At 68.0% G+C, this 54,200-nt stretch carries 58 protein-coding genes, 3 tRNA genes, 1 other RNA gene and 1 pseudogene (1 of these 63 running past the window's edge); 29 read left to right on the forward strand and 34 right to left on the reverse strand.

Going from position 1 to position 54,200, the window contains the following annotated elements; genetic code table 11:
* Positions 1-62: 62 nt before the first annotated feature.
* From BLQ14_RS06770 to BLQ14_RS15375, 14 genes and pseudogenes are all read right to left on the reverse strand, one after another.
* Positions 63-956 carry a tyrosine-type recombinase/integrase gene (locus tag BLQ14_RS06770; RefSeq protein WP_425412092.1) on the reverse strand — a complete coding sequence of 298 codons (894 nt, stop codon included), beginning with the start codon at positions 954-956 and terminating at the stop codon, positions 63-65.
* Between the two features lie 105 nt (positions 957-1,061).
* Positions 1,062-1,229: pseudogene (locus tag BLQ14_RS15515) on the reverse strand (Arm DNA-binding domain-containing protein); the annotation flags it as partial.
* Between the two features lie 185 nt (positions 1,230-1,414).
* Positions 1,415-1,489, reverse strand: a tRNA-Phe gene (locus BLQ14_RS06775).
* Positions 1,490-1,598: 109 nt separating this feature from the next.
* Entirely contained in the window at positions 1,599-2,651 is a 1,053-nt protein-coding gene (locus tag BLQ14_RS06780; protein WP_092499525.1) for a ribonuclease E/G, read from the reverse strand.
* Positions 2,648-3,244, reverse strand: a complete 597-nt coding sequence (locus tag BLQ14_RS06785) for a Maf family protein (RefSeq protein ID WP_092500201.1) — start codon at positions 3,242-3,244, stop codon at positions 2,648-2,650. Before BLQ14_RS06785 ends, BLQ14_RS06780 begins: the two co-directional genes overlap by 4 nt.
* 52 nt (positions 3,245-3,296) lie before the next feature.
* Entirely contained in the window at positions 3,297-3,515 is a 219-nt protein-coding gene (infA, locus tag BLQ14_RS06790; RefSeq protein WP_092499528.1) for a translation initiation factor IF-1, read from the reverse strand.
* Positions 3,516-3,567: 52 nt separating this feature from the next.
* Positions 3,568-4,470, reverse strand: coding sequence for a carbon-nitrogen hydrolase family protein (locus BLQ14_RS06795; protein WP_092499530.1), 903 nt, complete (start codon positions 4,468-4,470; stop codon positions 3,568-3,570).
* A gap of 23 nt (positions 4,471-4,493) precedes the next feature.
* Positions 4,494-5,081: a GNAT family N-acetyltransferase gene (locus BLQ14_RS06800; RefSeq protein ID WP_092499532.1), complete on the reverse strand. Its 588-nt coding sequence runs from the start codon at positions 5,079-5,081 to the stop codon at positions 4,494-4,496.
* Positions 5,078-5,551 (reverse strand): arsenate-mycothiol transferase ArsC, encoded by a 474-nt coding sequence (locus BLQ14_RS06805; RefSeq protein WP_281220840.1) that lies wholly within the window; start codon positions 5,549-5,551, stop codon positions 5,078-5,080. The genes BLQ14_RS06800 and BLQ14_RS06805 overlap by 4 nt, the downstream gene beginning before the upstream one ends.
* A 4-nt stretch (positions 5,552-5,555) precedes the next feature.
* Positions 5,556-6,035, reverse strand: a complete 480-nt coding sequence (locus BLQ14_RS06810; protein WP_092499534.1) for a UPF0262 family protein — start codon at positions 6,033-6,035, stop codon at positions 5,556-5,558.
* Positions 6,035-7,348: a histidinol dehydrogenase gene (hisD, locus tag BLQ14_RS06815; protein WP_092499536.1), complete on the reverse strand. Its 1,314-nt coding sequence runs from the start codon at positions 7,346-7,348 to the stop codon at positions 6,035-6,037. The genes BLQ14_RS06810 and hisD overlap by 1 nt, the downstream gene beginning before the upstream one ends.
* Positions 7,349-7,441: 93 nt before the next feature.
* Complete coding sequence (locus BLQ14_RS06820; RefSeq protein WP_092499538.1) at positions 7,442-7,933, reverse strand: DUF2948 family protein; 492 nt, start codon at positions 7,931-7,933, stop codon at positions 7,442-7,444.
* Positions 7,933-9,195, reverse strand: coding sequence for a UDP-N-acetylglucosamine 1-carboxyvinyltransferase (murA, locus tag BLQ14_RS06825; RefSeq protein ID WP_092499540.1), 1,263 nt, complete (start codon positions 9,193-9,195; stop codon positions 7,933-7,935). The genes BLQ14_RS06820 and murA overlap by 1 nt, the downstream gene beginning before the upstream one ends.
* 6 nt (positions 9,196-9,201) lie before the next feature.
* Entirely contained in the window at positions 9,202-9,372 is a 171-nt protein-coding gene (locus BLQ14_RS15375) for a hypothetical protein (RefSeq protein WP_170068367.1), read from the reverse strand.
* A gap of 86 nt (positions 9,373-9,458) precedes the next feature.
* On the opposite strand from BLQ14_RS15375, the gene BLQ14_RS06830 reads away from it, so the two are divergent.
* Positions 9,459-9,533, forward strand: a tRNA-Thr gene (locus BLQ14_RS06830).
* A gap of 186 nt (positions 9,534-9,719) precedes the next feature.
* Here the strand turns inward: BLQ14_RS06830 and BLQ14_RS06835 are convergent.
* Positions 9,720-10,646 carry an MBL fold metallo-hydrolase gene (locus BLQ14_RS06835; RefSeq protein WP_092499542.1) on the reverse strand — a complete coding sequence of 309 codons (927 nt, stop codon included), beginning with the start codon at positions 10,644-10,646 and terminating at the stop codon, positions 9,720-9,722.
* 103 nt (positions 10,647-10,749) lie between these two features.
* The gene (locus BLQ14_RS06840) at positions 10,750-11,166 is read right to left on the reverse strand and encodes a metallopeptidase family protein (protein WP_092499544.1); all 417 of its coding nucleotides are present in this window, start codon (positions 11,164-11,166) and stop codon (positions 10,750-10,752) included.
* A gap of 151 nt (positions 11,167-11,317) precedes the next feature.
* On the opposite strand from BLQ14_RS06840, the gene BLQ14_RS06845 reads away from it, so the two are divergent.
* Positions 11,318-13,036: a dihydroxy-acid dehydratase gene (locus BLQ14_RS06845; RefSeq protein WP_092499546.1), complete on the forward strand. Its 1,719-nt coding sequence runs from the start codon at positions 11,318-11,320 to the stop codon at positions 13,034-13,036.
* Positions 13,037-13,180: 144 nt separating this feature from the next.
* Here BLQ14_RS06845 and uvrB read toward each other — a convergent pair whose 3' ends face one another.
* The gene (uvrB, locus tag BLQ14_RS06850) at positions 13,181-15,370 is read right to left on the reverse strand and encodes an excinuclease ABC subunit UvrB (RefSeq protein WP_170068366.1); all 2,190 of its coding nucleotides are present in this window, start codon (positions 15,368-15,370) and stop codon (positions 13,181-13,183) included.
* Positions 15,371-15,750: 380 nt separating this feature from the next.
* Here uvrB and BLQ14_RS06855 point away from each other — a divergent pair, with 380 nt between their 5' ends.
* From BLQ14_RS06855 to rpe, 3 genes are all read left to right on the forward strand, one after another.
* Positions 15,751-16,071, forward strand: a complete 321-nt coding sequence (locus BLQ14_RS06855) for an ETC complex I subunit (RefSeq protein ID WP_092499548.1) — start codon at positions 15,751-15,753, stop codon at positions 16,069-16,071.
* Between the two features lie 63 nt (positions 16,072-16,134).
* A tRNA-Arg gene (locus BLQ14_RS06860) sits at positions 16,135-16,211 on the forward strand.
* Between the two features lie 62 nt (positions 16,212-16,273).
* Positions 16,274-16,969 (forward strand): ribulose-phosphate 3-epimerase, encoded by a 696-nt coding sequence (gene rpe / locus BLQ14_RS06865; protein WP_092499550.1) that lies wholly within the window; start codon positions 16,274-16,276, stop codon positions 16,967-16,969.
* Here rpe and BLQ14_RS06870 read toward each other — a convergent pair.
* On the reverse strand, positions 16,966-17,658 hold the full coding sequence (locus BLQ14_RS06870) for an FCD domain-containing protein (protein ID WP_092499552.1): 693 nt from the start codon (positions 17,656-17,658) through the stop codon (positions 16,966-16,968). The two genes, rpe and BLQ14_RS06870, sit on opposite strands and share 4 nt — an antisense overlap.
* A 148-nt stretch (positions 17,659-17,806) precedes the next feature.
* Here BLQ14_RS06870 and BLQ14_RS06875 point away from each other — a divergent pair, with 148 nt between their 5' ends.
* Positions 17,807-18,907 (forward strand): mandelate racemase/muconate lactonizing enzyme family protein, encoded by a 1,101-nt coding sequence (locus BLQ14_RS06875; protein WP_092500204.1) that lies wholly within the window; start codon positions 17,807-17,809, stop codon positions 18,905-18,907.
* An 18-nt stretch (positions 18,908-18,925) separates the two neighbouring features.
* On the forward strand, positions 18,926-19,957 hold the full coding sequence (locus BLQ14_RS06880; protein WP_092499554.1) for a zinc-dependent alcohol dehydrogenase: 1,032 nt from the start codon (positions 18,926-18,928) through the stop codon (positions 19,955-19,957).
* A gap of 68 nt (positions 19,958-20,025) precedes the next feature.
* On the opposite strand, the gene BLQ14_RS06885 is transcribed toward BLQ14_RS06880, so the two are convergent.
* Genes BLQ14_RS06885 through BLQ14_RS06905 form a run of 5 tightly spaced genes read right to left on the reverse strand, consistent with a single transcriptional unit; the run spans position 20,026 to position 26,943 of the window.
* Positions 20,026-21,006, reverse strand: coding sequence for a D-2-hydroxyacid dehydrogenase family protein (locus BLQ14_RS06885; RefSeq protein WP_092499556.1), 981 nt, complete (start codon positions 21,004-21,006; stop codon positions 20,026-20,028).
* Between the two features lie 10 nt (positions 21,007-21,016).
* The gene (locus tag BLQ14_RS06890) at positions 21,017-22,672 is read right to left on the reverse strand and encodes a thiamine pyrophosphate-binding protein (protein WP_092499558.1); all 1,656 of its coding nucleotides are present in this window, start codon (positions 22,670-22,672) and stop codon (positions 21,017-21,019) included.
* Positions 22,669-23,769, reverse strand: coding sequence for a 4-oxalomesaconate tautomerase (locus BLQ14_RS06895; protein ID WP_092499560.1), 1,101 nt, complete (start codon positions 23,767-23,769; stop codon positions 22,669-22,671). The genes BLQ14_RS06890 and BLQ14_RS06895 overlap by 4 nt, the downstream gene beginning before the upstream one ends.
* Before the next feature lie 5 nt (positions 23,770-23,774).
* The gene (locus BLQ14_RS06900) at positions 23,775-25,790 is read right to left on the reverse strand and encodes a tripartite tricarboxylate transporter permease (RefSeq protein WP_092499562.1); all 2,016 of its coding nucleotides are present in this window, start codon (positions 25,788-25,790) and stop codon (positions 23,775-23,777) included.
* A gap of 55 nt (positions 25,791-25,845) precedes the next feature.
* Positions 25,846-26,943: a tricarboxylate transporter gene (locus tag BLQ14_RS06905; RefSeq protein ID WP_092499564.1), complete on the reverse strand. Its 1,098-nt coding sequence runs from the start codon at positions 26,941-26,943 to the stop codon at positions 25,846-25,848.
* Positions 26,944-27,084: 141 nt separating this feature from the next.
* Here BLQ14_RS06905 and BLQ14_RS06910 point away from each other — a divergent pair, with 141 nt between their 5' ends.
* From BLQ14_RS06910 to tcuB, 5 genes are read left to right on the forward strand one after another with little or no spacing between them, the layout of a single operon-like run.
* On the forward strand, positions 27,085-27,765 hold the full coding sequence (locus BLQ14_RS06910) for a response regulator transcription factor (RefSeq protein WP_092499566.1): 681 nt from the start codon (positions 27,085-27,087) through the stop codon (positions 27,763-27,765).
* A complete protein-coding gene (locus BLQ14_RS06915; RefSeq protein WP_092499568.1) occupies positions 27,762-29,129 on the forward strand; it encodes a sensor histidine kinase in 1,368 nt (455 codons plus the stop codon). Before BLQ14_RS06910 ends, BLQ14_RS06915 begins: the two co-directional genes overlap by 4 nt.
* Positions 29,130-29,165: 36 nt before the next feature.
* Positions 29,166-29,828 carry a GntR family transcriptional regulator gene (locus BLQ14_RS06920; protein ID WP_092499570.1) on the forward strand — a complete coding sequence of 221 codons (663 nt, stop codon included), beginning with the start codon at positions 29,166-29,168 and terminating at the stop codon, positions 29,826-29,828.
* Positions 29,825-31,234 carry an FAD-dependent tricarballylate dehydrogenase TcuA gene (gene tcuA, locus BLQ14_RS06925; protein WP_143004467.1) on the forward strand — a complete coding sequence of 470 codons (1,410 nt, stop codon included), beginning with the start codon at positions 29,825-29,827 and terminating at the stop codon, positions 31,232-31,234. The genes BLQ14_RS06920 and tcuA overlap by 4 nt, the downstream gene beginning before the upstream one ends.
* Positions 31,224-32,306 (forward strand): tricarballylate utilization 4Fe-4S protein TcuB, encoded by a 1,083-nt coding sequence (tcuB, locus tag BLQ14_RS06930; RefSeq protein ID WP_245656999.1) that lies wholly within the window; start codon positions 31,224-31,226, stop codon positions 32,304-32,306. The genes tcuA and tcuB overlap by 11 nt, the downstream gene beginning before the upstream one ends.
* Here the strand turns inward: tcuB and BLQ14_RS06935 are convergent, their stop codons facing one another.
* Positions 32,307-33,527, reverse strand: coding sequence for a urate hydroxylase PuuD (locus BLQ14_RS06935; RefSeq protein WP_092499574.1), 1,221 nt, complete (start codon positions 33,525-33,527; stop codon positions 32,307-32,309).
* Between the two features lie 110 nt (positions 33,528-33,637).
* On the opposite strand from BLQ14_RS06935, the gene BLQ14_RS06940 reads away from it, so the two are divergent.
* Positions 33,638-34,561: a LysR family transcriptional regulator gene (locus tag BLQ14_RS06940; RefSeq protein ID WP_092499576.1), complete on the forward strand. Its 924-nt coding sequence runs from the start codon at positions 33,638-33,640 to the stop codon at positions 34,559-34,561.
* An 8-nt stretch (positions 34,562-34,569) separates the two neighbouring features.
* On the opposite strand, the gene BLQ14_RS06945 is transcribed toward BLQ14_RS06940, so the two are convergent.
* Positions 34,570-35,364 (reverse strand): DODA-type extradiol aromatic ring-opening family dioxygenase, encoded by a 795-nt coding sequence (locus BLQ14_RS06945; RefSeq protein WP_211295337.1) that lies wholly within the window; start codon positions 35,362-35,364, stop codon positions 34,570-34,572.
* Positions 35,365-35,452: 88 nt separating this feature from the next.
* Entirely contained in the window at positions 35,453-35,806 is a 354-nt protein-coding gene (gene uraH / locus BLQ14_RS06950; RefSeq protein ID WP_092499580.1) for a hydroxyisourate hydrolase, read from the reverse strand.
* 209 nt (positions 35,807-36,015) lie between these two features.
* Between uraH and puuE the strand changes: the two genes are divergently transcribed.
* Genes puuE through BLQ14_RS06965 form a run of 3 tightly spaced genes read left to right on the forward strand, consistent with a single transcriptional unit; the run spans position 36,016 to position 39,341 of the window.
* Positions 36,016-37,407 carry an allantoinase PuuE gene (gene puuE / locus BLQ14_RS06955; protein ID WP_092499582.1) on the forward strand — a complete coding sequence of 464 codons (1,392 nt, stop codon included), beginning with the start codon at positions 36,016-36,018 and terminating at the stop codon, positions 37,405-37,407.
* On the forward strand, positions 37,404-37,889 hold the full coding sequence (locus tag BLQ14_RS06960; RefSeq protein ID WP_092499584.1) for an ureidoglycolate lyase: 486 nt from the start codon (positions 37,404-37,406) through the stop codon (positions 37,887-37,889). The genes puuE and BLQ14_RS06960 overlap by 4 nt, the downstream gene beginning before the upstream one ends.
* A gap of 51 nt (positions 37,890-37,940) precedes the next feature.
* Entirely contained in the window at positions 37,941-39,341 is a 1,401-nt protein-coding gene (locus tag BLQ14_RS06965) for a uracil-xanthine permease family protein (RefSeq protein WP_092499586.1), read from the forward strand.
* A 45-nt stretch (positions 39,342-39,386) separates the two neighbouring features.
* Here BLQ14_RS06965 and BLQ14_RS06970 read toward each other — a convergent pair whose 3' ends face one another.
* Entirely contained in the window at positions 39,387-40,229 is an 843-nt protein-coding gene (locus BLQ14_RS06970; protein WP_092499588.1) for a bifunctional allantoicase/(S)-ureidoglycine aminohydrolase, read from the reverse strand.
* 201 nt (positions 40,230-40,430) lie between these two features.
* On the opposite strand from BLQ14_RS06970, the gene BLQ14_RS06975 reads away from it, so the two are divergent.
* Complete coding sequence (locus BLQ14_RS06975) at positions 40,431-40,907, forward strand: low molecular weight protein-tyrosine-phosphatase (RefSeq protein WP_092499590.1); 477 nt, start codon at positions 40,431-40,433, stop codon at positions 40,905-40,907.
* Here the strand turns inward: BLQ14_RS06975 and BLQ14_RS06980 are convergent.
* On the reverse strand, positions 40,895-41,209 hold the full coding sequence (locus BLQ14_RS06980) for a hypothetical protein (RefSeq protein ID WP_092499592.1): 315 nt from the start codon (positions 41,207-41,209) through the stop codon (positions 40,895-40,897). The two genes, BLQ14_RS06975 and BLQ14_RS06980, sit on opposite strands and share 13 nt — an antisense overlap.
* Before the next feature lie 141 nt (positions 41,210-41,350).
* Entirely contained in the window at positions 41,351-41,650 is a 300-nt protein-coding gene (locus BLQ14_RS06985; protein WP_092499594.1) for an acylphosphatase, read from the reverse strand.
* 107 nt (positions 41,651-41,757) lie between these two features.
* Between BLQ14_RS06985 and BLQ14_RS06990 the strand changes: the two genes are divergently transcribed.
* Entirely contained in the window at positions 41,758-42,216 is a 459-nt protein-coding gene (locus BLQ14_RS06990; RefSeq protein ID WP_092499596.1) for a nucleoside deaminase, read from the forward strand.
* Between the two features lie 63 nt (positions 42,217-42,279).
* On the opposite strand, the gene BLQ14_RS06995 is transcribed toward BLQ14_RS06990, so the two are convergent.
* Positions 42,280-42,576: a hypothetical protein gene (locus tag BLQ14_RS06995; RefSeq protein ID WP_092499598.1), complete on the reverse strand. Its 297-nt coding sequence runs from the start codon at positions 42,574-42,576 to the stop codon at positions 42,280-42,282.
* An 84-nt stretch (positions 42,577-42,660) separates the two neighbouring features.
* On the reverse strand, positions 42,661-43,353 hold the full coding sequence (locus BLQ14_RS07000) for a metal-dependent hydrolase (RefSeq protein WP_092499600.1): 693 nt from the start codon (positions 43,351-43,353) through the stop codon (positions 42,661-42,663).
* A 71-nt stretch (positions 43,354-43,424) separates the two neighbouring features.
* On the opposite strand from BLQ14_RS07000, the gene BLQ14_RS07005 reads away from it, so the two are divergent.
* From BLQ14_RS07005 to rpmG, 7 genes are all read left to right on the forward strand, one after another.
* On the forward strand, positions 43,425-44,087 hold the full coding sequence (locus tag BLQ14_RS07005; protein ID WP_092499601.1) for a hypothetical protein: 663 nt from the start codon (positions 43,425-43,427) through the stop codon (positions 44,085-44,087).
* Positions 44,088-44,128: 41 nt separating this feature from the next.
* A complete protein-coding gene (gatC, locus tag BLQ14_RS07010) occupies positions 44,129-44,416 on the forward strand; it encodes an Asp-tRNA(Asn)/Glu-tRNA(Gln) amidotransferase subunit GatC (RefSeq protein WP_092499603.1) in 288 nt (95 codons plus the stop codon).
* Positions 44,416-45,903, forward strand: a complete 1,488-nt coding sequence (gene gatA / locus BLQ14_RS07015) for an Asp-tRNA(Asn)/Glu-tRNA(Gln) amidotransferase subunit GatA (protein ID WP_092499605.1) — start codon at positions 44,416-44,418, stop codon at positions 45,901-45,903. The genes gatC and gatA overlap by 1 nt, the downstream gene beginning before the upstream one ends.
* A gap of 34 nt (positions 45,904-45,937) precedes the next feature.
* On the forward strand, positions 45,938-46,429 hold the full coding sequence (locus tag BLQ14_RS07020; protein WP_092499607.1) for a hypothetical protein: 492 nt from the start codon (positions 45,938-45,940) through the stop codon (positions 46,427-46,429).
* Between the two features lie 20 nt (positions 46,430-46,449).
* Entirely contained in the window at positions 46,450-47,145 is a 696-nt protein-coding gene (locus BLQ14_RS07025) for an N-acetylmuramoyl-L-alanine amidase (protein WP_425412093.1), read from the forward strand.
* Positions 47,146-47,156: 11 nt separating this feature from the next.
* Positions 47,157-47,543: RNase P RNA component class A (rnpB, locus tag BLQ14_RS07030), an RNA gene on the forward strand.
* 117 nt (positions 47,544-47,660) lie between these two features.
* Positions 47,661-47,828, forward strand: coding sequence for a 50S ribosomal protein L33 (rpmG, locus tag BLQ14_RS07035; RefSeq protein WP_039682682.1), 168 nt, complete (start codon positions 47,661-47,663; stop codon positions 47,826-47,828).
* A 151-nt stretch (positions 47,829-47,979) separates the two neighbouring features.
* Here rpmG and BLQ14_RS07040 read toward each other — a convergent pair whose 3' ends face one another.
* Together BLQ14_RS07040 and BLQ14_RS07045 are read right to left on the reverse strand one after the other, a co-directional pair.
* Complete coding sequence (locus tag BLQ14_RS07040) at positions 47,980-48,717, reverse strand: Bax inhibitor-1/YccA family protein (protein WP_092499611.1); 738 nt, start codon at positions 48,715-48,717, stop codon at positions 47,980-47,982.
* Between the two features lie 123 nt (positions 48,718-48,840).
* The gene (locus BLQ14_RS07045) at positions 48,841-49,809 is read right to left on the reverse strand and encodes an NADPH:quinone oxidoreductase family protein (RefSeq protein ID WP_092499613.1); all 969 of its coding nucleotides are present in this window, start codon (positions 49,807-49,809) and stop codon (positions 48,841-48,843) included.
* A 259-nt stretch (positions 49,810-50,068) separates the two neighbouring features.
* Between BLQ14_RS07045 and BLQ14_RS07050 the strand changes: the two genes are divergently transcribed.
* Positions 50,069-50,446, forward strand: a complete 378-nt coding sequence (locus BLQ14_RS07050; RefSeq protein ID WP_092499615.1) for a helix-turn-helix domain-containing protein — start codon at positions 50,069-50,071, stop codon at positions 50,444-50,446.
* Between the two features lie 65 nt (positions 50,447-50,511).
* The gene (hisN, locus tag BLQ14_RS07055) at positions 50,512-51,327 is read left to right on the forward strand and encodes a histidinol-phosphatase (protein ID WP_092499617.1); all 816 of its coding nucleotides are present in this window, start codon (positions 50,512-50,514) and stop codon (positions 51,325-51,327) included.
* Between the two features lies 1 nt (position 51,328).
* On the opposite strand, the gene guaD is transcribed toward hisN, so the two are convergent.
* Entirely contained in the window at positions 51,329-52,636 is a 1,308-nt protein-coding gene (gene guaD / locus BLQ14_RS07060) for a guanine deaminase (protein WP_092499619.1), read from the reverse strand.
* 142 nt (positions 52,637-52,778) lie between these two features.
* Between guaD and mgtE the strand changes: the two genes are divergently transcribed.
* Positions 52,779-54,161 carry a magnesium transporter gene (mgtE, locus tag BLQ14_RS07065; protein WP_092499621.1) on the forward strand — a complete coding sequence of 461 codons (1,383 nt, stop codon included), beginning with the start codon at positions 52,779-52,781 and terminating at the stop codon, positions 54,159-54,161.
* A gap of 10 nt (positions 54,162-54,171) precedes the next feature.
* Positions 54,172-54,200 carry the beginning of a 5-formyltetrahydrofolate cyclo-ligase gene (locus tag BLQ14_RS07070; protein ID WP_092499623.1) on the forward strand. The gene runs 556 nt beyond the window's last position, so only the first 29 of its 585 coding nucleotides appear in the window; the start codon lies at positions 54,172-54,174; its stop codon lies off the right edge, out of view.

Below are 54,200 nucleotides of genomic sequence, written 5' to 3' on the forward strand. Positions count from 1 at the left end.
CGCCTCGGTGAAACGGCTTTTCCTCATGTCGTCTGCTCCTTCAGGGTTGAGCAGACTCTACATCATGGTGAGGGATTTTGCGGGGGGCAGGTCACCAGTGTGTCGGCCCACCACTGGGCCATCTTCACCCGTTCGTTCCAGTAGGCCCCGCGCGCGTAGGCACGGCGCACCTCGTTGCCGTCGACATGCGCCAAGGCGCGTTCGATGGTATCCGGGTTCCATTTGCCGCTCTCGTTGGCCAGCGTCGAGAAGGTGGCGCGGAAGCCGTGGGCGGTCATCTCCTCCTTCGAAAACCCCATCTTGCGCAGCGCTTGATTGAACGTGTTCTCGCTCAGCGGCTTGATCCGCAACCGCTGGGACGGAAGCACCATGGCCTTCGGGTGTCCGATCTCCTGCAACTCCTTCAGGATTGAAACGGCTTGGCGCGGCAATGGCGCGACATGTGGCTGGCGCATCTTCATGCGTTCCGCTGGGATGGCCCAGGTCGCAGCCTCAAGATCGAATTCGGGCCAGGTCGCAAGGCGCAGCTCGCCTGGGCGGACATGGAGCAAGGCGAGCAGTTTCAGGCCGAGGGCGACCACCCGGTAGCCTCCGTAGGTGTCGATGGCGACCAGGAGCTCGCCAAGGCGCTTGGGGTCGGTGATCGCGGCACGTGACTGTACGCGCTTGCGTACGAGTGCCCCCTTGAGCGGCTGCGTCGGGTCGTTGCTGGTAAGACCGCTGGCGATGGCGTAGCGGAAGACTTCGCCGATGGTGGTCCGCAGGCGCGACGCCGTTTCGAAATTTCCGGCGGCCTCCTGTTTTTTCAGCACGGCCAGCAGCTCGCTGGGTGTGATCGACTCCACCGACAGATCGCCCAGATTCTCGTTGGCCATCTCGATCAACCAAGCCTTCTTCTTCAGCGTGTTTCGCGCGCGACCTTCCAGCCTGTTCTTCTCCAGAAGCTCGGCTGCCACAGTGCGAAACTGCCCGCGCCGCTCGACCTCGAAGGCCCGCTTGCGCTCCTTCTTGACGGTCGCAGGGTCGATTCCTTCCAGGAGCAGCTTTCGATCTCGATCGCGCTTGTCACGTGCTTCCTTCAAGGAAATCAACGGGTAAGGCCCGTAGGCCATCAGTTTCTACTTGCCACCGAAGCGATACTTGAACCGCCAGTGCTTGGAGCCGTTTGGTTTGACCAGAATGTAGAGCCCGAACTGGTCGGCCTTCTTGTAGGGTCGATCCGAAGGCATTGAGGTTTTTCAATGCGATATCGCTCAAAGGCATGCCCGTTTGATAGCAAAATCGTACCCCTGTATCTGCCCCCAATTTTCGCGGCTGTACGTGAACAAACACGGAACTTGCTGCACAATCACAAGTCGAAAGTCCAATGTTAACAGACACATCGGACGATCACGGATTATCGCGGAGGTTGTAATGGTGCCCGGGGGCGGAATCGAACCACCGACACGAGGATTTTCAGTCCACTGCTCTACCCCTGAGCTACCCGGGCACGGGTGGCGCGCGGTGCTTTGCGGCGCCGGGGTGGCGGTTGTCTAGAATCGGATCGCGGCGCTGTCCAGAGGGGTCTGGCGATTTTCCACATCCATCTTCGCCCATCTTCAGCCTGATGCACGGCCGAGCGCCCTGAGCAGCGGAAGGCGCTCGCGCCTGCGCCGGAATTCGACGTGACCAAGAGGCGTCCAGCCCATCAGGGTGGTCTCCACGCCATCTTCGGCCAGCGCGCGCAGAAACTCCTGCTCGAGAAGCCTGCGGCGGACTTTCGGCATCGGGGCGGGGTCAACAACGATCTGCCCGCCAAGGCCCCGGCAGCGCAGTTGACGGGGCAGTTCACGCGCGAGCGCGACGTTCGCCTTCAGCCCGGCGGCGGGAGACATGTCGGCCCCGGTGTTGACATCAACGGCAACAAAGGCCCGCGTGGGCTCGATCGATGCCCATGCGCCGCCTGCCAACGGAACCTCGGGCAGAAGGAAGCCATCGATGGCCTCCAGGACGCCGTGGGCGGAGAAGCCTTCGATTTCACGCGGGCGCGGGTTGCGTGCCGACCACTCGCGGCGGGCGAGCTCGTGGGCATCCGGCGCCGGAAGCAGGAGCGCTGGCTCCCCCTCGGCTGCGGCGAGGGCGAAGAACCTGTCGGTAAGCGCCCTGAGCGCGGCCAGATCGGCGCGCAGCTCCTCGTCCGATGCCAACTCTGCCGCCGTGCGCAGGACAATCCCGACATCCACGGGAAACGCAGCCTCTCGCGCGGCCGCCTCGAGGCGCTCGCGGGCCTCGGCATGGCGAATGCGCCGCGAAATGTTGATGCCCGGCGCGCCCGGCGTTGCCATCGCGTGACGCGACTTGAGCAGCACTCTGGTTGTCACCGGTATCGCCTTGCCGGGTTCGGCCCAGCCCGTCACCTGGACGGCCAGCCTTTGCCCCGGTCGCACCGGTTCGCCCTTGCGCAGAAATCCCGAGGCTCCGCCGGGCAGCCTCACGATGCTTCCCCCGAGGCCCTTGATGGGACGTTCCACCACCGCCCGCAGGATGGTCTCGGGCGCCGGCCCCGCCTCGGGAGGCGGGGTGATCAGAAGGTCATCGACTCTCCCGTTGATGATGAGCGCAGCGGCGGGGCGGCCCTCGAGCCGGTCAAGGCAGATGCTCGCCCCTTTCATGCGTGCGCCTCTTGCGAATGACGGGGCCGAAGCCCGGCGGCCCGCAGCAATTGCCGTGTCTCATAGGCGGGCAGGCCGACGATTGCGCTCCACGAGCCGGAAACCCAGGGGATGAGCCCTGCGGCCGGGCCCTGGATGGCGTATCCGCCGGCCTTTCCGCGCCAGTCGCCGGTGGCGAGATATTCGGCGATGTCTTCCTCCGACAGCCGCTTGAAGCGCACAAGGCTGACAACGTCACGCTCGCGGATGCCCGCGGCATCGCGCACCGCGACCGCCGTGATCACCCTGTGCCGACGCCCCGAAAGCGCGCGCAGGAAGGATGCCGCCTCGCGTTCATCCTCGGGCTTGCCGAGGATGCGGCGCCCGAGCGCGACTGTCGTGTCGGCGCAGAGGATCACCTCATCCGGGGCCGGTTCCAGTGCCTCCGCCTTCTCGCGGGCAAGCCGCCGGGCGTAGGCGCGGGGCAATTCGCCCTTCAGCGGGGTTTCATCAATGTGCGGTGGGCGAACCTCTTCGGGCTCGTAGCCCAGCTGGGCAAGAATCTCGCGCCGCCGCGGGCTTGCCGAGCCGAGGATGAGGCGGCGATGGGGCAGCCGGCTCAGGCCGCCTGCCGGCGCGGCTTCACGCGGTGCCGGCACGCCGGTCTCACTTGAAGCGATAGGTGATCCGACCCTTGGTCAGATCATAGGGGGTCATTTCCACCTGCACCCTGTCTCCGGCGAGAACACGGATGCGGTTCTTGCGCATCTTCCCTGCCGTGTGCGCGATGATCTCATGGCCGTTGTCAAGCTCGACCCTGAACGTCGCGTTCGGCAGGAGTTCCTTCACGACCCCGGGGAATTCGAGCAGCTCTTCCTTGGCCATGATGACTCCTTCGCTGAACACCCGCCAGCCCGCGGGCGCTGGTTAGATGCGCCTAATCGTCCGCTTTTTCAAGCTCGGAGTCGGTGAATTGCGCGTTTTCCACGCCCTTGAGGCGTGCGTGCTGCTCGGGCCAGTGCGCCACATTGAGCACCCGCCCCTCTCGCCGCACCTCGGCGATGGCGGCCCGGTCCACCTCGGCCATCACCCAGCCGGCGCGGTCAAGCTCGCCCTCGGCAAGCACGCCGTCCACCGGAAAGTCACCGTCCGGCGGGCCGAAGATTGCCGCTGCCCCGCGGGCGCCGTCGGTGGCTCCGCACCATTCCGAGCGGCCGATGGCCGGCGCCTGAACGACCACGCATTGCCCTTCGAGTGCCCGCGCCCGTGCGGCGATGCGCACACGCATGAAGCCCGTGACCGCCTCGGTGTAGCTCGGCACGAGCACTATCTCCGCTCCCGCCTCGACGAGCGCACGGGCCAGAAGCGGAAACTCCGCGTCGTAGCAGATGAGCACGCCGATCCGGCCTAGCACGGTGTCAAACAGCCGCAGCGGCCCGCCGGGGCGGATCCTCCATTCCTCGCGTTCGAAACGGGTCATGATCTGCTTGTCCTGGGCCGCCGAGCGCCCATCCGGCAAGAAAAGTCGGGCGCGGTTCACCGGACGGCTGCCGACGAAGCAGGGAGCCGAGCCCCGCAGGATGTGCACGCCAAACCTCGAGGCCAGCTCTGCGTGGAGCGCGTTCGCCCGCGGCATCAGCGCCGAGACGGTACGTGCCGCCGCCTCCATGTCGCCGGGATTGTCCCCGAGCGCGGCCAGCTCCATCGCCGCGTATTCGGGGAACACCAGCAGATCGGCGCCATGCTCCACGGCCTCCTCGACCCAGCGCGCGAGCTTTGCCTCGTAAGCGGCCCAGTCCTCCAGCCGGTCGAGCGGGTAGGCGGCGGCGGCAACCGTCACCCAGCCCCTTTTGAGTTCCCGTTTCACAGCAGCTTAGACCAGAACTGAAGCGGTTTCTCGGTCGGTACGGCGTTGCCGATGTCGGTCCATGAGAAACGCGCCACCGCGCCCTGCATCGGCAGGTAGCCCATCCGCCGCCAGAAGGCGTCATGCCCGCTCCAGGCCGGCGGACGCAAGGGATGGGTATCCTCCCGCAACACCGAGCAGAATGCCGCGATGCGAAAGCCCTGTGCGCGGGCGTGCTCTTCGCGCAGCTCGAAGAACCGCGCCCCCGTGCCTTGCCCGCGATACTGGGGCAACAGCACGCTCTCGCCGAAATAGAAGACAGTTTCGGCCGCGATTCCACGCTCCTCGAAGGGGCGGGCGAATTCGGGCGCATGGGAGGCCAGAGGCGCTCCGGTCGAGGCGCCCACCATCGCATCACCAACGAAGGCCGCCACCATGACAGCCTGCCCCTCGCCACGGTAATGCTCAAGATAGGCGCGCTCGTAGGCCTCCTCGCCCGCGTAGAGATAGGGCCATTCGCGGAACACCTCGCATCTCAGCCGGGCGAGATCGTCAAGCCGCTCCTCCAGCGCCTCGCCGGTCAGAACCTCGAGCCTGATGGTCATTCATCTTCCTCCTGTTCGGTCGGGGGGCCGAAGCGGGCCAGCATGTGTTCGCGTATCTGATCGCGCGCCTGACGGTAGGCGGCAAGTTTCTCCTCGCGCCGCTCGCCAAGCCCGGCCGGATCGATCACCGGCCAGTATTCCACATCGAGATGGAAATAGCGCGTCAGTTCAAGGGCCCGCCGCTGGCTCGCCGGCGACAGCGCCACGATCAGCTCGAAGCCCGAAAGGTCATCCCCCCACTCCTGCATCTCGTCGAAGGAGCGTGTGCGGTGCCGCTCGAGCTCCACACCGATCTCGCGGCAAACGGCAACCGTGAACCCGTCGATCTCGCGGTCGTTGCGAACCCCAGCCGACTGCACATAGGCGCGCTGGCCGTAGAACTTCTTCATCATGCCCTCGGCCATCGGCGAGCGGATCGAGTTGTGATCGCAGCAGAACAGCACCGAGGAAGGAAAGCGGCCCTTGTGCACCGCCTCAGCCTCCCCAGTGCAGCACGCACACCAGCGTGAACAGCCGCCTTGCCGTGTCGATGTCCACCTCCGCCTTGCCTGCGAGCCGTTCCATGAGGATGCGCGCACCCTCGTTGTGAATGCCCCGGCGCGCCATGTCGATCGTCTCGATCTGGCTTGGCGGCAGCGTCTTGACCGCGTCGAAATAGCTCTCGCAGATCTGGAAATAGTCCTTCACGACCTGCCTGAACGGCCCGAGAGCGAGGTGGAACTCGGCAACCGGCCGCCTGTCCTCGGTCCGCACGTCGAACACGAGCCGCCGGTCGCGGATGGACAGCGCAAGCTCGTAGGGCCCCTCCGGCACCGCGCGCCCCTCGCGCGCGGGAATGGTGAAGGAATTGTCCTCGAGAAGATCGAAGATCGCCACGCGCCGTTCCTGCTCGATCTCCGGCGTCGGTGGCGGCAGGCTCGAATCGTCGATCTCGATCTTGCTGAGCCGCGCCATCAGCCCTGTCCCTCGCGGTTCAGTCGGGCGAGCCGCGCGGCCACGCTGAGCCCATGCGCCTGGAGCGACTCCGAGCGAGCCAGAACCTCGGCCGCCGGTCCGATCGCCTTGAGCGCGCGGGGCGTCATGCGCGCCAGCGTCGTGCGCTTCATGAAGTCGAGCACCGACAGCCCGGAGGAGAAGCGTGCCGAGCGCGCGGTCGGCAGCACGTGGTTGGGCCCGCCGACATAGTCGCCGATGGCCTCGGGGGTCCACTTGCCCAGAAAGATCGCCCCCGCATGGCGCACCTTCGCCGCCAGCGCGTCCGGGTCGGCCACGCACAGCTCCAGATGCTCAGGCGCCACCCGGTCGGAAATCTCCGCCGCCTCGTCGAGGTCGCGCACCACGATCACCGCGCCATGGTCGCGCCAGCTTGCCCCTGCAATGGCACGCCGCTCAAGCATCTCGAGCCGCTTCAGCACGGCTTGCGCCACCGCCTGCCCGAAGGCGGCATCATCGGTGACGAGGATGGCCTGCGCCGATTCGTCATGCTCGGCCTGGCTCATCAGGTCGAGCGCGATCCAGTCCGGGTCATTGTCGGCGTCGGCAATCACGAGAATCTCCGACGGACCGGCAATCATGTCGATGCCCACCTTCCCGAACACCCGCCGCTTGGCCGCGGCCACATAGGCGTTGCCGGGGCCGGTGATCTTGTCCACCGGCGCGATGGTCTCGGTGCCGTAGGCAAGCGCGGCGATCGCCTGCGCCCCGCCGATGCGATAGATCGTCTCCACGCCCGAGAGGCGTGCCGCGAGCAGGACGAGCGGGTTCACGGCCCCGCCCGGCGTCGGCGCACAGATCACCAGCCTCTCCACCCCGGCGACCTGGGCGGGAATGGCGTTCATCAACACGGAGGAGGGATAGGAGGCAAGCCCGCCCGGTACATAGAGCCCCGCCGCCTCGACCGGCGACCAGCGCCAGCCAAGCTCGGCACCCTCCGGGTCGGTCCAACGGGCGTCGTCGGGAGTCTGGCGGGCATGATAGGCACGAATGCGCTCGGCCGCGAGCTCCAGCGCCTCGCGCTCGTCGTCGGGCACCGAAGCGCAGGCCGCATCGATCTCCTCGGCACTGAAGGCGAGGGTCGCGGCCGTCAGCCGCACCCCGTCGAAACGCTCCGTCAACTCGATCACCGCCGCGTCGCCGCGCGCGCGCACGTCCTCGATGATGGACGCCACCGTCGCATCCACGTCGGGCGCATCCTCGCGCTTGGCTTCCAGAAGCGCGCGGAAACGCGGCTCGAAATCGGCATCTCGGGTATTCAGAAAGACCGGCACGACTTCCTCCAGCCCTGCTGTGCATCACCTTGGGCCGAAATACCCCGGGGGGAGCCGAAGGCGGGGGGCAGCGCCCCCCCGCGGCGCATGAGTTCAGACGCCATGATCAGGCGCCTTTCCCGACGGGGCGACATAGGGCTTCGTGACATCCTTCAGGCCGACCTCGATCGCCTCGACATCCACGGCAATGGCCCCGTCGCCGGCCAGCACCAGCACAAGCCGCCCCCCCGGCGGGTCGCCCGGCTCCCATTCGATGTCGAGGAGCGACAGCACAAGGTCGTCGTCGCTTCGGTCAAATCCCTGGCTTGCGACGTGGAGAACATTGTCGATCACCAGCAGAGAACGCACCCTCTCGTAGGGCCTTCCCTCCCGCTCGGCCGCCTCCTTGTCCTCCCAGCGAAAGCGGTTGAGCAGAATGGCCAGGCGCCGCTCGCGCGCCAGCCAGCGGATCTCCGAGACCGGGAAGACCGCATCCTGCGCCAGGGCGGCGATGACCTTCAGGTCTTCCTCGTCAAGCGCCAGCAGCCGCAGCGGCTCGTCGCCCGGGACATCCTCGAACCTTGCATCCGTTGCGTCGCGCGCCATCAGCCCCTGATCCTTTCAATTTTTGCCCCGCAGGCGCCGAGCTTCTCCTCCACCCGCTCGTAGCCCCGGTCGAGATGATAGACGCGGTTCACCACCGTCTCTCCCTCCGCTGCCAGACCGGCGAGGATGAGCGACACGGAAGCACGCAGATCGGTTGCCATCACCGGCGCTCCCTTCAGACGCTCCACGCCCGTCACCGTCGCCACGCCACCGTGCACATCGATCTTGGCGCCCATGCGGATCAGTTCGGGCGCATGCATGAAGCGGTTCTCGAATATCGTCTCCTCGAGCCGCGCCACCCCCTCGGCCGTGCACATCAGTGCCATCATCTGCGCCTGCAGGTCCGTCGGAAAGCCCGGAAACGGCGCCGTCGTCACATCCACCGCCCGCGCCCGCCCGGTGCCGCGAACTTTCAGCCCGCGCGGCGTGTCGGTGACTTCGATCCCCGCTTCCTCGAGCTTGTCGGCAAGCGCCGCAACCAGCTCGCGCCGCCCGCCCAGGAGCTCCACTTCACCGCCGGCAATCGCCGGGGCGATCATGTAGGTGCCAAGCTCGATCCGGTCGGGAATCACGCGGTGGGTGACGCCGTGCAGCCGCTCCACCCCTTCGATCACCATTTCCGAGCTGCCGGCCCCCTCGATGCGCGCGCCCATCGCGTTGAGGCAGTCGGCGAGCGCCACCGTGTCGGGCTCGCGCGCCACGTTGCGCAGCACGGTCGTGCCCTTCGCCAGCACCGCCGCACAGAGCGCGTTCTCCGTGGCGCCGACCGAGACAAACGGAAATTCGATGACCGCCCCTTTCAGCCCGTTCGGTGCCGAGGCATGCACGTATCCCTCCCGGAGCTCGATCTCGGCTCCGAGCTTCTGCAGGGCCTCGAGATGCAGATCCACCTTCCGCGCGCCGATGGCGCAGCCGCCCGGCAGCGACACGATGGCCTCCCCCAGCCGCGCGACCATCGGCCCCAGCACGTTGAAGGAGGCGCGCAGCTTGCGCACGATGTCATAATGCGCGCGCCGCTCGCGGATCTCGGCCGCCGAGATCACCAGCGCGCGGCCCTCCTGCAGGCGGGCCACCTCGCAGCCGAGGCTCTCGAGAAGCTGACCAAGCGTGACCACATCCGTCAGGCGCGGCACGTTCGTCAGCGTCACCGGCTCCTCGGTCAGCAGCGCGGCGCACATCAGCTTGAGAGCGGTGTTCTTCGCTCCGGCAATGGGAATTTCCCCGGCAAGCGGGCCATTGCCGGTAACGACGATCGAATCCATCTGTTCTCAGTCCCCGCTCGTGTTTCCCTGCGCAATCGTGGCGCTGCGCGCCCGGGCCTGCGCCTTGCGACGGGCGATATTGGCCTTCAAGGCGGCTTTCAGCCGCTCCTCGCGCGCCTCATCCCGCCGTTTGCCTGTCGCGCCGGAGGTCTTGTTCTGGCCCGTTCTTCCCTTCATGCCCGCCTCTCTAGCGGAGAGCGGGAAATTGGTCCAGATTGCGCTTGCGCCGCGCGCGCGGAGCGTCTAATGGGGCGCGCATCGGCGCTGCCGTAGCTCAGGGGTAGAGCACTCCCTTGGTAAGGGAGAGGTCGAGAGTTCAAATCTCTCCGGCAGCACCAGCGTCGCCCCTCCGAGAACTGCGTATGCCGTCCGGGCCTGACTGCGTGTCGGCCGGGGCCGTCGTTGCGGCAGCGCGAGACGCGTTCAATGCGACAAGAACGAGTCGTGGATGCTGCGCGCGGCTCCACCGGGGGCGGGGCGATGCGCGGCGACGCGGTCCGCCGCCGCGTGCCCTTGCCGCCCATTCAGAGAAGCAGCTGGTAGCTGTGCGGGACGTAGGCGAAGCCGTCGCCGCGCGTCTCGACGTAGCCGATTCCAGGGAAGGGCATGTGGTAGCCGATGAGCGGAATGCGTTCAGCGGCGACCATGCCGAGGATACGTCTGCGCGTGGCCGCCGCGGCCGCCTTGTCCATGTCGAAGCGCACTTCCCAGTCGGGATGGGCCAGTGACCAGACATAATGATTGGCCGTGTCGGCCATCACCAGAATGCGCTGCCCCTCGCTTTCGAGGTGCCAGGCCATGTGACCGGGCGTGTGGCCGAAGGCGGCCACCGCGGTGATGCCGGGGGCGCCTTCCTGCCCATCGCCCACGAAACGGGTGCGCTCGGCAAGCGGGCGCATGTTGGCCTCGAAGCGCTCGTTTTCCATCTTGGCCCAGGCGTCGAATTCCACCTGCCCGGTCACATAGGTGGCGTTCGGGAAGGTGGGCGCGCCCTCGTTCATCAGCCCGCCGATGTGGTCGCCATGCATGTGGGTGATGATGACGAGGTCGACGTCCTCCGCGCCGTAGCCGGCTTCGGCCAGCGCGCCCAGCGTGCCTCCCGCGGCAAGGCCGGTATCGAAAAGAATGACCTGCGAGCCGGTGTCGACGACGGTCGGCGTGAAGAAGAATTGCGCCTTGTCGGTTGGCAGGAAGGCGGCCGTGCTAACGGCGGCAAACTCCTCGGGGGAGACATTCAGGCCGAAGATCGTCTGGGGGTTCTCCACGGCACGGCTGCCCGCGAGAATGGTCGAGACACGGAACGCTCCGAGTTGGAATGAAAACTTGCGCGCGTTCTCCGGCGCGGCGCCGTGGGCTGCGGCCCCAGCCTGCTGCACCGGGGCCAGCGTTGCGGCGAGAGGCAGCGCGGCCGCGGAAGCGAGCGCTGCGCGTCGGGTGAGTCTAGCGTTCATGGATCAATCCCTCATGGCGGTGCGGTTGCTGTCATCCTCCCGTCGGACGATAGCGCCTGCCCATCCTGCGGGCGCTCAAGCTTTCGTGATCTTCGCGCCGGTTTCATTCCCACCAGCGGTCGATACGGGCGATATCCTCGTCGGACCAGCCGAAGTGGTGGGCGAGCTCGTGCACCACGACATGCGCCACCAGAGCGTCAAGCGCCACGTCTCCGCGTTCGATCCACTCCTCGAGGATGGGACGGCGGAACAGGCGCACGGTGTCGGGGGCGTATGGCTGGTCGGCAACCGATTTTTCCGTCAGCGGGATGCCCTCGTAGAGCCCGGTGAGCTCGAAGGGGTCGTCAATGCCCATCTCTTCGAGAATCTCCGTCGGCGGAAAGTCCTCGACCAGCAGGACCACCTGCCGCGCCGCTGCACGAAACGGCTCGGGCAGGGCGGCCACGGCGGCCTCCGCCATCGCCTCGATGTCGGCGAGCGAAGGGGCAGTGACGTTGAAGGTCGCAGGCTCGCGGGTCATGTGCAGAGTATCGGGCAGGAGGGAGGGCAGGGAAAGGGCCACCGGCGCAACGCCCCGCGCGTTGCCCGCCGGTGGCTTGGCATCCGCGCGCCTGCCGGGGCTTAATGGGGCGGCGTGAAGCTCAACCCCGTCCGCTGAAAAGGCCACCGAGATGAGTGACGACACCCCCGAACACGGGCTGGCCCGCGGGCTGACCAATTACGGCGACCGCGATTTCTCGATCTATCTGCGCCGCTCCTTCGCCGCTTCCATGGGCTATTCGCGCGAGGCGCTCGCCCGTCCGATCGTGGGCATCGCCAACACCGCCTCGGGCTTCAACAATTGCCACCGGCACTTTCCCGAGCTGATCGAGGCGGTGAAGCGCGGCGTGCTGATGGCGGGCGGGCTGCCGGTGGAGTTTCCCACCATCTCGCTCGGCGAGGTGTTCCTCAGCCCCACCAGCCTGAAATTCCGCAACCTGATGTCGATGGACACCGAGGAGATGATCCGCGCCCAGCCAATGGATGCCGTGGTGCTGGTGGGCGGCTGCGACAAGACGGTGCCGGCACAGCTGATGGGCGCGGCCTCGGCCGACGTGCCGGCGGTGCAGCTCGTGGCGGGGCCGATGATGACCGGCCGGCACAAGGGCGAGCGGCTTGGCGCCTGCACCGACTGCCGGCGCTTCTGGGCAAAGTATCGCGCAGGCGAGATCGACGCTGATGAGATTGCCACGGTGGAAAGCCGGCTGGCCACCACCGCCGGAACCTGCGCGGTGATGGGCACCGCCTCGACCATGGCCTGCATTGCCGAGGCGCTGGGCATGAGCCTGCCCGGCACCGCCGCCATCCCGGCGGTGCATGCCGACCGGCTGCGGGCGGCGGAGGCCTCGGGCGTTGCCGCGGCGCGGATGATCGCGCGCCCGATCCGGCCGAGCGAGATCATCACCGAGAAATCGGTGGAGAATGCGCTGCGCGTGCTCCTCGCGCTCGGCGGCTCGACCAACGCCATCATCCACCTCACCGCCATTGCCGGGCGGCTCGGCATCGAGGTGCCGCTCGCCCGCCTCAACGCGCTTTCCGACGAGACCCCGGTTCTCGTCAACCTCAAGCCCGTGGGCGAGGGCTACATGGAGGATTTCTTCGCCGCGGGCGGCATGGGGGCGGTGCTGCGCGAGCTGCGGCCCCTTCTGCATCTCGACACCATGACCGTGACCGGCGAGACGCTTGGGGAGCGACTGGCGCATGACGCGGGATACGTCGACCGCCGCGTGATCGCCTCGGCGGCCGAACCCCTGGAGCCGCAGGGCGGGCTTGTGGCGCTCTTCGGCAATCTCGCGCCGCGCGGGGCGATCCTGAAGCGCTCGGCAGCCGATGCGCGGCTTTTCGAGCATGAGGGGCGGGCGGTTGTCTTCTCCTCGCTCGCCGATCTCGCCGCGCGGGTGGACGACCCCGAGCTCGACATCACCCCCGATGACATCATGGTGCTGCAGAATGCCGGCCCCGAGAGCCCCTCGGGCATGCCCGAGGCGGGATACCTGCCGATCCCGAAGAAGCTTGCCGCGCGCGGGGTGAAGGACATGATCCGCATCTCGGACGCGCGCATGTCGGGCACCGCCTTCGGCACCATCGTGCTGCACGTGACGCCCGAGGCCGCGGTGGGCGGGCCGCTTGCGCTCGTGCGCACGGGCGACCGCATCCGGCTGTCGGTGAAGGAAAAGAGGATCGAGCTTCTGTTGAGCGAGGAGGAGCTTTCCCGCCGCCGCGCCGAATGGCGCCGGCCCACCCCGCCGCTTGAGACCCGGCGCGGTTATGACTGGCTTTATGCGGCCCATGTGCTGCAGGCCGATGAAGGGTGCGATTTTGCCTTCCTGAAGGGGAGGGGCAAGGGCTGAGGCGCTTGCATCGCCCGGCCGTGAGGCCGGGCAGCGCCCGACCCGCCCCCCCACGGGGCGGGCGCTTCGCTTCCCGCCCCGTCGGGCCGGGCGCTGCCCTTGTTCGTAAGCGGGGATCGGAAAGGCGCTCTCAGAAAGCGGTTCTCATTTCCGCCGGCGCCGCTTCACATTCCCGCCCCGCTGCCCCGGCCGGCCCGCGGTGGAGCGCGCCTTGGGGCCGACGGCGGCCTCCACCGCCTCCTCCACCACGGACTGGCGCGCCAGCGGGTCGTCGTGGAGCGCCAGATCCACCGCCTCGAGCCGGCGGATCTCGTCGCGCAGTCGCGCGGCCTCCTCGAACTCGAGGTTTTCGGCCGCCTTGCGCATGTCCGCCCTGAGCCCCTCGAGCACAGCCTCGAGGTTGGCGCCCGGCTTCACCTTTTCGACCGTTGCGGTCACGCGCGCCATGTCGGTGTCGCCTTCCCAGAGGCCGGCCAGCACATCCTCGACATTCTTCCGCACCGTCTCGGGCGTGATGCCGTGGGCCTCGTTGTAGGCCATCTGCTTGGCCCGCCGCCGCTCGGTCTCGGCAATCGCGCGCTCCATCGAGCCGGTCACCCGGTCGGCATACATGATGACGCGCCCCTCGGCGTTGCGCGCCGCCCGCCCGATGGTCTGGATCAGCGATGTCTCGGAGCGCAGGAAGCCTTCCTTGTCGGCGTCGAGAATGGCGACGAGCCCGCATTCGGGAATGTCGAGCCCCTCGCGCAGGAGGTTGATGCCGACAAGCACGTCAAAGGCGCCAAGGCGCAGGTCGCGCAGGATCTCGATGCGCTCGATGGTGTCGATGTCGGAGTGCATGTAGCGCACGCGGATGCCCTGCTCGTGCAGGTATTCGGTCAGATCCTCGGCCATGCGCTTGGTGAGCGTCGTCACCAGCGTGCGATAGCCCTTCGCCGCGACCTTGCGCACCTCGTCGAGAAGGTCATCCACCTGTGTCTCGACAGGGCGGATCTCCACCTGCGGGTCGAGAAGGCCGGTGGGCCGGATCACCTGCTCGACGAACACCCCGCCGGTCTGCTCCAGCTCCCACGGCCCCGGCGTGGCCGAGACGAACACCGATTGCGGGCGCATCGCGTCCCATTCCTCGAACTTGAGCGGTCGGTTGTCCATGCAGGAGGGCAGGCGGAAGCCGTGCTCGGCCAGCGTGAACTTGCGCCGGTAGTCGCCGCGATACATGCCCCCGATCTGGGGGATGGTCACGTGGCTCTCGTCGGCGAAGACGATGGCGTTGTCGGGCACGTATTCGAAGAGCGTGGGCGGCGGTTCGCCGGGCGCGCGGCCGGTGAGATAGCGTGAATAGTTCTCGATGCCGTTGCAGGAGCCGGTGGCCTCGAGCATCTCGAGGTCGAAATTGGTGCGCTGCTCGAGCCGCTGCGCCTCCAGAAGCTTGCCTTCCGAGATGAGCTGGTCGAGCCGCTGGGCAAGCTCCGCGCGGATGCCCTTGATCGCCTGTTTCAGGGTCGGGCGCGGGGTCACGTAGTGCGAGTTGGCGTAGACACGGATGCGTTCGAAGCTGTCGGTCTTTGCTCCCGTGAGCGGGTCGAACTCGGTGATCGCCTCGAGCTCCTCGCCGAAGAAGGAGAGCCGCCAGGCGCGGTCCTCGAGGTGCGCGGGCCAGATCTCGAGCACATCGCCCCGCACCCGGAAGCTGCCGCGCTGGAAGGCCTGATCGTTGCGGCGGTACTGCTGGGCGACGAGATCGGCGATCACCTGCCGCTGGTCATAGCTCCTGCCCACATGCAGATCGACGGTCATCGCCGAATAGGTCTCCACCGACCCGATGCCGTAGATGCAGGAAACCGAGGCGACGATGATGACGTCGTCCCGCTCCAGAAGCGCCCGCGTGGCCGAGTGGCGCATCCGGTCGATCTGCTCGTTTATCTGGGACTCCTTCTCGATATAGGTGTCGGTGCGCGGCACATAGGCCTCGGGCTGGTAGTAGTCGTAGTAGGAGACGAAATATTCGACGGCGTTTTCGGGAAAGAAGCTCTTGAACTCGCCGTAGAGCTGGGCGGCCAGCGTCTTGTTGGGCGCAAGGATGATGGCCGGCCGCTGCGTCTCCTCGATCACCTTTGCCATGGTGAAGGTCTTGCCGGTGCCGGTGGCGCCCAGCAGCACCTGATTGCGTTCACCCCTCTCGATCCCTTCGGCGAGCTCGGCGATGGCCGTGGGCTGGTCCCCCGCCGGCTTGAACTCGCTGTGCATGACAAAGCGCCGACCGCCCTCGAGCTTCTCGCGCCGCTGGGGCGCGCGCTGGAGCATCGGCATGTGGTCAGGGCGGTTGTTGTGCATGGCATGGATCCTCTCACGCCCCATGATGGGGCGGAAGCGCCCCGGTTCAACCCTGTTCCGCCCGCGCTTTCTCGGCGCCCTCGGGCTCCGCCACGCCGGCCCGTTCGGCGAGATGTCGCCATGGCGCGCCCAGCGTCCGGCCGGGAGCGGTTGCGCAACCGGAAATGGAAAATCACTTGATTAATGCGCGCAGGTTGATAGCCTGCCCGCACAACAAGCAGAAGAAGCTGCCGGCCGGGCGACGATCACCCACCCCACACTCGCTCCCATGGACCCGGCCGGCAGCCTGCTCTTCCTGTTCCTGAACGGAGCGGCCTGCGCGACGCTTGCGTCCGGTTGATACTCGGCGCATAAGGCTGGCTGGCATCTGGAGGCTCAGAATGCGCAAGGCTCAGGCACGCATCTACAAACCCGCAAGATCGGCCACCTCGTCGGGCACGGCCAGGACCCGCGAGTGGATTCTCGAGTTTTCGCCGTCCGAGGCGCGCCGGCTCGACCCGCTGATGGGCTGGACGAGTTCGGGTGACACGCGCACCCAGGTGCGGCTGCGCTTTCCGACGAAGGAAGCGGCGCTGGAATACGCCGGGGAGCACGGCATCGATGCGCTGGTGTTCGAGCCGCACGAGCGACGCCCCAATATCCGCCCGCGCGGCTATGGGGAAAACTTCGCCACCGAACGGCGCAATCCCTGGACACACTGAGGTGCGGTCGGGCAGCTTTTTCTTGCCTCCTGGCGGCTGCTCGCGCCATACAGTCGCCCATGCGGCCCCGTAGCTCAACTGGATAGAGCAGCTGACTTCTAATCAGCAGGCTGAGGGTTCGAGTCCTTCCGGGGTCGCCAATTCCCGCAGCGGGCGGCACTGCGCGGGCCCTGCCCGCCAACCCATCAGCGAAAGGCCTTCCATGACCTTCGACCGTTCGATCAAGATCGCCCCATCGATCCTTTCCGCCGATTTCGCCAATTTCGGCGCTGAGATCCGCGCCATCGAGGCCCAGGGGGCGGACTGGGTGCACGTCGATGTGATGGACGGGCATTTCGTGCCCAACCTCACTTTCGGCCCGCCAGCCGTTGCCGCCTTCCGCCCGCATGTGAAGACGGTGATGGACGTGCACCTGATGATCGCGCCCGTGGACCCCTATATCGAGGCCTTCGCCAGGGCAGGGGCCGACATCATCACCGCCCATGTCGAGGCGGGCCCGCACATCCATCGCACCTTGCAGGCCATCCGCGCGGCGGGCTGCAAGGCGGGCGTGAGCCTCAACCCCGGCACGCCGGTGGAAGCGATCGAGAACGTCATCGACATCGTCGATCTGGTGCTGGTGATGAGCGTGAACCCCGGCTTCGGCGGGCAGAGCTTCATCGAGAGCCAGGTGGAAAAGGTTGCGCGCGTGCGCCAGCTGGTGGGCGATCGGCCCGTGCACATCGAGGTTGATGGAGGCATCACCCCCGTGACCGCCCCCAAGGTGGTGGCGGCGGGCGCCGATGTGCTGGTGGCCGGCTCCGCGGTCTTCAAGGGGGGCTCGGTGGACAGACCCGAAATCTACGGCGCCAACATCCGCGCCATACGCGAAGCGGCCGAAGCCGCGCGGCGAGGCTAGCCGGCTTCTGCGAAGGTCTCGCGCACGAAGCCCCAGGCGGCTTCGAGATGCCGGTTCATGGCGGCTTCGGCGGCATCCGGATCACGCGCCAGGATCGCCTCGTAGATTGCCTCGTGCGCGGCAAGGTTGACGCGGTTGATCGCAACGGTCTGGTTCATCTTCACCCAGTGCGGCCGCAACCAGTTGAAAAAGCCCTCGTGCACGGCGGGAAACACCGGGTTGCGCGGAATCTCGTAAAGCACTCTGTGAAAGGCGCGGTCGGTGACGTAGAATTGCGGCGTGTCCTCCACCGCGGCACGATTGGCCTCCAGCGCCTGCCTGAGTGCGGCAATGTCCTCGCGCCGGGCGTTCGCCGCAGCCTCCCGTGCCAGCGCGCGCTCGACAAAGATCCGGGTACGGAACAGGCTCTCGACACCTTCGGGCGTGCCGAGAAGCTGGCGCACCGCCGGGCCGGTCACCTCCAACACGGCCTCGTAGCCCGGCCGCCGCACCACGGGACGATGGCGCGGGCGGCACAGCACCAGCCCGCGGTTTGACAGCGCGGCGATCGCTTCCCTTATCACGCTGCGCGAGGCTCCGAATTCGGCCATGAGCGCGCGCTCGGAAGGCAGCCGCTCGCCATGGGCGAGTTCGCCCGAGGAAATACGCGCCTCGAGGCCTGCGATCACATGGTCGGTCGCGCGCCGCATGCGCCCCTGATCCTTTCTGCGCCCTTGGGTTGCGAGCGCGCGCCGCCTGTCGGTTCCTTGTCGGGCCACTGTTTCGGATTTTCTTGACAGAAGCGGATTCCATGCAACTCTTGCACAAGTTTTGGTCAGATCAAAGGATTTCCGGTTCGTGGGCGCTTCCATCGAGAAGATCGAAGTCAGGCGATTTGCCCTTCCGCTGGCCGAAGTTCTCGTGGATGCAAGCCATGGAGCGCACACCCACTTTGAACTGATAACCGCCACCGTGACCACGAGCGACGGTGTGGCCGGCACCGGTTACAGCTATACGGGCGGCATTGGCGGTCATGCCATTGCCGCCATGCTGGAGCACGATCTTGCGCCTTTCCTTCTCGGACGGGATGCCGAGCCCGTCGAGGAGCTGAACGAGGCAATGGCCCGGTACCTGCATTACGTGGGGCGCGGCGGCATCGCCTCCTTTGCCATCTCGGCCATCGACATTGCGCTGTGGGACATTCGCGGCAAGGCGCGCGGCGAGCCGCTGTGGCGCATGGCCGGCGGGGCCGGACGCGGCTGCCGCGCCTATCGTGGGGGGATCGACCTGAACTTTCCCCTGCCCAGGCTTCTCGATTCGGTGCGCGGCTATCTTGCGGCCGGGTTTCGCGGGGTGAAGATAAAGGTCGGCCGGCCCACCCTCGCCGAGGACCTCGAGCGCGTTGCGGCGGTGCGTGACATGATCGGGCCGGATGTGGCCTTCATGGTCGACGCCAATTACGCCTTCGATGTCGAACAGGCGATTGCCGCGGCGCGCGCCTTTGCTCCGCATGACATCACCTGGTTCGAGGAGCCGACGATCCCCGATGACTGGCTGGGTTACGCCCGCATCGCCGAGGAAGGTGGTCTGCCGCTGGCGATGGGCGAGAACCTGCACACCATCCACGAATTCGAACATGCGCTGCGCTGGGCGCGCCTCAGCTATCTGCAGCCCGATGCCTCCAACTGCGGTGGAATCACGGGCTGGCTTGCCGCAGCGCGCGCAGGCCAGGCCGCGGGGCTGCAGGTCTCCAGCCACGGGATGCAGGAGTTGCACGTCAGCCTCGTGTCCGCGCTCGACCCGCAAGGATGGATTGAAGTGCATTCATTTCCGATTGACGAATACACCACCCGCCCCCTGGTGATGGAGAATGGCCGCGCCGTGGCCCCCGACACGCCCGGCACGGGCGTCGAGTTCAATTGGGAGAAGCTTGAAGCCGCGCATGACAGCGGCACCTGAGCAGGCGGGAGGCAGAAAATGCGTGGTGAGGCCGTCTATTACTGCGGCAACCGGAGCCTTCGGATCGAGGCGGTGACCGTTCAGCCGCCAGGGCCAGACGAGGTTCAGATCAGCGTCGGATTCTGCGGCATCTGCGGCACAGACCTGCTCATCTACAGGGGGCGGATGGACGAGCGGGTCGGCAAGCGGCGGATCATCGGCCATGAGATGTCCGGTCGCATCGCGGCACTCGGGGAGCGCGTCGAGGGCATGGCGGTCGGCGCGCCGGTGGTCGTGCGTCCGCTCGCGCCGTGCGGGCAATGTCACCCCTGCCGCACGGGAAAGAATCGGCTTTGCCACAGCCTCAAGGTCTTCGGCGTCGATCTCGAGGGCTCCATGCAGCAGCTGTGGAATGTGCCGGCGCGGGCGGTGCACAGATTGCCCGACGGCCTCGCCCTGGCGCATGCGGCTCTCGTGGAGCCGCTGGCGGTTGCCGTCCGCGACGTGCGCCGCGCGCGCGTGGCGCCGGGCGAGGACGTGCTGGTTATCGGCGGCGGGCCCATCGGCCTCCTTGTCGCTCTGGTTGCGCGCAAGGCGGGCGGAGCGGTGACTGTTTCCGAGGTCAATCCGCATCGTGCGCAACTTGCCGAGGAACTCGGCTTTCGCGTTATCAACCCGCGCCGGGCAAACCTTGCCGCCGAGGTCGCCGGCGCGACGCATGGCAAGGGGGCTGATGTGGTCTTCGAGGCATCGGGCAACCAGGCGGGTCTTGATGCCATGACGGAGGCAGCCGCGGTGAACGGGCGCATCTGCATCGTCGGAATGCATCTCGACAGCCCCAGACTCGATCTGCACCGCGTCATCATGCGCGAACTCGAGATCATCGGTTCACGGGCCTACGAAGCGGAGGATTTCGAACGGGCGATCGAGCTCTTGCGTGAAGGGATCGCCGCCGAACGGATCATCACCGAGATGCGGCGGCTCGGCGATGTCGGTGAAGCGTTCCGGGATCTGTGCGAGAACCCGGCCTCGATCAAGACGCTGATCGTGGTGAATGGCGCCTCCACCTGACGGGGCGTGCCGCCTCCATCGCCAGGGGCGATCGGCGCCAGGGCCGACCGGTGGGCAGATGGTGGCCGCTAGTCGCGCGCGCGCAATGCCTCGGGGTTGATCACGTTGAGGGGGCGGCCCTCGGCAAAGGCGTTGATCTGGTCATAGACGTCGGAAAACTGGCGGTCGAGCTCGTCCTCGGTGACAAAGCCGATGTGGGGCGTTGCGATCACGCGGGGGTGAGAGAGCACCGGGTCGCCGGGGTCGGTGAGCGGCTCGACATCGAACACATCGAGCGCGATCCGTCCCGGCCGGCCGGCCTCGAGCGCGGCCAGAAGCGCGCCGGGAGCGACGAGCCCCGCGCGCGAGGTGTTCACGAGGGTAGCAGAGGGTTTCATGCGCAGAAGGTCGTCGGCCGTCACCACTCCGCGGGTTGAGGGCACGAGCCGCAGGTGCAGCGAGAGAAAGTCGCTTGTCTCGAACAGGGCTTCGCGGCTCGGCGCGGCCTCGAACCCCTCGGACCGCGCGCGCGCGCGGCCCTCCTCGCTGCCCCAGATCTGCACGCGCATGTCGAAGGCGCGGCCGTATTGCGCCACGCGCCGCCCGAGCCGCCCGAAGCCCCAGATGCCCAGTGTGCGCCCCTCAAGCGACTGGCCCACGCCTGCCTGCCAGCGACCGGCCTTGCAGCTGGCCATCTGCTCGGGCAGGCCGCGCGCGGCTGCAAGGATCAGGGCGAAGCTCAGCTCGGCGGCCGCCACCGAGGGGCGCCCTGCGCTGGTGTCGGAGGCAAAGGCGATGCCATGGCGGGTGCAGGCCTCGACATCGACATGCGGGTAGGCGCCGCGCATCGAGATGAGCCTGAGCTTGGGCAGGCGCGAGACGAGCTCTTCGGTGATGGGCGTGCGCTCGCGGAAGAGGACGAGCGCTTCGGCATCCGCGAGCCTTTCGGCGAGCTTGTCCACGTCTTCGACATGGTCGGTCCAGACGGTGACATCATGGCCCGCGAGCTTTTCGAAGGAGGGCAGATGCCGCAGCGTGTCGAACCAGTCGTCGAGGATGTGAACCTTCATGCCTTTCTCCTCAGGCGCTCTTCGCCGCCGTGCCATGGGCGCGGCGGATCACCGGCGACATGACCCGCTCGGAGATGGCGAGGTCAAGCACCGTGGGGCGCGGGTTTTCGGCAAAGCGCGCCACATGGGCGGCGATGTCGGCCGCGTTTTCGATCCGCGCGCCCTCCGCCCCGAAGCCGCGGGCAATGGAGGCCAGATCGGTGCGGCCGAAATGCGCCCCCGCCTCGCCAAGCCCGTGAGCGCGCAGCTTGTGAAACTCCGAGCCGTAGCCGCCGTCATTGAACACCACGATCATCACCGGCAGATCGTGGCGCAGGATGGTCTCGAGCTCCTGCACATGCATCAAGAGAGAGCCGTCGCCGTCGAACAGCACCACCGGCGCGCCGGGCCGGGCCACGGCCACGCCGATGGCAAAGGAGATGCCGTTGCCGATGGCGCCGAACTCGCGGATGGTCAGGAACTCCGCATTGGGCCGCCCGCGCATCTGCGCCGTCCAGTAGGAGCAGTGGCCCGAGGAATTCACCAGCTGCCAGCCGCGCGGAATGGCGGCATCGAGCGCGGCGACCGCCTCGCGCGGGTCGATGGTGCCGGGTTCGATCTCGAAGCGGGCGCCGTCGAGGGGCTCGGTGGCGATGCGCCGGGCGAGCGCCGCGCTTCGCCATGGCGTGCCCGCGCGTGGGGGCAGGGCGGCGGCAAGCGCCTCCGCCCCGAGGCGGGCGTCGGCGCGCAGGTGCATCTGAGCCGCGCGCCGCCCCTGCGAGACGGCGACAGGATCGGTGTCGATCTGCAGCACGCGCGCCTTCGGCCAGAGCTTTCCGCCCGCGGCATTGTGCCAGGCGAGCGAGCAGCCGACGGCGATGACGAGATCGGCCTCGGCGAAACATTCGCGCGCGATGTCGGAGGAAAACCCGCCCGCAACACCGAGGTTGAAGGGGTCGTCATGGAAGATGCCGCGCGCGGGCAGCGTCTCGGCCAGAAGCCCGCCCGTGGCCTCGGCGAGTGCCTTGCAGGCCTCCGCGGCGCCCGCCTCCACCGCCCCGAGCCCGGCCATGACCACCACCCGGCGTGCCTCTGCCACCGCCGCCGCGGCGCGGGCCACATCGTCGGGGTTCGGGGGCATCGGCGCGGGGCGCGGGAGAATGGCGTGCGACGGCTCGGGCAGGCGCGCATCGCCTTCCCACGCGGCCTCCTGCAAGTCGAAGGGAATGCCGACCACCACCGGCCGGCGCTCGCGGCGTGCCTGCAGGAAGGCGTCGCGAACGCCTTGCGGGATGCGCGCGGGCGTGTGCAGCGGCACATAGGCGGCGCCGGTTGCGGTGACGAAGGGCGCCTGATCGATGGCCTGATTGTACCAGGCAGACTTGAGCGGCGCCTCCCCGGCCACAACCACCATCGGCAGGCGCGCGCGCACCGCCGCGGGAAGCGCCGTCATCAGCTGGGTGAGACCCGGGCCGCAGGTGACGGTGACAAGCCCCGGCTCACCCGTCTTGCGCGCATGGGCCATCGCGGCCGCGGCGGCGCAGTGCTCATGGCGGACGTAAACCATGCGCACGCCCGCCTCGCCCAGACGCTGGGCGAAGGCCATGTTGGCATCGCCAAGCAGCGCAAAACAGGCGCCCGGCTTCTCGGCGGCCACCACCCAGGCAAGCTGGTCGTAGACCTTCATCGTTGCGCGCTCCCCTGCCAGAGCTGGGCCGGAACCATCGCCTCGCCGCGGGCGATGAGCCGGGCGGTGCGGGTGAGGCCCGCGGAGAGGAAGCGGAAGCCATCGGGGCCGTTCTCGTAGCGCACCCTTACTTCCATCACGCCCATGGGATGTTCGATGAGCACGCGCGCGGGCGAGGGGCCTGCCTCGCGCACCAGCCCCTCGGCCACCGTGCCGGGGCGGAGCGCGCAGGCGGCAAGGCACTGCGCGCCCGTGACCGCAAGCGTCGGGTGCGTGCTCCACGGCATGAAGTAGCGCGCGGCGAAGTGACCCTCGCCCGCTGGCGGGGCGATCAGGCCGATCTTCGGCACCACGCTCTGCGCCACGTCGCCAAGCCCCATGCGCCGGCCTGCCTCGAGCCTCAGCCGCTCCATCCGCTCGAAGAGCGCGCGGTTCTCCTCCAGCGCTTCGCGGCTCTCGTGGCCGGTGAGGCCGAAATCGGTGGCGCGGGCGATCATCATCGGCATCGCCACATCGACGAGGCTCACCTCCACCCCGTCGATTTCCTCCCGTGGCTGGCCGGTGGGCAGCATGGCGCCGGTGCGCGAGCCGACCACATCGAGAAAGTCGAGCGCCACGGGTGCGGCGGTGCCGGGCACGCCGTCGATGGCGAAATCGCCCGCGTATTCCACCGCGCCGCCGGGGGTCTGCACCTGCGCCTCGACCAGCGCGCCGGTGTTCACGGCACGGATGCGCACCGGCGTCACGCCGTCACGCGCCTTCACGAGCCCCATCTCGATCGCCGCCGGCCCGACGCCCACGAGGATGTTGCCGCAGGTGGGCTTGAAATCCACCAGCCGCTCCTCGACCGCAACCTGCGCGAAGAAGTAGTCGACATCGGCCGCGGGATCGTCCGAGGGCGAGAGCATCGCCACCTTGGTTGTCACGGCGTTGCCGCCGCCCAGCCCGTCGATGTTGAGCGGATGGCCCGCGCCGACCACGGCCATCAGCACCTCGGCAAGCGCGCCCTCGTCCTCGGGCAGGTCGGCGCGGCGGAAGTAGGGGCCACGGGACGTGCCGCCGCGCATGAACAGAAAGGGGATGGAGTGTTGGGACATGTCGGTTACCTCAAGGGCCAGGGCAGGCGCACGAACTCCTGCAGGAGACCGGGCGGGAAGTCGCGGTTGAGAACCCAGGCGAGGAAGCACATGAAGACGATCCCGGCCGCGGCATAAGCCACGCTCTTCGCCCAGGAGAGCCCCGCCCGGTAGCGCATGAAGCTCACCAGAAACACCGCAAGCGCCAGGATGAAGCCGACAAGCGCAGTGAGGGCGAGGAGAAAGCCGAACCAGGCAAGCGTGCTCCACAGCCCGTGCGGGGCCTCGGCATCCTCGCCGCCGGCCTCGCGGTCGGCGAAGATCACGTCACCCTCGGGGGCAAGCCACATGCGCAGGAGAAGGGCGGCGGTGGCGAGAATGCCCACCGTGGCCACCGTGAGCGGGAAGATCTTGTCCGAGACAAGATCGATCGAGGCCGCGTCGATCCAGGCCACGAGCATGTAGGCAAGCGCAAGCCCGGCAAAGATCATCGGAGCGCGGCGCCCGCCGGAAGGCACGCTTCCCTCGGACTGGATCATCCGCGCCTGCCGGATGCCGAGGATGACCGAGACCACGGTGAGTGCGAGGATCACCAGCACGATCGGCGAAGCGACGTATTCAAGCCCCGTCTCCAGCCCCTTTCGGAACTTGAAGTTCGCGATCTGCCAGAGGTTGTTTGCGTAGTTCTCGGCTTGGTCCGACAGCACGAAGCCGATCAGGAAGGCCGGGCGCGACCAGTCGAAACGGCGCAGGAAGATGCCGACAAGCCCGATGGCGAAGAGCGCCACCAGATCGCCCAGCGATTGCTGCGACTGGAAGGCGGCAAAGGCGATCAGCATGAAAAGGAAGGGCGCGAGAAGCGCGAAGCGAATGGTGGTGAGCCGCGCGATGGGCGTGGCGAGCGCGATGCACAGGCCCGCGCCCACGACATTGGCCAGCGCCAGCGACCAGACCACCGTGTAGGTGATGTCGAGGTTGTTCTGGATGAGCTGCGGCCCCGCGTCGAAGCCCATGAGCCCGAGCCCACCCAGAAACACCGCCATCGAGCCCGAGCCGGGGATGCCGAAGATGAGCGTTGGCACCAGCCCGCCGCCCTCCTTGGCGTTGTTGGAGCTTTCCGGCCCGATCACGCCGCGCACGTCGCCCGAGCCGAAGCGCTCCTTGTTGCGGCTCGTCTGCACGGTGTGGCCATAGGCGATCCAGTCCACCACCGAGCCGCCCAGGCCGGGGATGACGCCCACGATCACCCCGATCACGGCGCAGCGCATCGACAGCCACTTGTTGGCCCACCAGTCGCGGATGCCCTGCAGCCACCCCGCGCCGAGCTGCGCCTCGCGCGCAATCGCCTTGTCCTGGCGTAGGAGGCTCACGATTTCGGGCACGGCGAAGATTCCAAGCCCGACGATCACGAGCTTCAGCCCATCGGTGAGATAGGGGATGTCGTAGGTGGCCATGCGCAGGCTGCCGCCGGCGCCGGCCTCGCCGATGGTGCCGACGAGCAGCCCGAGGCAGGCCGCCGCCAGCCCCTTGAGCGCCACGCGGCCCGCAAGGATCGCCACCATGGACAGGCCGAGCACGGTAATGGCGAGCATCTCCGGCGTTCCGAACGCCAGAACCAGCGGCCGGGCGACGAGAATGAAGAAGGTCAGCACCGTGGCTCCGAAGAGCCCCCCGAAGAGCGAGGATATGAATGCCGCCGACAGCGCACGCGCGGCATGGCCCTTCCGCGCCATCGGGAAGCCGTCGAGCACGGTCGCCTGGCTTGCCGAGGAGCCGGGAATGCCCATCAGCACGCTGGCGAAGGTGTCCGAGGTCGGTACCACCGCCACGAGCCCGACCATCAGCGCCATGCCCGAGACGGGATCGAGCCCGAACATGAAGGGCAGCACGAGGCTCAGCCCCGCGATCCCGCCGAGGCCGGGGAAGACACCCACCGAAAGGCCCAGCAGCACGCCAAGCACGAGGAACATGATCTGCTGGGGCTGCAGGATCAGCGCAAAGGCCTGCTCCAGCGCCGGAAGCGCGGTTGCCAGAAGGTCCATGATTTCGCTCTCCAGGAACAGGCCCCCGCGGGCATCCCCGCGGGGGCGGCGGCGATCACTCGAGCGTCACGCCGTAGTCTTCCTTCAGCCAGTTGATGACGAAGGCCTTGGCCGAGGGCGGCACGGAGGTGGCCAGTTCAAGCGCCTTGCGCGCCGCGGCGCCGGTCATCTGGGGATATTTCCCGAGCTGCGGTTCCGACATCTCGGCGAAGTCGGGGCGCGAGATGATCTTGTTGAAGGCGTTGGTGTAGGTGTCGATTGCCTCCTGCGTCGCGCCCCTGGGCAGGAACACCATCTTCTGGGCTGGGAAGCCGGCGATGAAGAAGGCCTTCCACGCCTCCCAGGCGTCGCCTTCGGTCGAGCAGGCAGGGGTCGCCTCGCAGACCTCCTTGAAGGTGGGGATGTCCGGGAAGGTCGGGTCGCGGACGATGTTGCCGTTATCGTCGAGCGCGCCCCAGGTCATCCACGGCACCGCCTGGCCGTTTTCGACGAGCGGCACGACGTTGGCGAGATAGGCGGAGGTTGTCTGGTAGTCGACGTTGGCCTCGCCGCGCTCGAACATCAGCCGCCCGTCGCCGCGGCCCTTGATGCCGAACACCGGCTCGACGTTGAGCCCGAGCATCTTCCAGGCCAGAAGCGGCACGAGATCAAGGCGCGTCGCTCCCTGGCTGCCCCAGATGAAGTCGGTGTCCTGAAGGCCGGAGGCATCGAGTCCGTCAAGCTTGGCGGCAAGGTCCGGCGGCAGGTAGGCCACGCCGCCGGTGCCCGAGGCGAGCACCACATGCCAGTCCTTGTATTCGTACCTTACCCGCGGATCGCCCAGCAGATAGGGAAACTGCGTCGACCCCGAGGAGCCGAAGATCAGCGCGCCCTGGGTGTCTTCGTAGGTCTGCTCCTGAAACCAGTTGGCGCCCTTGGTCGAGCCCGCGCCGGGCATGTATTTCACCACCACCGTGGGCTGGCCGGGCAGCGCCTCTGAAAGGAGCGGCGCGTAGAAGTTGGCCCATTTCGCCGAGCCGCCGGACTCGGAGAACGGAATGACGAATTCAACCGTCTTTCCCGAAAGGTCGAGTTCGGCCGTGGCCGTGCCCGCCATCGCGACTGCCGAGGTGAGCGCGACCGCGGTGACGGTCGCGAGCTTCTTGAGTGACATCTCTGGTCCTCCCATCTGCGCAGGGGCCAATCCCCTGCAACTTCAGCGCCGAGGCTCCTCCACCCCGCCGCTTGATACCCTCCCTCTACGTTGCCAAGCTTGCGTGAGGCTGTCGGCCGGCAATTTGAAAGGGGGGATAGTTTGCGTATCGCCATCATCGAGGACAACGAGAGCGTCGCCCGCGGCATCGCCTGGCGGCTGCAGGATCGCGGCCATGCCACCGACATCATCCATGACGGCGCGGAGGCGGAGGCGTTTCTGCGAGATGATGGCAATGATCTCATCATTCTCGACATCAACCTGCCGGGGGTGGACGGTGTCACGCTCCTGCGCGGATTGCGTGCCCGCGGCGACGGGCGGCCGGTGCTTCTGCTCACGGCACGCGGCGAGACGCCGGACCGGGTTGCAGGGCTTGACGCGGGCGCCGACGACTATCTCGTCAAGCCCTTCGAGATGGACGAGCTGGAGGCGCGGGTGCGCGCACTTCTGCGCCGCGCGGAAAGGCCCATTCGCGAGGAGGTGGCGCTGGGCGGGCTCTTGTTCGACCTGGCCGCCCGAGAGGCGCGAATCGGCGCCGACCGGCTTGACCTGACACGCAGGGAGACGGCGCTTCTCGAGGCGCTCGTCGCCGAGCCGGGGCGGATCATTGCCCGCGAGCGGCTTCTCGAGCAGCTCTACGGAACCGGGGCCGACGTCGAGGAAAGCGCCATCGAGGTGCATGTCTCGCGTCTGCGCCGAAAGATCGCTCCGGCAGGGCTCGTGATCCGCGCCCACCGCGGCCTTGGCTACGAGCTCAGAGAAGCCGAGAGCCGCACGGCATGAGAAGCTCGCTGAGGCTACGGCTGCTCGTCATCATCCTCGCGCCGCTCATCGCGCTTGGCCTTGCCATTGGCGTCTGGAGAGTGGCGGAGGCGCGCCGGATGGCCAACGAGCTTCTCGACCGCAATCTGATGTTCACGGCCGTGGCCGTGGCCCGCGACGTGGCGCTTTCGGACGGCGACACCATCAGCCGCGAGACCGAGCGGCTCCTCTCCGAGGCGGCGGGCGGGCTCATCCGCTACCACGTCTACGGCCCGGACGGGGTGCTTGTGACGGGTTACGCCCAGCCACCCGTTCCGCTGAGCCGCCGACTGCCGCCAGACCGGGCATTTGCCTATTACGATGCGATCTACCGGGGTGCTCCGGTGCGCGTGCTCAGGCTTCGCAACCAGGCCTCGATCGGTGGGGTCACCGGCACCTATACCGTCACCGTCTGGCAGGATCTCGCCGGCCGCAATGCCTTTGCGCTCGCTCTCGCCATGCGCGCCTTTGCGGTGATCGCCACGCTGATCGTGGCGGTCGCGGGTCTCGTGTGGTTCGGGGTTAGGCTGGGGCTGAAGCCGCTCACCGACCTCGAGGATGCCATCTCGCGCCGCTCGCCGCAGGATCTGAGCCCGATCCGGCGGCCCGTGCCCGTCGAGGCGCGCGGCATCGTGGAGCGGCTCAACACGCTCTTCGAGCGTCTGCGCGAGGCGCTGGAGGCGCAGGCGGCCTTCGTCTCGGATGCCGCCCACCAGCTGCGCAACCCGGTGGCCGGGCTGAGGGCGCTGGCCGAGGCGATCCAGACCGCGCGCGATCTGCCCACCGCGCAGGCGCGTGCCGCCGAGATGGCGCGCGCCGCGGCAGAGACCGGCGCGCTTGCCGAGCGGCTGCTGACGCTGGAGCGCGCGCGTCTCGGTGCCGGGGGCGAGAGGCGGCCGGTCGATCTTGTCGCTCTCATCGCGGCTCTGGCCGAGGAGGCGCGCCAGCGTGACGCGGCAGCGGGGGTCGAGGTGGCGTTTGCCGCGCCGTCCGCGCCGGCGGTTGTGGGCGGCGACGAGGTGATGCTGCGTGAGGCGTTCGTCAATCTCATCGACAACGCTTTCATCCATGGCGGACCGGAGATGCGCCACGTGCGCCTGTCAGTGGCGCGGCGCGGCGGGGAGATCACCGTCGAGGTTGCAGATGACGGGCGCAGCGTGGCGCCGGAGCTGGTGCCGCGCATCCTCGCCCGTTTCGGGCAGGCCGCGCCCGGAAAAGGCGCGGGCCTTGGCCTGTCCATCGCCGAGGCCGTGGCGCGGGCGCATGGCGGGCGGCTTGAGGTGCCGAGCCCGGTGGCGGGTTTTGTCGTTCGCATGCATCTCCCCGCCGCCCCTGGTGACGCATAGTTGCATCCATTTGCATGCAGGTGTATGCAATCGCTCATGACCGACTCGCCCACCGAGAAGACGCAGGGGCATGATGCCTACGCCCGGATCCTCGCCGACATCCGCGAGGGGCGCATCCTTCCGGGCGACCGGCTGACCGAGACGGAGCTTGCCCGCCGCTACGGGCTGAGCCGCACACCGGTGCGCGAGGCGATCCGTCAGCTCGAGGCGGACGGGCTCGTCGCGCATGTCCCCCGCGCGGGCGCGACGCTGCGGCGGCTCGAGCCCGCGGAGGTGAGCGAGCTTTACGAGATGCGCGCCGTGCTCGAGGCCACCGCCGCGCGTTTCGCCGCCCGCGCCGCCGCGCCTGTGGAGCTTGCCGAGCTTTCCGCGCTCAACGAGGCCTTTGCCACGGCGGCTACGCCGGTCGAGGCGGCCGAGATCAACCGCCAGTTCCACGCCGCGCTGATGCATGCCGCGCGCAATCGCTTTCTCACCCGGGCCATGGAGGCGGTTCGCAAGACCTTCCTCATCCTCGGCCCCTCGACGATGGAAGAGGAGGGGCGCGTGGAGGCGGCCGCGGCCGAGCACGCCGAGGTGCTGGCGGCGCTTCAGGCGCGCGACGAGGCGGCGGCCGAGGCGGCCATGCGCGCCCACATCGAGGCCGCGCACCGGGCGCGTCTGCGCCAGCTGCGCAGCGGCGGTGGAGAGGGGCAGTGACCGCTGGCGCCGACATCATCGCCGACAGGCCCTGGGATGTGGTCGTGGCCGGCGCCGGCAATGCCGGGCTGTGCGCGGCCATCGAGGCGGCGCGCGCGGGGGCGCGGGTTCTGGTGCTTGAGGTGGCGCCGCGGCACATGCGCGGGGGCAATTCGCGCCATACCCGCAACTTCCGCTGCATGCATCGCGGGCCGATGCCGCCCCTGACCGGGGCCTATGAGGAGGCGGAGTATTACGACGACCTTCTGAAGGTGACGGGCGGGCGCACCGACGAGCACCTTGCCCGGCTCGTCATCCGCGAATCCGAGGCGTGCATGCCCTGGATGGCCGCGCAGGGGCTCTATTTCCAGCCCTCGCTTTCGGGCACGCTGTCGCTCTCGCGCACCAACGCCTTCTTCCTCGGGGGCGGCAAGGCGCTGGTCAACGCCTATGCCAACACCGCCGAAGATCTGGGCGTGCAGATCCTCTACGAGGCCGAGGTGACGGGGCTCGAGATTTCCGGCGGGCGCGCGGGGGCGGTGGAGGTGAGCGTGAAGGGGCGCGAGCCCGTGTCTGTCCCCTGCAAGGCGCTGGTGCTGGCCGCGGGCGGCTTCGAGGCCAATCTCGAGTGGCTGAAGGAGGCATGGGGGCCGGCGGCGGAGAACTTTCTCATCCGCGGCACGCCCTACAATCGCGGCCGGGTGCTGCGGCTGATGCTCGATGCCGGGGCGCAGAGCGTGGGCGATCCGACCCAGTGCCATGCCGTGGCGATCGACGGGCGCGCGCCGAAATTCGACGGCGGGATTGCCACCCGGCTCGACTGCGTGCCCTTCTCGGTGGTGGTCAACCGCGAGGGCAGGCGCTTTTTCGACGAGGGCGAGGATGTCTGGCCCAAGCGCTACGCCATCTGGGGCCGGCTCGTTGCCGCGCAGCCGGGGCAGGTGGCCTATGCGATCATCGAGGCGCGCTCGCGCGAGCTCTTCATGCCTTCCGTCTTTCCACCCGTGGAGGCACCCACCATCGAGGCGCTGGCCGAAAAGCTCGGCCTGCCGCCAGCGGTGACGGCCGAGACGGTCGCCCGCTTCAACGCGGCCTGCCGGCCCGGCCGCTTTCACCCCACCGAGCTTGACGGCCTCTCAACGCAGGGCCTCGACCCGCCGAAGACGAACTGGGCGCGGCCGATCGTCGAGCCGCCCTTCCTTGGCTATCCGCTGCGGCCCGGCGTGACCTTCACCTACCTCGGCCTGAAGGTGGACGACACCGCGCGCGTCCAGCGCGAGGGCGCGGCGTTCGAGAATGTCTGGGCGGCGGGGGAGATCATCGCCGGCTCGATCCTGGGCCAGGGCTATCTGGCCGGATTCGGAATGACCATCGGCACCGTCTTCGGACGCATCGCCGGAAGGGAGGCCGCCGCCCATGTCCTTTGACATGTCCTACGACCGCCCGGCGCTTCTGGCCGAGGCCGAGCGCCAGTTCACCATCTGCAACGCCTGCCGCTACTGCGAGGGGTATTGCGACGTCTTCCCCGAGATGTTCGCCCGCCGCGCCTTCGCCGAGGCCGATCTCTCGGAGCTGGCGAGTTTGTGCCACAACTGCCGGGGCTGCCACTACGCCTGCCAATACGCGCCCCCGCATGAGTTTGCCGTGAGCCTGCCGGGGCTTCTGGCCACCGCGCGCACCGTAAGCTGGGAGCGTCACGCATGGCCCGCGCCGCTCGCCCGCGCCTTTCAGCGGCACGGGCTCGCGCTGGCCGCGGCGCTCGTCCTTGGCGTGGGCGCGCTCTTCTGGGCGCTGTCGGCGCTGGGCGGGGCGGGCGAGGGCTTCTATGCGCATCTGTCGCACGCGGCGATGGTGGCAATCTTCACCCCCGCCTTCCTGTTTCCGCTGCTGTGCCTTGCCATGACCGCGCGCAGCTACTGGCGCGAGATCGGCGGCGCGCCGCTGCACCCCCGCCACGTGGCGCAGGCGCTGGCGAGCGCGGCGCGCCTGAAGAACCTCTCCGGCGGGCAGGGGCAGGGCTGCAACTTCGAGAAGGGCGACCGCTACTCCAACGCCCGCCGCTGGGCGCATCAGGCGGTGGCCTGGGGCTTTCTTGCCTGCTTCGGCGCCACGGCCGCGGGCACGGTGCTGCATTACGGCTTCAACGCCCCTGCGCCGTATCCGCTTCTGAGCCTGCCGAAACTCCTCGGCCTTCCGGGCGGCATCGCCATGACGTTCGGGGCGGGGGCGCTCCTGTGGCTGCGCAGCCGCGCCGAGGCAGGTCTTTCCGATGCGCGCACCGCCTCGGGCGATGTGGCCTTCACGGCGCTCACCGGCCTCACGGCGCTGACCGGCCTTGCGCTCTATGCCGCCAGCGGCAGCATGCTGCAGGCACCGCTTCTGGCGCTCCACCTCGGCACGGTCCTGGCCTTCTTCCTCACCGCACCCTGGTCGAAGATGGTGCACCCCGTCTTCCGCCTCGCCGCGCTGATCCGCCACGCCCAGCGACAGGAGCGCTGATCAGCGCGCGGCGCGATACCAGGCGATGATCGCTTGGCGTTCCTGCGGCTCCATGGCGGTGACATTGGCCGGCGGCATGGCCGCCGTCAGCCCGGCCTGAAGGTAGATCTCGCGCGCGTGGCGGGCGATGTCGGCGTCGGTTTCCAGAACCACGCCCTTCGGAGGCGCGGCCATGCCCTCCCACAGCGGCTCGCGCGCATGGCACATCGAGCAGCGCGTGAGCACCACATCTGCGGCATCGTCGAAGCCTTCGGCCGAGGCAAACCGGGTCTCGAAGGGGGTGAGAGCGCGTGCCTCCTGCGTCGCGTCGGCGTCTCGCGCCCCGAGAACCGAAAGCCATACGATCACCGCAAAGATCACCGCCGTTGCGCCCCAGGTCCACCACGGGTTGCCGGCGCGGGCATGGCGGGTGTTGAAGAAATGCCGGATGCTCACTCCCATCAGGAACACGAGCGCCGCGATGAGCCAGTTCCAGCGCGTGGCGAAGGCCAGCGGGTAGTGATTGGACAGCATCAGGAAGATCACCGGCAGGGTGAGATAGTTGTTGTGCGTCGAGCGGAGCTTCGCGACACGCCCGAGCCTTGGGTCAGGCGTGCGCCCGGCCTTCAGGTCGGCCACCACGACCTTCTGGTTGGGAATGATGATGAAGAAGACATTCGCCGTCATGATGGTGGCCGTGAAGGCGCCGAGGTGCAGGAGCGCCGCGCGGCCGGTGAAGAGCTGGTTGTATCCCCAGCTCATGGCGAGGATGAGCGCAAACAGCGCCAGCATCATTGCCGTGGGCCGCTCCCCCAGCCGCGAGCGGCAGAGCGCGTCATAGACGATCCAGCCCACGGCGAGCGAGGCCGCCGAGATGGCCACCCCCTGCCAAAGCGCCAGATCGGCCTTGGCCGGGTCGATCAGGTAGAGCTCCGCCCCGGCCCAGTAGACCACGGCCAGAAGCGCCGCGCCCGAAAGCCAGGTGGTGTAGCTTTCCCATTTGAACCAGGTCAGATGCTCGGGCAGCCGTTCGGGCGCCACGAGATATTTCTGGATGTGATAGAAGCCGCCGCCATGCACCTGCCACTCCTCGCCGTCGGCGGGGCCGGGGATGTTTCGGTTGAGGCCCAGGTCGAGGGCGATGAAATAGAAGGACGAACCGATCCAGGCGATGGCGGCCACGACATGCAGCCAGCGCACCGCAAATTCGAGCCACGACCAGACGATCGCCGGATCCCACATCTGCCTGCCCCCGAACCATTCTGACCGATCTTGACAAGGGCAGCCTATTGCCGCTCGTCGCTTTTCGGTATTGGTTGCGAATTCCAAGGAGTTTCAGGTTTTCGCGAAGAATGTCCTACCTCGACAATGTGCGCACCTTCGTCCGCGTCTATGAGCTGGGCTCGATGTCGGCCGCCGGGCGCGATCTGCGCATCTCGCCGGCGGTGACCTCGGCGCGCATTGCCCAGCTCGAGGAGCATCTTGGCGTGCGGCTGTTCCAGCGCACCACCCGCAGGCTGGCGCCAACCGAGCAGGGGCGGGTCTTCTACCGGGGCGCCCGCGAGATTCTCGAGGCGGTGGCCGCGGCCGAGGCGCAGGTGGTGGAGATCACCGAAAACCCGCGCGGGCCGTTGCATGTGGCCGCACCCCTGGGGCTCGGCCGGCGGCTGATCGCGCCGCTCGTGCCCGAGTTCCTCGACCGCTACCCGGAGGTGACGGTGCGGCTGAGGCTTTCCGACCGGCGGGTGGATCTCGCCGCCGAGGGGCTCGATCTCGCCTTCTTTCTCGGAAAGCCCGAGGATTCGAACCTGCGCATGCGCAACATCGCCGACTGCCGGCGCATCCTCTGCGCCGCACCCGAATACATCGCCGCGCGCGGCCATCCGCGGTCGGGCTGGGAGCTGGTGAAGGGGGGCCATGAGTGCCTGAACCTGCGCTATCCGGGCGCCACCGAGTTCCAGTGGACGCTGATGACGGAGGACGGTCCGCAGCGCTTCCGTGTCTCGGGCCGGGCGGAGTGCGACGATGGCGACGTGCTGACCGCCTGGGCACTGATGGGGCGGGGGATCGTGATGAAGCCGGTTTTCGAGGTGGCCGAGCATCTGGCCGCGGGCCGGCTCGTGCCGGTGGCCGAGGAGACGCCGCCCGAGCCGGTGCAGATGGCGATGCTCTTCACCCACCGCCGCCGGCAGGATCCGAAGACACGCCTGTTCATGGACTTCATGGCCGAGCGGCTGGGCAGGGCGGTGCGCTCCGCCGAGGCCGAGCCGGCCTGACGGGCGACTCAGCCGAAGCGGAAATTCGAAGCGGTAACACCGCCAAAGAGGCCTTCCTCGTGATAGTCGCGGATGGCCGGCTCGTGTTCCGCCGCGCCGAGGGCCACGAAGAGCGGCACGAGATGATCCTCGCGCGGGTGGGCGATGCGCGCGGCGGGCGCCTTCTCCCAGTTCAGCACCGCCTCGAGTCGCTCGGCCGGCGGCAGCGCAAGCGCCTGCGTGAGCCAGGCATCGAAGGCCGAGGAGGGCGCGCGCGCCTCCGGCCCCATGAGGCGCAGGTTGTGGTAGCTCAGCCCCGAGCCGAGGATGAGCACCCCCTCCTCGCGCAGCGGCGCAAGCGCGCGCCCCAGCGCGACATGGGCGGCGGGGTCGTAATCGCGCCGGATCGAGACCTGAAAGACGGGCACATCGGCCTCGGGATACATGACCGCAAGCGGCACGAAGGTGCCGTGGTCGAAACCCTGTTCATCATCGAGCCGGGCGCTGAGGCCGGCCCCCTCGATGAGCGCGGCGGTGCGCTCGGCAAGCTCCGGCGCGCCCGGGGCGGGATAGACGATCTCGTAGGTGTGGGGCGGAAAGCCGTAGTAGTCGTAGACCATCGGCGGGCGCGCCGCGTGCATCACGGCAAAGGCTTCATTCTCCCAGTGGCCCGAGATGCAGAGCACCGCGCGCGGCTTGCCCACAGCGGCGGCAATGCCCTTCAGCGCCGCCTCGAGATTGGCGAACATTGCCCGCATTTCCGGGATCCACGGCCAGGGCCCCCCGCCGTGGGAGATGAACCATGTCGGAAGCCGTTCGCCCATGTCACCCTCCATTGCCTGCGGCAGGAATATGAGCGCCGGCGATCAACGCGCAAAGGCGCACGCGCGAACAGCGTCTGTGCAGATTCGCTCAGCTTCCGCGGTAGGTTGCGTAGCCGTAGGGCGAGAGCAGGAGCGGTACATGGTAATGCCCCTCCTCCGCCATGCCGAAGCGGATCGGCACCTCGTCGAGAAACAAGGGCTCCGCGCCCGCCTGCCCGGTGGCGCGCAGGTAGTCGCCGACGGCGAAGACAAGCTCATAAGTGCCGGTCGCGAAACGCTCTGCGGGCAGGATCGGCGAGTCGGTGCGGCCGTCGGCGTTGGTGACCGCCTCGGCGATCTTCTCGCGGCGGTCGCCCTCGATGCGCCACAGAGAGATCGCGAGTCCCTCGGCCGGCCGCCCGCGGGCGGTGTCGAGAACATGGGTCGTCAGAAATCCGGGCATCCCTTCCTCCTTGTGATGCGCAAATAGGCGCCGGACCGTCGGCCGCGCCAGTCGCGGTGCCGTGAGGCAGCTTTCGGCGGAATTTGATAATTGCCGATGAGGTTTTCCTCTAGTTGTAAGTGCCGTGGCGGAAGGAGACGCGCCGCCGCTCCACGGAGTTCTTTTGCGCGCCCAGGAGGAAAGCCGTGCCCCCACGTTACCCCCGCGACATGATCGGATATGGCCCCGACACGCCCGACCCGCGCTGGCCGGGCGGGGCGAGGATCGCGGTGCAGATCGTGCTGAATTACGAGGAAGGTGGCGAGAACAACATCCTCCATGGCGATGCCGCCTCGGAAGCCTTCCTCTCGGAGATCACCACGGCCGAGGCCTGGCCGGGGATGCGCCACTGGAACATGGAATCGATCTATGAATATGGCGCGCGGGCGGGTTTCTGGCGGCTCTACCGGCTTCTCCACGACATGCCGGTGACGGTCTATGGCGTGGCCACCGCCCTTGCCCGCAGCCCCGAACAGGTGGCGGCGATGAAGGCGGCGGGCTGGGAGATCGCCAGCCACGGGCTGAAGTGGATCGAGCACCGCGACATGGCCGAGGCCGAGGAGCGCGCGCAGATGGCCGAGGCGATCAGGCTGCACACAGAGGTGGTGGGGGAGCCGCCGCGTGGCTGGTATACCGGGCGATGCTCGATGAACACGGTGAGGCTTGCGGCCGAGACCGGGCAGTTCGCCTATGTCGCCGACTCTTACGCCGACGATCTGCCCTACTGGATGCGCTTTGGCGAGCGCGATCAGCTCATCGTGCCCTACACGCTCGATGTCAACGACATGCGCTTTTCCATCCGCGCGGGTTTCACCGAGGGCGAGCAGTTCGCCCGTTACCTCATCGACAGCTTCGACACCCTCTATGCCGAGGGCGAGGCCGGCGCGCCGAAGATGCTTTCGATCGGGCTGCACTGCCGGCTTGCCGGGCGGCCGGGGCGGATTGGGGGGCTCAGGCGGGCGCTTCAGCACATGCAGGCGCATGAGGGGGTCTGGTTCGCCACGCGCCTTCAGATCGCCGAGCACTGGGCGCGCGAGCATCCACCCGAGGCGCGGCTGCGCCCCTCGCAGATGGGCCGCGCCGCCTTCGTCGCGGCCTTCGGCGGCATCTGCGAGCATTCGCCCTGGGTGGCCGAACGCGCCTTCGAGCTCGAACTCGGCCCCGCCCATGACCGCCCCCTCGGCCTTGCCAATGCGCTGGCCCGCGCCTTTCGCGCGGCGAGCGAGGAGGAGCGGCTTGGCGTTCTGCGCGCGCACCCCGACCTTGCCGGCAAACTTGCCCAGGCCCGGCGCCTCACGCCCGAGTCGAGCGCCGAGCAGGCCTCGGCCGGGCTCGATGCGCTGACGGACGAGGAGCGGGCCGAGTTCACCCGCCTCAACGAGGCCTACACCGCGCGCTTCGGCTTTCCCTTCATCATCGCGGTGCGCGACCACGACAAGGCCGGCATTCTCGCCGCCTTCCGACGCAGACTCGAGAACGATCGGGACACCGAATTCGCCGAGGCCTGCCGGCAGGTGGAGCGCATCGCCGAGCTCAGGCTGATCGACAAGCTCGGGCGATGAGCCGCCGCATCGCCATCGAGCCGCTGACGGCCGAGGCCTTCGCCCCATTCGGCGATGTGATCGAGGCCACGGGCGCCCCCGACCGCATCATCAACCGCGGGCTCTGCGGGCGCTGGCACGACCGCGCACGGCTCGACTTCGGCCCCGAGGGCCGCGCCGGCATCAGCCTCTTCCGCGCCGAGCCCCGCACCCTGCCGCTCACCCTCGAGATGGTCGAGCGTCACCCGCTCGGCAGCCAGGCCTTCGTGCCGATGACGGCCGATCCCTTTCTCGTCATTGTCGCGCCCGACGAGGGCGGAAGGCCCGGGCGCCCGCAAGCCTTCCGCACCGCGCCGGGGCAGGCGGTGAACTACCTGCGCGGCACGTGGCACGGCGTGCTTGCACCGCTCGCGCCCCCCGGCCTCTTTGCCGTTATCGACCGCATCGGGCCGGGTGAGAACCTCGAGGAACATTGGTTCCATCATCCGTATGTGGTAGGTTGACCAGAAAAAATCACAAGATTTGACCCATCCGCGCGCAACAGGGAGACGAAGATGACAGACACCGCGCTGGGAACACCCGAGCAGCTTCGGGACCCCGACTACATGCCGCCGCTGGCCAAGGCGGTCCCGCTCGGCATTCAGCATGTGCTGGCGATGTTCGTGTCGAACATCACGCCGGCGATCATTGTTGCCGGGGCGGCGGGCTTCGGCTTCGGCTCGAACTCGCCCGACTTCCCCGAGATGATCTACATGATCCAGATGTCGATGGTCTTCGCCGGGGTGGCGACGCTCTTGCAGACCATCGGAATCGGGCCCGTGGGGGCACGTCTGCCGATCGTGCAGGGCACTTCATTCGCCTTTCTGCCGGTGATGATTCCGATCGTGGCCGGCCAGGGTGTCTCGGCCATGGCCGGGCTCATGGGCGGCATCCTTGTCGGTGGCATCTTCCAGGGGTTCCTCGGCACGATCATCAACAAGGTGCGCTTCGCCCTGCCGCCGCTGGTGACGGGCCTGATCGTGCTCATGATCGGGCTTTCGCTCGTGAAGGTCGGCATCCAGTACGCGGCGGGCGGGGTGCCTGCCATCGGCACGCCCGAATACGGCAGCCTCCAGAACTGGTTCGTGGCCGGCGTGGTGATCGTCGTGACGCTGGCGCTGAAGTTCTTCGCCCGCGGCATGCTGTCGGTGGCGGCAGTTCTGATCGGGCTGATCGCCGGCTACATCGTCGCGATCCCCTTCGGCATGGTCAGCTTCGGCAATATCGGCACCGCCGCCGTCTTCGCACTGCCCGATCCGCTGCATTTCGGGCTCGAGTTCCATGCCGCCGCGATCATCGGCATGTGCTTCATGGGCGTGGTCTCGGCGATCGAGACGGTGGGCGACGTCTCGGCCATCGCCAAGGGCGGCGCGGGGCGCGAGGCGACGGAACGCGAACTGGCAGGCGCCACCTATGCCGACGGTTTCGGATCGGCGATTGCGGGGCTCTTCGGTGCGCTGCCGAACACCTCGTTCAGTCAGAACGTCGGCCTTGTGGCCATGACCGGGGTGATGAGCCGGCATGTGGTCACCATCGGCGGGCTGTTCCTGATCGTGGCGGGGCTGTTCCCGAAGGTGGGCGCCGCCATCGCCACCGTGCCGATCGAGGTGCTGGGCGGCGGCGTGATCGTGATGTTCGGGATGGTCGTGGCTGCCGGCATCTCGATCCTGTCGGATGTGGACTGGAACCGCCGCAACATGGTGATCTTCGCCATCGCCCTGTCGCTCGGGCTTGGCCTGCAGCTGGAGCCGGGCGCGCTGCAGCATCTGCCGGGGACGGTCAAGGTGCTGATGACCTCGGGGCTCCTGCCGGCGGCGGTGATCGCCATCGTGCTGAACCTCATCCTGCCGCAGGAGCTTGCACCGGAGGCCACCGAGGAGGTTTCGGGCGGTCTGGCCGGTCACGGCAGGGACTGACCGCATGGGGCGGCGCGGGTCAGTCTTCCGCGCCGCCGCCTGGCCTCAGCGCGGCGGAAAGAGCCGCGCGTGCCGGTTGACATCCTTGTAGAGCAGGTAGCGGAACGGCCCCGGGCCGCCGGCGTAGCAGGCCTGCGGGCAGAACGCGCGCAGCCACAGAAAATCGCCCGCCTCGACCTCGACCCAGTCGGCATTGAGGCGGTAGACGGCCTTGCCCTCGAGCACGTAGAGTCCGTGCTCCATCACATGCGTCTCCGGGAAGGGGATCACTGCGCCGGGGGCGAAGGTGACGATGTTGACATGCATGTCATGGGCCATGTCGGCCGGGTCGACGAAGCGGGTCGTCGCCCATCGCCCCTCGGTGCCGGGCATCGGGATCGGCGCGTGGCTGTCCTCGTGCGTGACGAAGGGGGCGGGCGGTGCGATGCCCTCGACCGCCTCGTAGGCCTTGCGGATCCAGTGAAAGTTGAGCGCATTCTCTCCCGTCGCCTCGAGGCGCCAATCCGTCCCGGCGGGCAGATAGGCGTAGCTGCCGGGGGCGAGTTCGTGGTTTTTGCCGGCAATGGTCAGCCGGCCGGCGCCGCCGGTGACGAACAGGACCGCCTCGGCGGATGGGTCGGTTTCCGGCCGGTCCGATCCTCCGCCGGGCGCGACCTGCATCACGTAATGGGAGAAGGTTTCGGCAAAGCCCGAAAGGGGACGGGCCAGCACCCACAGCCGGGTGTCGCGCCAGAACGGCAGGGCGGAGGCGGTGATGTCGCGCAGCGTGCCCTTGGTGATGACCGCATAGGCGTTGGTGAAGACGGCTCTGTCGGTCAGAATCTGGGTCTGCGGCGGCAGGCCGCCGTCAGGAAGATGGTAGCGCGGCGGGGTGGGGTGATCTGACATGGAGCCTCCCGACATGGGACATCTCGAGATCCGGGCTGGCGCATGGCCCGGGGAACCAGCATCGCGTGGCTGCCCGCCCGGTGCCAGAGCCCAAGCGGCGACAGCAGCCTTCGGCAAAACCGGAAAATCGCGCCCATCGGGCAGCGCCCTCCCCAGGCACGGGAGGTTGACGGCGCTGCTGGCCACGGGTTGAGTGCGCGCATGGTGCAAAGCGTGTTGATGGTCTGCCTTGGCAATATCTGCCGGTCACCCACCGCCGAGGCGGTGCTTCGGCGAATGGCGGCAGACGCGGGCCTCCGGCTTCAGGTGGACAGCGCCGGCACCGGCGGCTGGCATGTGGACAAGCCGCCCCACCCGCCAGCGATCAGGGCCGCTGCCGCGCGCGGGTATGACCTGTCCGCCCTGCGCGCGCGACAGGTCACCGAGCGGGACTTCTCGCGCTTCGACCTCATCGTCGCGATGGACAGGGACAATCTCGCCACGCTTGAGCGGCTGCGCCCCGCGGGCTCCGGCGCGAGGCTGCGCCTTCTGCTCGACTATGCCGGCGCGGCGTGCGGCGGCGAAGTGCCCGACCCTTATTTCACAGGCGATTACGAGACGGCGCTCGATCTCATCGAGGCGGGCTGTGCCGGCCTCGTCGAAGCCCTGCGGCGTGGCTGCGCAACTCAGCCGCAATAGCTTTGCGCCGCTTCTCCGAAGCTCCGGTAACGCTGCCAGAAGCTCTCGTGGTTGCGACTGTCGGACTGGCGGATGCGCTGGGCAAGATCGGGATCGCGGAAGAAACGTGCCGCAAGGCGCTGGTCGCTCCGCGTGAGCACGATGTCGGCGACCTGCTGAATGCAGCTGCACAGCTCCCGGCTCGCCGCAGGCCGATCCGAGCGTATGCAGGCGCGTTCGATGGGGCCGGCGGACGCTGACGGTGCGACGAGTGCCATGGTCACGGCTGCCGAAAGAATCGCCAAGGGTATGCGGAAAGTCATTGACTTCATGCCTCTGCCTCGTCTCGCCAGCCCGTTCTGCCCTGATCGCCTGCTCACGATCCGGGGCGGGCCGGTCAGGGGCAAGAGTGCCGAAAGGATGCGATTCGATCAATTCGCCAGATCTTGCGGCCCCGTGGTCTGCTAGCGCAGAATGCGCACACCATGGCCCGGTTCGGGTGACGGCGATGCCGGCGTGACCTCGACCGAGGCGACGCGCGCTGCCGACGGGCCGCGATGCAGCGCCGCAACCATGGCCTCAACCGCGCGCCTCGGCCCCTCGAGATGGGCGCGTACGGAGCCATCGGGCTCGTTCCTGACCCATCCCGCGAGGCCCAGCGCCTCGGCCTCGTCGCAGGTCCACCACCGGAAACCGACTCCCTGGACACGGCCGGTGACGCGGGCGTCGATGGCAACCCTCTCCTCGCTCGCTTCGGCGCTCATGAACCTTCTCCGCTGCCTTCGGGTCGAGGATAGCCTGCGGAAGGCGCGGCACAAGGCGCCGCGCGAACGGGCTGGAAATTGCCGCCGCCGCGGGCCATCTGACAACCATGACACGCTTTGCAAGTCATATGGACACCGCCCTTGCGGAGGCCCGCGCGGCGGCCATGCGCGGCGAAGTGCCCGTGGGCGCCGTGATTGCCGACCCCGCGGGGCGGATCGTGGCGCGCGCCGGCAACCGCACACGCGAGCTCGCCGACCCCACGGCCCATGCCGAGATCCTCGCCCTGCGCCAGGCCTGCGCGGCGGCCGGCTCGGAGCGGCTGCCGGGCCATGTGCTCTACGTCACGCTCGAGCCTTGCGCGATGTGCGCGGCAGCGATCTCCGCCGCGCGTATCGCGCGCCTCGTCTATGGGGCGGCCGATCCGAAATCGGGCGGGGTGGCGCATGGGGCACGCGTTTTCACCCACCCGCAGGCACATCACAAGCCCGAGGTGGTGGACGGCATTGCCACCGAAGAGGCGGAGGCGCTTCTGAAGGCCTTCTTCGCCGAACGGCGCGGAAACTGAGCCCGCGTCTTTCGGTTCAGGAAGGAGGCCACAAACGCGGCCTCCTCAGGATCGACGAAAAAATCAGTTTCCGTGCGGGGGATCGTCGTCGTTATCCCCGTCGGCGAATTCGCCATTCTTGTTGGGCGTGTTGCCGTCAAGGTTCTCGCCGCCGTTACCCTTGCCCTTGTCAGTCCGGCCGTTGTCGCCCGAGACGTTCAGCCCCTTGGGCACCAGCCCCTCGTAGCCGCCGCCTGAATCTTCCCAGCCATTCTTGTTACCCTTGTCGACGCCCTTGCCGTTGCCGATGCCCGCGAAGGAGGTGCCGGCTGACAGCGCGATAGCAAGGCAGGCTGCGGTCGTAATCAGATACCTTTTCATGGAAAATCCCCCCAAATTTCTGTTGTGAAAAACGAAAGCATACCACAGCCTGTGGATTTTTCCCAAATCAGCCCTCGGGGCGCCTCAGAGTTCGATCGGCTCGAGCACCTGCGGCTCGATCACGTTCACGCCGGGGAGTGCCGCCACGAGCTTCTCCGCCGACTGCTCGAGTATCGGGAAAGTCCGGTAGTGGCAGGGGATCACCGTCTTGAAGTCGAAGAACTTCTTCGCCGCATAGGCGGCGCGCTCCATGTCCATGGTGAACCAGCCGCCGGCGCAGAGAAGGCCGATGTCGGGATTGTGCAACTCCGCAAAGACTCCCATGTCGGCCATCACGTCGGTGTCGCCGGAAAAATAGATGGTGTGCCCCTCGCCGGCGATCATGAAGCCCGATTCGGTGCCGGTATAGACGGGCCCCTCTGCGCCATCGGTGGAAGAGGAATGCGTGGCATTCACCATGGTCACTCGCGCCGCGCCAAGCTCCACCGTGCCGCCCTTGTTGAAGCCGATGGTCTCGATGTCCTCGCGCGCCCCCCACCAGGCCATGAGGTCATAGATGCCGACGGCAGGGATGCCGAGCTCGCGTGCAATGCCCACCGCATCGCCGGAGTGGTCGCCATGGCCGTGGCTGACAAGGACGAACTGGGCGCCGTCGATTGCCTCGGCGCGGCGCTCCTGGGGAAACATCGGGTTGCCCGTGAGCCAGGGGTCGACGAGAAGCGTGGTGCCGCCGATCTCGATGCGAAAGCCGGAATGGCCAAGCCAGGTGATCTTCATGGTGACTTCCTCCGCAAATCGTGGCTGTCTGCTTTCCGTTCGACAATAGCAGCGCAGGCGGGGCTGTCACCTTGGATGGGGCGCAATTCATCGACGCCTATTGCGAAAGGGTGGGGCCGGGTTTCTGGGCCGAGCCGCTGAATGCGGTGACGAATGCGGCCTTCGTGGTCGCGGCGTTTGTGATGTGGCACAGGCTCAGAGGGACGGAACTGCCGCTGGCGCGCCTGATGGTCGCCGTTCTCGCCGTGATCGGCGCCGGAAGCTTCCTCTTTCACACCTTTGCCACGCCATGGGCGGCGCTGGCCGACGTGCTGCCGATCGCGGCCTTCATTCTGCTCTATCTCCTTGCCGTGAACCTCCGTTTTCTCGCCATGCCGCCGTGGCTTGCCGCCTTGGCGGCACTTCTCTTCCTCCCTCTGGCGGCAGTGGCGGCGCGGCTGATTGCGCCCTTGCCCTTCCTCGGCATCTCGGCGCCCTACTGGCCGGTGGTGCTCCTCATCGCGGCCTATGCGCTCCTGCTCCGCCGCCGGGCACCGGCCACCGCCCGCGGCCTCGGGATCGGCGCGGTGATCCTCACGCTCTCGCTCACCTTCCGCTCGCTTGACGGGCCTCTCTGCGCAGCGGTGCCCATTGGCACCCATTTCCTGTGGCACGTCCTCAACGCGGTGATGCTCGGCTGGATGATCGAGGTCTATCGCCGTCACATGGTTGCGGGCGGCGGGGCGGGGCGGTAAAGCCTTCGGCCGGAAACGCCCCTCCATCGGGAGCTCTGCGCATGTCGATCGATCTTGAAACCGCCGCCCATGTGGCGCGGCTGGCCCGCATCCGGGTCGAGCCCGAGCGCCTGCCGGCGCTGGCCGAGGAGTTCAACCGCATCCTCGGCTTCATCGAGCAACTCAACGAGGTGGATGTTGAAGGCGTCGAGCCCATGGTCTCGGTCACGCCGATGCGCCTCAAGCGCCGGCCCGACGAGGTGACCGACGGCGGCTACCCCGAGAAGATTCTCTCCAATGCCCCCGATGCCCGCGAGGGCTTCTTCGTGGTGCCGAAGGTGGTGGAGTGATGTCGGAGCTTTCCTCTCTCTCGATCGCCGAGGCGCGCGACGCGCTGCGCCGGGGCGATGTCACGGCCGTGGAGCTGACCGAAGCCTGCCTTCGGGAGATCGAGGCGGCCGACGCGCTCAATGCCTTCGTCCACAAGACCCCCGAGATCGCGATGGAGCGCGCCCGCGCCGCCGATGCGATGCTCAAGGAGAAAGGCGACGAGGCGCCGGGCATGTGCGGCATCCCCGTCGGCATCAAGGATCTGTTCTGCACCGAGCATGTGCCCAGCCAGGCGGCGAGCCGGATTCTGGAGAATTTCCGCCCCGAGTATGAATCGACCGTCACCGCGCAGCTCAAGGCGGCCGGCGCGGTGATGCTGGGCAAGCTCAACATGGACGAGTTCGCCATGGGCTCGTCCAACGAGCACTCCGTCTATGGCCCGGCGGTGAACCCCTGGCGGGTGGATGAGCGGCTGCTCACGCCCGGCGGCTCCTCGGGCGGCTCGGCGGCGGCGGTGGCCGCGCGGCTGTGCCTCGGCGCCACCGGCACCGACACCGGCGGCTCGATCCGCCAGCCCGCCGCCTTCACCGGCATCGTCGGCCTCAAGCCCACCTACGGGCGCTGCTCGCGCTGGGGGATCGTGGCCTTTGCCTCCTCGCTCGATCAGGCCGGGCCGATGACGCGCACGGTGCGCGATGCGGCGATCATGCTGCAGGCGATGGCCGGTCACGACCCGAAGGACTCGACTTCCGCGGATCTGCCGCTGCCCGATTTCGAGGCGGCGATCACCGGCGACATCCGCGGCAAGCGCATCGGCATCCCGCGCGAATACCGCATGGAAGGCATGCCGGCCGAAATCGAGGCGCTGTGGAAACAGGGCGCCGAGATGCTGCGCGATGCGGGGGCGGAAATCGTCGACATCTCGCTGCCGCACACGAAATACGCGCTGCCCTGCTACTATGTGATCGCCCCTGCCGAGGCCTCCTCGAACCTCGCCCGCTATGATGGGGTGCGCTACGGCTACCGCGCCAAGCTCGCCAAGGGCGAGGGCATCGTGGAGATGTACGAGAAGACCCGCGCCGAGGGCTTCGGGCCGGAGGTGCAGCGGCGGGTGATGATCGGCACCTATGTGCTCTCGGCCGGCTTCTATGACGCCTACTACAACCGCGCGCGCAAGGTCCGCAGCCTCATCAAGCGCGACTTCGAGACGGTCTTTGCCGATGGTATCGACGCCATTCTCACCCCTGCCACGCCTTCGGCCGCGTTCGGGCTTGGCGAGATGTCGGAGGCCGATCCCGTGCAGATGTATCTCAACGACGTCTTCACCGTGACGGTCAATCTCGCCGGCCTGCCCGGCATCGCCGTTCCGGCCGGGCTCGATTCCCAGGGGCTGCCGCTGGGGCTGCAGCTCATCGGCCGGCCCTGGGAGGAGGGCGAGCTTCTGAACCTTGCCGAGACGCTGGAGCGTGCGGCCGGCTTCGTTTCAAAGCCGGAGAAATGGTGGTAGGCTCGGGCAAAATACCATCGAGCAGAGGTTCCCCATGCGCGTGATCCTCGCGGCCCTGTCGCTGGCCGCGCTCTCCGCCTGTTCTTCGTCTGTCCCCGACAGCGGCGCGCCCGCCGATGCGCCGCTCGGAGCCACACCCGCCTATCGCGGGTTCGACGGCGCGGGCGCGCGCGCGTCTGCCGAGTCCGGGGTGGAGACATCGGCGCTTCCGCCCGACGGCAACGCGCCGCTCCCGGCCACGACCGCCTCCGAGCAGGCGCCGGCCACGCCCGGTGTCGTCTCCTATGCGCTCTCGACGACGAACGCGGTGGGTCAGAAGCTCTACCGCCGCAGCATCTTTGCCCTGCCGGCGCTGGCGGCGCGCAATTGCGCCGAATATCCCTCTGACGATGCCGCGCAGGAGGCCTTCCTCGCCGCCGGAGGGCCGGAGCGCGACAGGCTCAACCTCGACCCCGACGGCGACGGCTTCGCCTGCAACTGGGATCCTGCCCCCTATCGGCGCCTCGCCGCACGGTCGGGGGGCTGAGACGCCCGGCCGTGCGCGTCATCGAGCGGCCCTCGCCGAATTTCGGCCCCCGACGCGGAGGCGCCCGGCCTGACATGGTGGTGCTTCACTACACGGCCATGGGCTCGGCCGAGGCTGCGCTCGAGCGGCTCTGCGACACGCAAGCGGAGGTTTCCGCCCACTGGCTCATCGCGCGGGACGGCCGCCTGTTCCGGCTGGTGCCGGAGGAGGCGCGGGCATGGCACGCGGGTGCGGGTGCCTGGGGGCAGGTGAGGGACGTGAACTCCCGCTCCATCGGCATCGAGATCGACAATGACGGGCAAAGCCCCTTTGCCGCGCCGGCAATGGCCACGCTCGAGGCGCTGCTTGCCGAGATCATGCAGCGCTGGGCGATTCGCCCCGAGCGGGTGATCGGTCATGCCGACATGGCGCCGGGGCGAAAGCCCGATCCGGGCCCGCGCTTCGACTGGCTGAGGCTCGCGCGGGCGGGCCTTTCCGTCTGGCCCGCGCCCGGGCGGGAGCCGCGCGCCGCCGATGAGGGTGCATTCCTCGCGGCCGCGCGCGCCTTCGGCTATCGAGCGCCCGAGGGCTGCGATGATCCGGCGGGGCTGATCCTGAGGGTCTTCCGCGCCCGCTTTCGGCCCTTCGCGCGCGGGCCGCTGTCGCCGGCCGACATGGCCGCCATCGCCGATCTCGCTGCGCGCTTCCCGGTTGACCGGGACGCCCCGGCTTCCTAGATCGGGAGTGCGCGGCGGGCCGGATGGCCGCTCCTGCCCCTTGTGGCAGGGGAGGAAAGTCCGGACTCCAGGAAGCAACGGCGCCGGGTAACGCCCGGCCGGGGAAACCCGAGGGAAAGCGCCACAGAGAAGAGACCGCTGTCGGCTGTCGCCGGCAGCAAGGGTGAAACGGTGGGGCAAGAGCCCACCGCGGGACGGGCAACCGGACCGGCACGGCAAGCCCCGCCGGGAGCAATGCCGAATAGGGACCTCAGAGGGCCTTCACGGGCCCGGGGATGCTTCCTCCCAGAGGTCCGGGTTGGCAGCTAGAGCCTGCCGGTAACGGCAGGCCCAGAGGAATGGCCATCGAACCGCCTTCGGGCGGGGAACAGAATCCGGCTTACAGGCCCGCCGCGCGCCTTGCCCTGACCCTTGTGCCGCGCTTGGCGGTTGACAGCGCCCGCGCGCGCGTTAAAAGGCGGCGATCGAGGAATTCGCGGGCGGCCCGGGGGCCGTTCGAGGCACGGAGTTGATCCATGGCGAAGCCGACGACCATCAAGATCCGCCTGAACTCGACGGCGGGCACGGGCCACTTCTATGTGACCAAGAAGAACGCCCGCACCATGACCGAGAAGATGGTGGTGCGCAAATACGACCCCGTCGCGCGCAAGCACGTCGAGTACAAGGAAGGCAAGATCAAGTGATCTGAGCCTCTGGGGCAGTTTTGCAGGGCCGCGCCGGGTGCGCGGCCCTTTTTCTTGCGCTCGCGCATGGCAGATGCGCGCGGCGTCACGGGCAATGAAAAAGGCCGGCCACAGGGGCCGGCCTTTGCCGTTGATGGCGCTCCTGCCGCGCTCACTCGCGATTGCCGAGGAACTGCAGGAGGAACATGAACATGTTGATGAAGTCGAGATAAAGGCTCAGCGCCCCCATGATCGCCGACTTGCCCAGCCACTCTTCATCCATCGCCTGGGCGTGCTGGATGTACTCGACCTTGATGCGCTGGGTGTCATAGGCGGTGAGACCGGCGAAGATCAGCACACCGAGCACCGAGATCGCGAAGTGGATCGCCGGGCTGCCGAGGAAGATGTTGACGATCGAGGCCACGATCAGCCCGATCACGCCCATGATGAGGAAGGCGCCCCAGCCCGAGATGTCGCGCTTGGTGGTGTAGCCGTAGAGCGACAGGCCGGCGAAGGCGATCGAGGTGACAAGGAAGGTCTGCGCGATGGAAATGCCGGTGAAGGCGGCGAAGATCCAGCTGATCGAAAGGCCCATCGCCGCGGCGAAGGTGTAGAAGAAGAGCTGCGCGCCGGCCGCCGACAGCCGGTTGATCATGGCGCCGAAGGCAAAGACCATGATCAGCGGCAGGAACATCGCGATCCAGCCGAGAATGTTCGGCGCCAGCGTCACTGGGTCGCGGAAGATGGACAGGAGCGCGTCGGACGTGCCGACCGCCCAGGCCACGCCGGCGGTGACCAGAAGGCCCACCGACATGGTGCCGTAGACCTTGTTCATGTGGGCGCGAAGGCCCTCGTCGATCTGCGCGGCGCGGGCGCCGGCTGCCGCACGGACCGTCTGATAGTCAGCCATTGACTGCCTCCAAGAAACTCACGGGTTCACCGCCGCGCACGCGACGGTCGCACATAGTAATATCGTCGGAGCGGGCATGCGTTTCAAGACATTCGCCGGCATTGATCGGGCTTTCGACGCGCTTCAGTCGCCAGCGATCTCGATCACCACCTTGCCGGTCGAGGCGCGGCGGCGCAGAAGCTCAAGCCCCTCGCCGGCACGCTCCAGCGGGAGACGGTGGCTGATATGCGGCTTGAGGCGCCTTTCCTCATACCACTTGAACAGCCTGCGCAGGCTGTCGGTGAGAACCTCGGGCGCGAAGGCGATGTAGCCGCCCCAGTAGAAGCCGATCACGGTCAGGTTCTTCACAAGAATGTGATTGGCCGGAATCTGGGGCACATCGCCGGAGGCAAAGCCGATGACGATGATCCGCGCCTCGGGCCGGCAGGCGCGCATCGCCGCGCGGAAGAGCTCGCCACCCACCGGATCATAGACCACATCCGCACCGCCAAGCGCGCGCACCCGGTCCCGCAGGTCCTCCGTTCCGGTGTCGATGAGTTCGTCGGCGCCGGCCGCCTTGGCAACGGCAAGCTTCTCGGCGCCGCGCGCCGCGGCGATCACCCGCGCGCCCATGAGCTTCCCGATCTCCACCGCCGTCAGCCCCACGCCGCCTGCTGCGCCGAGCACGAGCAGCGTCTCGCCTTCCTTCAGCCGCGCGCGGTGCTCGAGCGCTACATGCGAGGTGCCATAGGCGACCTGGAAGGCGGCCGCCTCGGCAAAGCTCATCGCGTCGGGAATCGGCGTGCAGCGTTCGGCTGGGAAGACGCCCGCCTCGGCAAGCCCGCCGGTCCCCGAAAACACTGCCACGCGCGTTCCGGGGCGGGGGGAGGAGACCCCTTCGCCCACGGCCTCCACCGTGCCGGCAAGCTCGAGTCCCAGGGTGGCAGGCAGCGGCGGGCGCTCCTGATACTGGCCGCGGGCCATGAGGAGATCGGCGAAGTTGAGCCCGCATGCGGCGATCCGCACCTTGACCTCGCCGGGGCCGGGCTCGGGCTCGGGGATGTCGCGCAGCTGGGGCGGGGCATCGAAGTCGGTGATCTGAAAGGCGCGCATCTGTGACTGTCTCCGGTGGTCCACGCCGCCAGTCCTACCGGTCGGTCGCGCCGCTGCCAACCGTGACGCCGGTGGCGCGGCGCCGGGTGGTCGGCGAAGGGCAGGGCGCGCAACCATCGAACGGTGGCGGAACCCTGCCTGCGACAGCTCGCGGTTGACGAGTGCCGGGGGAAACTGTCCCAAAAGACAGGTTGTGCGACCGTGGCTTCGCAACTATCCCAGCGGGTAGGGGAGCGAAATCGAAGGGAGATCAGGGCTGATGAAACACCCGGTTGATGTTCACGTTGGCAAGAGGGTGCGCCATCGCCGCTGGATGGTGGGCATGACCCAGCAGCAGCTGGCCGAAAAGGTCGGCATCAAGTTTCAGCAGATCCAGAAGTACGAAACCGGCATGAACCGCATTTCGGCCTCGCGTCTGTGGGACATTGCCGAGGCGTTGCAGGTTCCGGTGAGCTTCTTCTTCGAGGGTCTCGAGGAAGAGCAGGGCGCCACCCGCCCCGCGGAAGGGGAGAAGGTGCCGGGCGACATTCTCGCCGACAAGGAGGCTCTGGAACTGGTCCGTTCCTATTATGCGATTCCCGAGAACCAGCGGCGGCGGCTGTTTGAACTTGCGCGGGTTCTGAGCGACAAGATGTAGGGCCGACCGGCCGCGCAGGCGCGAGCCGGGGGCTCATCCCTCGACGGCAGTGAGGAGCGCGGCCGATGTCGAGCGTGAAGACGCAGCTTTCGCCACTTCTGCGGGAAGAGCTGATCGCGGCCGCTCACGCGGCCGCGGACGCCGCTGGCCAGGCGATCCTGCCGCATTTCCGGCACATTGACCTCGACACCCGGAACAAGGCGAAAAAAGGCTTTGACCCGGTCACGGAGGCCGACCGGGCGGCTGAAGCGGCGATGCGCGCGGTTCTCGAGGCAGCGCGCCCCGATGACGCCATCCTCGGCGAGGAGTTCGGCCGGAAGCCCGGCACGAGCGGGTTGGAGTGGGTGCTTGACCCGATCGACGGCACGCGCGGGTTCCTCTCCGGCACGCCCACCTGGGGCGTGCTGGTTTCGGTGCGCGATGCGGGTGGGCCGCTCTTTGGCCTGATCGATCAGCCCTACATCGGCGAGCGCTTCGCGGGCGGCCTTGGCGTGGCGGAGTTCAGGGGCCCGCGAGGGCACGGGCGGCTGGCGTGCCGGCGCAACGACCGGCTCGAGGAGGCGATTCTCTTCACCACCTTCCCCGAGGTCGGCACCCCCGAGGAGGAAGCGGCCTTCAGGCGCCTGTCCGCCCGCTGCCGCCTCACCCGCTACGGGATGGACTGCTACGCCTATGCGCTGGTGGCGCTCGGCCTCGTCGATCTGGTGGTGGAGGCTGGTCTCCACCCCTATGACGTTCAGGCGCCGATCGCGGTGATCGAGGCCGCGGGCGGCGTGGTGACCGACTGGCAGGGCGGCCCGGCGCATGAAGGCGGGCGCATTGTCGCCGCCGCCAATCGTGACATTCACGCCGCGGCGCTCGAGGTTCTGACGCCGCGCTGAGCTATTGGCCGGCGGCCTTCGCCACAACCCGCTTTCCGCCAGCCCACACCTCGCGCACTGCCCGGTCGTCGCCCATCATGATGGTGGGAAAGAGCGCCTCCCAGAAGTTTTCCGCCCGGGCCGCGCGCTGGGCGATGGCGGGGGTGGAGGCGAGGTCGATCACCACGAGATCGGCCTCCATGCCCACGGCGAGGTTGCCGATCAGGTGATCGGCCCGGAGCGCGCGCGCCGAACCCTGGGTGGCCAGCCACCACAGCTGCGCGGGGTGCAGCGCGGTGCCGGTGAGCTGGCCGATCTCGTAGGCCGCGGCCATGGTTCTGAGCATCGAGAAGGAGGAGCCGCCGCCGGTGTCGGTGGCAAGGCCCACGATCTGCCCCTCGCGCTTGCGCGCGGCGGTGTCGAACAGGCCCGAGCCGATGAAGGTGTTCGATGTGGGGCAGTGGATCAGGGCCGAGCCCGTCTCCCGCAGCCGCGCACGCTCGCGCCCGGTCAGGTGAATGGCGTGGCCGAAGAGCGCACCGGGACCGACGAGGCCGAATCGCTCGTAGGTGTCGAGGTAGTCCCGAGCCTGCGGAAACAGCTCAGCCACCCAGGCCACCTCCTCGCGCTGCTCGGAGAGATGCGTCTGCATCGCGCAGTCAGGGTGCGCCGCCCACAGCGCGCCGAGTGCCTCGAGCTGTTCGGGCGTGGAAGTGGGCGAGAAGCGCGGGGTGATGGCGTAGGAAAGCCGGTCCACGCCATGCCAGCGCTTCAGGAGCGCGAGGCTCTGGTCATGCGCCGTGTGCGCCGTGTCGCGCAGGGCGTCGGGCGCGTTGCGGTCCATGCAGGTCTTGCCGCCCCAGACCCGGAGCCCGCGCCGCTGCGCCTCGGAAAAGAAGGCGTCAACGCTTTCGGGATGGATGGTGCAGAAGCTGCACACGCTTGTGGTGCCGTGGGCAAGCACGAGATCGAAATAGCGCGATGCCACTGCCGCCGCATAGTCCGCGTCGCCAAAGCGCATCTCCTCGGGAAAGGTGTAGCTGTTGAGCCAGTCGATGAGCCGCTTGCCCCAGCTCGCGATGATCGCGGTCTGGGGATAGTGCACATGCGCGTCGATGAACCCGGCCGAAATCAGCGCCTCCCCGTGGTCCACACGCTCGGCCCCAGGGTGGGCGCGGGCGAGGGCGTCGGCCTCGCCGATTGCGGCTATCCGGCCGTTCTCGATCAGCACGGCGCCGCGGCTCTGGTGGCGCGCGGCCTCCTCGGGGGGCAGCGCGAAGGGATCGGCCGTGAAGGAGAGCGTCTGGCCGATGAGCAGATGAGAGGGCATTCCATGACTCCGGTGCGGTCAGCGGCGGGGCAGCATAAATCGTGCCGGCGGGCCGGTAAATCACCGCATTTCCGGTTTTGTTTGCGGGGCTTCGGCACTAGGTTCCGCGCGTGCCCGGAGGCGGTTGCAGGGGGGACTGCGCATGAGCGAACACGAAGCGCCCGAGACCCGGCGGGAGGATGAGGATTTCGGCCTTGCGCGCGATGCGGTGAGCGCGGTTGCGGCGGCTCTCGAGGCGGGCGACGCGCCTGCGCTGGCCCAACTTCTCGAGGGCATGCATCCCGCCGACATCGCCGACCTTCTCGAGCAGCTCGACCCCGAGGACCGGCGCGAGCTGTTGCGGATGTGGGGCAGCGAACTCGAGGGCGAGGTTCTCTCCGAACTGGACGAGGGCCTGCGCGAGGAGGTGATCGCGGCGCTCTCGCCCGAGGCGCTGGGCGAGGCGGTGCGCGAACTCGAGACCGATGACGTGGTCGATCTCGTCGAGGATCTCGAGGAGGAGCAGCGCGAGGAAATCCTGGCCGCCCTGCCCGCCGATGACCGGGCCGCGGTCGAACAGTCGCTGGCCTACCCGGAAGGGACGGCCGGGCGCCTCATGCAGCGCGAGTTCGTCTCGGTGCCCGAGCACTGGACGGTGGGTGACGCCATCGACTATCTGCGCGCGGCCGAGGAGCTGCCGGAAGATTTCTACCACGTCATTCTCGTCGATCCGCGCATGCGGCCCACCGGCTATGTGCCGCTGGGCAGGATTCTTGCCAACCGGCGCGACGTGCCCCTGAAGGATCTGCGCGACGAGAGCTTCCGCACCATCCATGTGCTGCAGGATGTCGAGGACGTGGCCTATGTCTTCAACCATTACCACCTCATCTCCGCGCCGGTCGTGGATGACGACGGAAGGCTGACCGGCGTCGTCACCATCGACGACGCGATGGCCGTCCTCGATGAGGAGGCCGAGGAGGACATCCTTCGGCTGGCCGGTGTCGGCGACGAGAGCCTTTCCGACCGGATCTCCGAGATTGCAAAGGCGCGCTTCGTCTGGCTGTTCGTCAACCTTTTGACCGCGATTCTCGCCTCGCTGGTCATCGACTATTTCTCGGAGGCGATCGAGGCGGCGGTGGCGCTCGCCGTGCTGATGCCTATCATGGCCTCGATGGGAGGCAATGCCGGCACCCAGTCGATGACCGTGGCGGTTCGTGCGCTTGCCACGCGCGATCTGACCATGAGCAATGCCTGGCGGGTGATCCAGCGCGAGGTGGCGGTCGGTGCGCTCAACGGTGCCGCCTTCGGGTTGATCATGGCGGTGGTGGCGGGCGTGTGGTTCGGCATGCCGATGCTGCCCGTGGTGGTCGCTTCGGCGATGGTGCTCACCCTTGTTTCGGCCGCGCTTGGCGGTATTCTCATCCCCTTGGCGCTTGACCGGCTCGGCGTTGACCCCGCGCTTGCCTCCGGCCCCTTCGTAACGACCGTGACGGATCTGGTGAGTTTCGGCGCGTTTCTGGGCCTTGCATCATGGATTCTGCTGTGAGGATCGTGCCGTGAGCGCTCTGCAGAGGGAGAAGGCGGC

The sequence above is a fragment of the Meinhardsimonia xiamenensis genome (assembly GCF_900102905.1).
Lineage (GTDB): Bacteria > Pseudomonadota > Alphaproteobacteria > Rhodobacterales > Rhodobacteraceae > Meinhardsimonia > Meinhardsimonia xiamenensis.

Coding starts and splice junctions, on each gene's coding strand:
- BLQ14_RS06940 (WP_092499576.1), top strand. CDS start 33,638: ATGTCCTACCTCGACAATGTGCGCACCTTCGTCCGCGTCTATGAGCTG.
- BLQ14_RS07045 (WP_092499613.1), bottom strand. CDS start 49,809: ATGCGCGCCTTTCAGATCACCGACTTCGATGCCCCGCCCCAGCTGCGC.
- BLQ14_RS07000 (WP_092499600.1), bottom strand. CDS start 43,353: ATGAAGATCACCTGGCTTGGCCATTCCGGCTTTCGCATCGAGATCGGC.
- BLQ14_RS06820 (WP_092499538.1), bottom strand. CDS start 7,933: ATGGCGCGCGACGCAACGGATGCAAGGTTCGAGGATGTCCCGGGCGAC.
- BLQ14_RS06975 (WP_092499590.1), top strand. CDS start 40,431: ATGGTGCAAAGCGTGTTGATGGTCTGCCTTGGCAATATCTGCCGGTCA.
- BLQ14_RS06970 (WP_092499588.1), bottom strand. CDS start 40,229: ATGTCAGATCACCCCACCCCGCCGCGCTACCATCTTCCTGACGGCGGC.
- rpe (WP_092499550.1), top strand. CDS start 16,274: ATGACCTTCGACCGTTCGATCAAGATCGCCCCATCGATCCTTTCCGCC.
- BLQ14_RS07040 (WP_092499611.1), bottom strand. CDS start 48,717: ATGGCTGACTATCAGACGGTCCGTGCGGCAGCCGGCGCCCGCGCCGCG.
- gatC (WP_092499603.1), top strand. CDS start 44,129: ATGTCGATCGATCTTGAAACCGCCGCCCATGTGGCGCGGCTGGCCCGC.
- guaD (WP_092499619.1), bottom strand. CDS start 52,636: ATGCCCTCTCATCTGCTCATCGGCCAGACGCTCTCCTTCACGGCCGAT.
- gatA (WP_092499605.1), top strand. CDS start 44,416: ATGTCGGAGCTTTCCTCTCTCTCGATCGCCGAGGCGCGCGACGCGCTG.
- BLQ14_RS06980 (WP_092499592.1), bottom strand. CDS start 41,209: ATGACTTTCCGCATACCCTTGGCGATTCTTTCGGCAGCCGTGACCATG.
- BLQ14_RS06915 (WP_092499568.1), top strand. CDS start 27,762: ATGAGAAGCTCGCTGAGGCTACGGCTGCTCGTCATCATCCTCGCGCCG.
- BLQ14_RS06810 (WP_092499534.1), bottom strand. CDS start 6,035: ATGGCGCGGCTCAGCAAGATCGAGATCGACGATTCGAGCCTGCCGCCA.
- hisN (WP_092499617.1), top strand. CDS start 50,512: ATGTCGAGCGTGAAGACGCAGCTTTCGCCACTTCTGCGGGAAGAGCTG.
- puuE (WP_092499582.1), top strand. CDS start 36,016: ATGATCGGATATGGCCCCGACACGCCCGACCCGCGCTGGCCGGGCGGG.
- BLQ14_RS06885 (WP_092499556.1), bottom strand. CDS start 21,006: ATGAAGGTTCACATCCTCGACGACTGGTTCGACACGCTGCGGCATCTG.
- BLQ14_RS06780 (WP_092499525.1), bottom strand. CDS start 2,651: ATGAAAGGGGCGAGCATCTGCCTTGACCGGCTCGAGGGCCGCCCCGCC.
- BLQ14_RS06880 (WP_092499554.1), top strand. CDS start 18,926: ATGCGTGGTGAGGCCGTCTATTACTGCGGCAACCGGAGCCTTCGGATC.
- BLQ14_RS06920 (WP_092499570.1), top strand. CDS start 29,166: ATGACCGACTCGCCCACCGAGAAGACGCAGGGGCATGATGCCTACGCC.
- BLQ14_RS06800 (WP_092499532.1), bottom strand. CDS start 5,081: ATGACCATCAGGCTCGAGGTTCTGACCGGCGAGGCGCTGGAGGAGCGG.
- BLQ14_RS06900 (WP_092499562.1), bottom strand. CDS start 25,790: ATGGACCTTCTGGCAACCGCGCTTCCGGCGCTGGAGCAGGCCTTTGCG.
- BLQ14_RS06890 (WP_092499558.1), bottom strand. CDS start 22,672: ATGAAGGTCTACGACCAGCTTGCCTGGGTGGTGGCCGCCGAGAAGCCG.
- uraH (WP_092499580.1), bottom strand. CDS start 35,806: ATGCCCGGATTTCTGACGACCCATGTTCTCGACACCGCCCGCGGGCGG.
- BLQ14_RS06995 (WP_092499598.1), bottom strand. CDS start 42,576: ATGAAAAGGTATCTGATTACGACCGCAGCCTGCCTTGCTATCGCGCTG.
- BLQ14_RS15375 (WP_170068367.1), bottom strand. CDS start 9,372: ATGAAGGGAAGAACGGGCCAGAACAAGACCTCCGGCGCGACAGGCAAA.
- BLQ14_RS06840 (WP_092499544.1), bottom strand. CDS start 11,166: ATGACCCGCGAGCCTGCGACCTTCAACGTCACTGCCCCTTCGCTCGCC.
- rpmG (WP_039682682.1), top strand. CDS start 47,661: ATGGCGAAGCCGACGACCATCAAGATCCGCCTGAACTCGACGGCGGGC.
- BLQ14_RS06895 (WP_092499560.1), bottom strand. CDS start 23,769: ATGTCCCAACACTCCATCCCCTTTCTGTTCATGCGCGGCGGCACGTCC.
- BLQ14_RS06965 (WP_092499586.1), top strand. CDS start 37,941: ATGACAGACACCGCGCTGGGAACACCCGAGCAGCTTCGGGACCCCGAC.
- BLQ14_RS07050 (WP_092499615.1), top strand. CDS start 50,069: ATGAAACACCCGGTTGATGTTCACGTTGGCAAGAGGGTGCGCCATCGC.
- BLQ14_RS06855 (WP_092499548.1), top strand. CDS start 15,751: ATGCGCAAGGCTCAGGCACGCATCTACAAACCCGCAAGATCGGCCACC.
- BLQ14_RS06845 (WP_092499546.1), top strand. CDS start 11,318: ATGAGTGACGACACCCCCGAACACGGGCTGGCCCGCGGGCTGACCAAT.
- BLQ14_RS06870 (WP_092499552.1), bottom strand. CDS start 17,658: ATGCGGCGCGCGACCGACCATGTGATCGCAGGCCTCGAGGCGCGTATT.
- BLQ14_RS06990 (WP_092499596.1), top strand. CDS start 41,758: ATGACACGCTTTGCAAGTCATATGGACACCGCCCTTGCGGAGGCCCGC.
- infA (WP_092499528.1), bottom strand. CDS start 3,515: ATGGCCAAGGAAGAGCTGCTCGAATTCCCCGGGGTCGTGAAGGAACTC.
- BLQ14_RS06935 (WP_092499574.1), bottom strand. CDS start 33,527: ATGTGGGATCCGGCGATCGTCTGGTCGTGGCTCGAATTTGCGGTGCGC.
- BLQ14_RS06835 (WP_092499542.1), bottom strand. CDS start 10,646: ATGAACGCTAGACTCACCCGACGCGCAGCGCTCGCTTCCGCGGCCGCG.
- BLQ14_RS06960 (WP_092499584.1), top strand. CDS start 37,404: ATGAGCCGCCGCATCGCCATCGAGCCGCTGACGGCCGAGGCCTTCGCC.
- BLQ14_RS06945 (WP_211295337.1), bottom strand. CDS start 35,364: ATGGGCGAACGGCTTCCGACATGGTTCATCTCCCACGGCGGGGGGCCC.
- tcuB (WP_245656999.1), top strand. CDS start 31,224: ATGTCCTTTGACATGTCCTACGACCGCCCGGCGCTTCTGGCCGAGGCC.
- BLQ14_RS07020 (WP_092499607.1), top strand. CDS start 45,938: ATGCGCGTGATCCTCGCGGCCCTGTCGCTGGCCGCGCTCTCCGCCTGT.
- uvrB (WP_170068366.1), bottom strand. CDS start 15,370: ATGCACAACAACCGCCCTGACCACATGCCGATGCTCCAGCGCGCGCCC.
- murA (WP_092499540.1), bottom strand. CDS start 9,195: ATGGATTCGATCGTCGTTACCGGCAATGGCCCGCTTGCCGGGGAAATT.
- BLQ14_RS06905 (WP_092499564.1), bottom strand. CDS start 26,943: ATGTCACTCAAGAAGCTCGCGACCGTCACCGCGGTCGCGCTCACCTCG.
- mgtE (WP_092499621.1), top strand. CDS start 52,779: ATGAGCGAACACGAAGCGCCCGAGACCCGGCGGGAGGATGAGGATTTC.
- BLQ14_RS06985 (WP_092499594.1), bottom strand. CDS start 41,650: ATGAGCGCCGAAGCGAGCGAGGAGAGGGTTGCCATCGACGCCCGCGTC.